This window comes from Streptomyces sp. NPDC107581 (genome assembly GCF_055657175.1).
Map to the genome: position 1 here is coordinate 1 of NZ_JBVKBH010000019.1, position 55434 is coordinate 55434.

The 55434-nt window shown below is 72.8% G+C and carries 55 protein-coding genes; 24 read left to right on the forward strand and 31 right to left on the reverse strand.

Features of this window, described 5'->3' with window-relative positions; genetic code table 11:
* A partial coding sequence (locus ACZ7P3_RS35880; protein ID WP_472088165.1) for a maltotransferase domain-containing protein occupies positions 1-596 on the reverse strand: 596 nt, incomplete at its 3' end.
* Positions 597-702: 106 nt separating this feature from the next.
* Positions 703-1002 (reverse strand): DUF5133 domain-containing protein, encoded by a 300-nt coding sequence (locus tag ACZ7P3_RS35885; RefSeq protein ID WP_472088468.1) that lies wholly within the window; start codon positions 1000-1002, stop codon positions 703-705.
* A 332-nt stretch (positions 1003-1334) separates the two neighbouring features.
* Between ACZ7P3_RS35885 and ACZ7P3_RS35890 the strand changes: the two genes are divergently transcribed.
* Both ACZ7P3_RS35890 and glgX read left to right on the forward strand, forming a co-directional pair.
* Positions 1335-1850: a pep a2 gene (locus tag ACZ7P3_RS35890; protein WP_472088166.1), complete on the forward strand. Its 516-nt coding sequence runs from the start codon at positions 1335-1337 to the stop codon at positions 1848-1850.
* Positions 1847-4054, forward strand: coding sequence for a glycogen debranching protein GlgX (gene glgX, locus ACZ7P3_RS35895; RefSeq protein ID WP_472088167.1), 2208 nt, complete (start codon positions 1847-1849; stop codon positions 4052-4054). Before ACZ7P3_RS35890 ends, glgX begins: the two co-directional genes overlap by 4 nt.
* 18 nt (positions 4055-4072) lie before the next feature.
* Here glgX and ACZ7P3_RS35900 read toward each other — a convergent pair whose 3' ends face one another.
* Entirely contained in the window at positions 4073-4882 is an 810-nt protein-coding gene (locus ACZ7P3_RS35900; protein WP_472088168.1) for a VOC family protein, read from the reverse strand.
* Between the two features lie 126 nt (positions 4883-5008).
* Here ACZ7P3_RS35900 and ACZ7P3_RS35905 point away from each other — a divergent pair, with 126 nt between their 5' ends.
* The gene (locus ACZ7P3_RS35905) at positions 5009-5365 is read left to right on the forward strand and encodes an ANTAR domain-containing protein (RefSeq protein WP_472088169.1); all 357 of its coding nucleotides are present in this window, start codon (positions 5009-5011) and stop codon (positions 5363-5365) included.
* Positions 5366-5368: 3 nt separating this feature from the next.
* On the opposite strand, the gene ACZ7P3_RS35910 is transcribed toward ACZ7P3_RS35905, so the two are convergent.
* A complete protein-coding gene (locus tag ACZ7P3_RS35910) occupies positions 5369-6160 on the reverse strand; it encodes an RNA polymerase sigma factor SigF (RefSeq protein ID WP_472088170.1) in 792 nt (263 codons plus the stop codon).
* Between the two features lie 324 nt (positions 6161-6484).
* On the opposite strand from ACZ7P3_RS35910, the gene ACZ7P3_RS35915 reads away from it, so the two are divergent.
* The 4 genes from ACZ7P3_RS35915 (at position 6485) to ACZ7P3_RS35930 (ending at position 9305) form a co-directional block, all read left to right on the forward strand.
* A complete protein-coding gene (locus tag ACZ7P3_RS35915; protein WP_472088171.1) occupies positions 6485-6937 on the forward strand; it encodes a MarR family winged helix-turn-helix transcriptional regulator in 453 nt (150 codons plus the stop codon).
* A complete protein-coding gene (locus ACZ7P3_RS35920; RefSeq protein WP_472088172.1) occupies positions 6934-7773 on the forward strand; it encodes an ABC transporter ATP-binding protein in 840 nt (279 codons plus the stop codon). The genes ACZ7P3_RS35915 and ACZ7P3_RS35920 overlap by 4 nt, the downstream gene beginning before the upstream one ends.
* Entirely contained in the window at positions 7733-8590 is an 858-nt protein-coding gene (locus tag ACZ7P3_RS35925) for an ABC transporter permease (protein ID WP_472088174.1), read from the forward strand. The genes ACZ7P3_RS35920 and ACZ7P3_RS35925 overlap by 41 nt, the downstream gene beginning before the upstream one ends.
* 190 nt (positions 8591-8780) lie before the next feature.
* Complete coding sequence (locus ACZ7P3_RS35930; RefSeq protein ID WP_472088470.1) at positions 8781-9305, forward strand: hypothetical protein; 525 nt, start codon at positions 8781-8783, stop codon at positions 9303-9305.
* Positions 9306-9311: 6 nt separating this feature from the next.
* Here ACZ7P3_RS35930 and hemC read toward each other — a convergent pair whose 3' ends face one another.
* The gene (gene hemC, locus ACZ7P3_RS35935) at positions 9312-10247 is read right to left on the reverse strand and encodes a hydroxymethylbilane synthase (RefSeq protein ID WP_472088176.1); all 936 of its coding nucleotides are present in this window, start codon (positions 10245-10247) and stop codon (positions 9312-9314) included.
* A gap of 287 nt (positions 10248-10534) precedes the next feature.
* A complete protein-coding gene (locus tag ACZ7P3_RS35940; protein WP_472088471.1) occupies positions 10535-11512 on the reverse strand; it encodes an ATP-dependent DNA ligase in 978 nt (325 codons plus the stop codon).
* 537 nt (positions 11513-12049) lie between these two features.
* Between ACZ7P3_RS35940 and ACZ7P3_RS35945 the strand changes: the two genes are divergently transcribed.
* Complete coding sequence (locus ACZ7P3_RS35945) at positions 12050-12700, forward strand: TetR/AcrR family transcriptional regulator (protein WP_472088178.1); 651 nt, start codon at positions 12050-12052, stop codon at positions 12698-12700.
* Positions 12701-12935: 235 nt separating this feature from the next.
* Here the strand turns inward: ACZ7P3_RS35945 and ACZ7P3_RS35950 are convergent, their stop codons facing one another.
* A complete protein-coding gene (locus ACZ7P3_RS35950) occupies positions 12936-13769 on the reverse strand; it encodes an EamA family transporter (RefSeq protein ID WP_472088472.1) in 834 nt (277 codons plus the stop codon).
* A gap of 155 nt (positions 13770-13924) precedes the next feature.
* On the opposite strand from ACZ7P3_RS35950, the gene ACZ7P3_RS35955 reads away from it, so the two are divergent.
* Positions 13925-14788: a LysR family transcriptional regulator gene (locus ACZ7P3_RS35955; protein ID WP_472088180.1), complete on the forward strand. Its 864-nt coding sequence runs from the start codon at positions 13925-13927 to the stop codon at positions 14786-14788.
* A 252-nt stretch (positions 14789-15040) separates the two neighbouring features.
* Here the strand turns inward: ACZ7P3_RS35955 and ACZ7P3_RS35960 are convergent, their stop codons facing one another.
* Entirely contained in the window at positions 15041-15802 is a 762-nt protein-coding gene (locus ACZ7P3_RS35960) for an XRE family transcriptional regulator (RefSeq protein WP_472088182.1), read from the reverse strand.
* A gap of 195 nt (positions 15803-15997) precedes the next feature.
* Positions 15998-16516 (reverse strand): SH3 domain-containing protein, encoded by a 519-nt coding sequence (locus ACZ7P3_RS35965; protein WP_472088184.1) that lies wholly within the window; start codon positions 16514-16516, stop codon positions 15998-16000.
* A 524-nt stretch (positions 16517-17040) separates the two neighbouring features.
* Between ACZ7P3_RS35965 and ACZ7P3_RS35970 the strand changes: the two genes are divergently transcribed.
* From ACZ7P3_RS35970 to ACZ7P3_RS35980, 3 genes are read left to right on the forward strand one after another with little or no spacing between them, the layout of a single operon-like run.
* Positions 17041-17421, forward strand: coding sequence for a DoxX family protein (locus ACZ7P3_RS35970; protein ID WP_472088186.1), 381 nt, complete (start codon positions 17041-17043; stop codon positions 17419-17421).
* The gene (locus ACZ7P3_RS35975; RefSeq protein ID WP_472088187.1) at positions 17418-17885 is read left to right on the forward strand and encodes a peroxiredoxin; all 468 of its coding nucleotides are present in this window, start codon (positions 17418-17420) and stop codon (positions 17883-17885) included. Before ACZ7P3_RS35970 ends, ACZ7P3_RS35975 begins: the two co-directional genes overlap by 4 nt.
* Before the next feature lie 54 nt (positions 17886-17939).
* Positions 17940-20279: a SpoIIE family protein phosphatase gene (locus tag ACZ7P3_RS35980; protein WP_472088189.1), complete on the forward strand. Its 2340-nt coding sequence runs from the start codon at positions 17940-17942 to the stop codon at positions 20277-20279.
* A 55-nt stretch (positions 20280-20334) separates the two neighbouring features.
* On the opposite strand, the gene ACZ7P3_RS35985 is transcribed toward ACZ7P3_RS35980, so the two are convergent.
* Together ACZ7P3_RS35985 and ACZ7P3_RS35990 are read right to left on the reverse strand one after the other, a co-directional pair.
* Entirely contained in the window at positions 20335-20946 is a 612-nt protein-coding gene (locus ACZ7P3_RS35985; RefSeq protein ID WP_472088190.1) for a DNA polymerase ligase N-terminal domain-containing protein, read from the reverse strand.
* Positions 20947-21144: 198 nt separating this feature from the next.
* Positions 21145-22008, reverse strand: a complete 864-nt coding sequence (locus ACZ7P3_RS35990) for an oxidoreductase (RefSeq protein ID WP_472088192.1) — start codon at positions 22006-22008, stop codon at positions 21145-21147.
* 149 nt (positions 22009-22157) lie between these two features.
* Between ACZ7P3_RS35990 and ACZ7P3_RS35995 the strand changes: the two genes are divergently transcribed.
* A complete protein-coding gene (locus tag ACZ7P3_RS35995; protein WP_472088194.1) occupies positions 22158-23033 on the forward strand; it encodes a helix-turn-helix domain-containing protein in 876 nt (291 codons plus the stop codon).
* Positions 23034-23219: 186 nt separating this feature from the next.
* Positions 23220-24203 (forward strand): TauD/TfdA dioxygenase family protein, encoded by a 984-nt coding sequence (locus ACZ7P3_RS36000; protein ID WP_472088196.1) that lies wholly within the window; start codon positions 23220-23222, stop codon positions 24201-24203.
* 1 nt (position 24204) lies between these two features.
* Here the strand turns inward: ACZ7P3_RS36000 and ACZ7P3_RS36005 are convergent, their stop codons facing one another.
* Positions 24205-25233, reverse strand: a complete 1029-nt coding sequence (locus tag ACZ7P3_RS36005; RefSeq protein WP_472088198.1) for an LLM class flavin-dependent oxidoreductase — start codon at positions 25231-25233, stop codon at positions 24205-24207.
* Positions 25234-25300: 67 nt separating this feature from the next.
* Complete coding sequence (locus ACZ7P3_RS36010) at positions 25301-26803, reverse strand: metallophosphoesterase family protein (RefSeq protein ID WP_472088200.1); 1503 nt, start codon at positions 26801-26803, stop codon at positions 25301-25303.
* Positions 26804-27350: 547 nt separating this feature from the next.
* On the opposite strand from ACZ7P3_RS36010, the gene ACZ7P3_RS36015 reads away from it, so the two are divergent.
* On the forward strand, positions 27351-29744 hold the full coding sequence (locus ACZ7P3_RS36015) for a M4 family metallopeptidase (protein WP_472088202.1): 2394 nt from the start codon (positions 27351-27353) through the stop codon (positions 29742-29744).
* Between the two features lie 47 nt (positions 29745-29791).
* Here ACZ7P3_RS36015 and ACZ7P3_RS36020 read toward each other — a convergent pair whose 3' ends face one another.
* From ACZ7P3_RS36020 to ACZ7P3_RS36030, 3 genes are all read right to left on the reverse strand, one after another.
* The gene (locus ACZ7P3_RS36020; protein ID WP_472088204.1) at positions 29792-30991 is read right to left on the reverse strand and encodes a glycoside hydrolase family 64 protein; all 1200 of its coding nucleotides are present in this window, start codon (positions 30989-30991) and stop codon (positions 29792-29794) included.
* Between the two features lie 149 nt (positions 30992-31140).
* The gene (locus ACZ7P3_RS36025) at positions 31141-31896 is read right to left on the reverse strand and encodes a dienelactone hydrolase family protein (protein WP_472088206.1); all 756 of its coding nucleotides are present in this window, start codon (positions 31894-31896) and stop codon (positions 31141-31143) included.
* Positions 31897-32061: 165 nt separating this feature from the next.
* Entirely contained in the window at positions 32062-32682 is a 621-nt protein-coding gene (locus tag ACZ7P3_RS36030; protein WP_472088208.1) for an L-threonylcarbamoyladenylate synthase, read from the reverse strand.
* A gap of 207 nt (positions 32683-32889) precedes the next feature.
* Between ACZ7P3_RS36030 and ACZ7P3_RS36035 the strand changes: the two genes are divergently transcribed.
* Positions 32890-34431: a helix-turn-helix domain-containing protein gene (locus ACZ7P3_RS36035; RefSeq protein ID WP_472088210.1), complete on the forward strand. Its 1542-nt coding sequence runs from the start codon at positions 32890-32892 to the stop codon at positions 34429-34431.
* A 117-nt stretch (positions 34432-34548) separates the two neighbouring features.
* Here the strand turns inward: ACZ7P3_RS36035 and ACZ7P3_RS36040 are convergent, their stop codons facing one another.
* Together ACZ7P3_RS36040 and ACZ7P3_RS36045 are read right to left on the reverse strand one after the other, a co-directional pair.
* Positions 34549-35781: a cytochrome P450 family protein gene (locus ACZ7P3_RS36040; RefSeq protein ID WP_472088212.1), complete on the reverse strand. Its 1233-nt coding sequence runs from the start codon at positions 35779-35781 to the stop codon at positions 34549-34551.
* A 114-nt stretch (positions 35782-35895) separates the two neighbouring features.
* Positions 35896-37146 carry a serine hydrolase domain-containing protein gene (locus tag ACZ7P3_RS36045; protein ID WP_472088214.1) on the reverse strand — a complete coding sequence of 417 codons (1251 nt, stop codon included), beginning with the start codon at positions 37144-37146 and terminating at the stop codon, positions 35896-35898.
* A 255-nt stretch (positions 37147-37401) separates the two neighbouring features.
* Between ACZ7P3_RS36045 and ACZ7P3_RS36050 the strand changes: the two genes are divergently transcribed.
* The gene (locus ACZ7P3_RS36050) at positions 37402-37656 is read left to right on the forward strand and encodes a hypothetical protein (RefSeq protein WP_472088216.1); all 255 of its coding nucleotides are present in this window, start codon (positions 37402-37404) and stop codon (positions 37654-37656) included.
* A gap of 151 nt (positions 37657-37807) precedes the next feature.
* Here the strand turns inward: ACZ7P3_RS36050 and ACZ7P3_RS36055 are convergent, their stop codons facing one another.
* Both ACZ7P3_RS36055 and ACZ7P3_RS36060 read right to left on the reverse strand, forming a co-directional pair.
* Positions 37808-38275: a hypothetical protein gene (locus tag ACZ7P3_RS36055; RefSeq protein ID WP_472088218.1), complete on the reverse strand. Its 468-nt coding sequence runs from the start codon at positions 38273-38275 to the stop codon at positions 37808-37810.
* A 324-nt stretch (positions 38276-38599) separates the two neighbouring features.
* A complete protein-coding gene (locus tag ACZ7P3_RS36060) occupies positions 38600-39706 on the reverse strand; it encodes a PP2C family protein-serine/threonine phosphatase (RefSeq protein ID WP_472088220.1) in 1107 nt (368 codons plus the stop codon).
* A 264-nt stretch (positions 39707-39970) separates the two neighbouring features.
* Here ACZ7P3_RS36060 and ACZ7P3_RS36065 point away from each other — a divergent pair, with 264 nt between their 5' ends.
* The 3 genes from ACZ7P3_RS36065 (at position 39971) to ACZ7P3_RS36075 (ending at position 41766) form a co-directional block, all read left to right on the forward strand.
* Complete coding sequence (locus ACZ7P3_RS36065) at positions 39971-40891, forward strand: GNAT family N-acetyltransferase (protein WP_472088222.1); 921 nt, start codon at positions 39971-39973, stop codon at positions 40889-40891.
* A gap of 44 nt (positions 40892-40935) precedes the next feature.
* Positions 40936-41262 carry a hypothetical protein gene (locus tag ACZ7P3_RS36070; protein ID WP_472088224.1) on the forward strand — a complete coding sequence of 109 codons (327 nt, stop codon included), beginning with the start codon at positions 40936-40938 and terminating at the stop codon, positions 41260-41262.
* 75 nt (positions 41263-41337) lie between these two features.
* Positions 41338-41766 (forward strand): hypothetical protein, encoded by a 429-nt coding sequence (locus ACZ7P3_RS36075; protein ID WP_472088226.1) that lies wholly within the window; start codon positions 41338-41340, stop codon positions 41764-41766.
* A 292-nt stretch (positions 41767-42058) separates the two neighbouring features.
* Here the strand turns inward: ACZ7P3_RS36075 and ACZ7P3_RS36080 are convergent, their stop codons facing one another.
* From ACZ7P3_RS36080 to ACZ7P3_RS36115, 8 genes are all read right to left on the reverse strand, one after another.
* Positions 42059-42307, reverse strand: coding sequence for a hypothetical protein (locus ACZ7P3_RS36080; protein WP_472088228.1), 249 nt, complete (start codon positions 42305-42307; stop codon positions 42059-42061).
* The gene (locus tag ACZ7P3_RS36085) at positions 42307-42705 is read right to left on the reverse strand and encodes a hypothetical protein (protein WP_472088230.1); all 399 of its coding nucleotides are present in this window, start codon (positions 42703-42705) and stop codon (positions 42307-42309) included. The genes ACZ7P3_RS36080 and ACZ7P3_RS36085 overlap by 1 nt, the downstream gene beginning before the upstream one ends.
* Before the next feature lie 55 nt (positions 42706-42760).
* Complete coding sequence (locus ACZ7P3_RS36090) at positions 42761-44224, reverse strand: sensor histidine kinase (protein WP_472088232.1); 1464 nt, start codon at positions 44222-44224, stop codon at positions 42761-42763.
* Complete coding sequence (locus ACZ7P3_RS36095; protein WP_472088234.1) at positions 44221-44925, reverse strand: response regulator transcription factor; 705 nt, start codon at positions 44923-44925, stop codon at positions 44221-44223. Before ACZ7P3_RS36095 ends, ACZ7P3_RS36090 begins: the two co-directional genes overlap by 4 nt.
* A 368-nt stretch (positions 44926-45293) precedes the next feature.
* Entirely contained in the window at positions 45294-46184 is an 891-nt protein-coding gene (locus ACZ7P3_RS36100; protein ID WP_472088236.1) for a Gfo/Idh/MocA family protein, read from the reverse strand.
* Positions 46185-46219: 35 nt separating this feature from the next.
* Positions 46220-47203, reverse strand: coding sequence for an ATP-grasp ribosomal peptide maturase (gene tgmB, locus ACZ7P3_RS36105; RefSeq protein WP_472088238.1), 984 nt, complete (start codon positions 47201-47203; stop codon positions 46220-46222).
* Positions 47204-47220: 17 nt separating this feature from the next.
* On the reverse strand, positions 47221-47412 hold the full coding sequence (gene tgmA / locus ACZ7P3_RS36110) for a putative ATP-grasp-modified RiPP (protein ID WP_020938095.1): 192 nt from the start codon (positions 47410-47412) through the stop codon (positions 47221-47223).
* Positions 47413-47562: 150 nt separating this feature from the next.
* Complete coding sequence (locus tag ACZ7P3_RS36115) at positions 47563-48429, reverse strand: fructosamine kinase family protein (RefSeq protein WP_472088241.1); 867 nt, start codon at positions 48427-48429, stop codon at positions 47563-47565.
* Between the two features lie 188 nt (positions 48430-48617).
* Between ACZ7P3_RS36115 and ACZ7P3_RS36120 the strand changes: the two genes are divergently transcribed.
* Both ACZ7P3_RS36120 and ACZ7P3_RS36125 read left to right on the forward strand, forming a co-directional pair.
* Positions 48618-49328, forward strand: coding sequence for a cyclodityrosine synthase (locus tag ACZ7P3_RS36120; protein ID WP_472088243.1), 711 nt, complete (start codon positions 48618-48620; stop codon positions 49326-49328).
* Entirely contained in the window at positions 49325-50533 is a 1209-nt protein-coding gene (locus ACZ7P3_RS36125; RefSeq protein ID WP_472088245.1) for a cytochrome P450, read from the forward strand. The genes ACZ7P3_RS36120 and ACZ7P3_RS36125 overlap by 4 nt, the downstream gene beginning before the upstream one ends.
* Before the next feature lie 75 nt (positions 50534-50608).
* Here ACZ7P3_RS36125 and ACZ7P3_RS36130 read toward each other — a convergent pair whose 3' ends face one another.
* The 3 genes from ACZ7P3_RS36130 to ACZ7P3_RS36140 all read right to left on the reverse strand — a co-directional run bounded on the left by ACZ7P3_RS36130 (position 50609) and on the right by ACZ7P3_RS36140 (position 53581).
* The gene (locus ACZ7P3_RS36130; RefSeq protein WP_472088247.1) at positions 50609-51484 is read right to left on the reverse strand and encodes an SCO6745 family protein; all 876 of its coding nucleotides are present in this window, start codon (positions 51482-51484) and stop codon (positions 50609-50611) included.
* A 165-nt stretch (positions 51485-51649) separates the two neighbouring features.
* Positions 51650-52648 (reverse strand): Vgb family protein, encoded by a 999-nt coding sequence (locus tag ACZ7P3_RS36135; protein ID WP_472088249.1) that lies wholly within the window; start codon positions 52646-52648, stop codon positions 51650-51652.
* Positions 52649-52885: 237 nt separating this feature from the next.
* The gene (locus ACZ7P3_RS36140; RefSeq protein ID WP_472088251.1) at positions 52886-53581 is read right to left on the reverse strand and encodes an SDR family NAD(P)-dependent oxidoreductase; all 696 of its coding nucleotides are present in this window, start codon (positions 53579-53581) and stop codon (positions 52886-52888) included.
* 93 nt (positions 53582-53674) lie between these two features.
* On the opposite strand from ACZ7P3_RS36140, the gene ACZ7P3_RS36145 reads away from it, so the two are divergent.
* Both ACZ7P3_RS36145 and ACZ7P3_RS36150 read left to right on the forward strand, forming a co-directional pair.
* The gene (locus ACZ7P3_RS36145; RefSeq protein ID WP_472088253.1) at positions 53675-54277 is read left to right on the forward strand and encodes a TetR/AcrR family transcriptional regulator; all 603 of its coding nucleotides are present in this window, start codon (positions 53675-53677) and stop codon (positions 54275-54277) included.
* A gap of 379 nt (positions 54278-54656) precedes the next feature.
* Positions 54657-55370, forward strand: a complete 714-nt coding sequence (locus ACZ7P3_RS36150) for a hypothetical protein (protein ID WP_472088255.1) — start codon at positions 54657-54659, stop codon at positions 55368-55370.
* The last annotated feature ends 64 nt before the right edge of the window (positions 55371-55434 follow it).

A 55434-nucleotide genomic window follows, 5' to 3' on the forward strand; every position in this document is an offset into this window, starting at 1 on the left:
AGGGCCCTGGCCCGCTCCACCAGCAGCGGCATCGGATCGCCGGCCGTGACCAACTCCCGCAGCGGGTACCGGGACAGCACCGCGTCCACCTCGGGAGACAACGCGTCCTTCAGACGGTCGTGCACCGAGAGCGTGTCGTCGCCCAGAGCCCGCGCGGCGGCCAGGACCAGGTCCCGCTGCGGCCCCTTGGGCACTCCGGCCGCCGCCCGCTCGTGGAGGCCGGCGCCCTCCTCCAGGACCAGACCGGTGTCGATGCCCGCCGGAACCTTTACGGCGGCGGTGCGCCGCCAGGTGGCCAGCGGATGGCTCCAGGCCTCCACGCGGAAGGTCCAGCGGCCGGTGACGTCCGGGGTGACGTCCGCACCCCAGAGGTCGCTGCCCGGGGACAGCTCCCGCATCGGCGTCCACGGGCCGCGGCGGCCGGCCGGATCCCGCAGGACGACATTGGCGCCGACGGCGTCATGGCCTTCCCGGAACACGGTGGCCGTGACCTGGAACGTCTCCCCGGCCACCGCCTTCGCCGGGCGCCTGCCGCAGTCCACGGCCGGCCGGACGTCACGTACCGGTACGCGGCCGATGGCCGGGGTCCTGCGCATCTCTCACCTCCGCCGTGCGCGAAGCCGGGCCCGGGGCCCGGCTTCGCGATCCGAGAAACGGTCCGGCTGCTGCCGTCCCGTGTGGAACGCCCTGTACGGTGCCAGGTCAGTGCCTCGGCGCCGTGGAACGCCGCTCCGGTGGCGGCGCGCGGCGGCCCGCCCGACGCGGCTGCGTCCGCCCGTCCTGCTCGCGCAGGTAGCCGGCCAGGGTGGAGCGCAGATAGCGCTCGGCCGCTTCCGCGGCCTCCCGGGCGCAGCGTTTTCCCATCAGCACGCACAAGGTGTAGCCCGAGTCCTCGAAAGTGGCCCGGACCGTGCGGTCGTGGGGCGAGGCGAGCATCATGCGCTCCCATGCCCGGTAACGCCGCAACTGCCTGGCCACTTCGGCCTTGGCGGGGAGCAGCATGACCCTCTTCACCTTCCACGCTCTCGACTGGGCGCGTTCCCGACGGTCGGGTGGCGTCCGCGCACAGGAGGGCACGGAACCGTTACGGCGATCGAGGCTTTCACTCATGGTGCACGTACGACGACACAACGTCCTGTTGGACGTTCAACCATCCGGCCGAACGTGAGCCTCGTGTTGCACGAATGGCGTAGCGCGCTCACTGTGGAGGTGACTCAGAAGCGATCAGCGCTCACGCTAGGTGTCCGGGACCTCTCCCGGGCGGGCAAGAGTCCGGGATCCCTCCCGGGCCGGGCAAGGGGAGCGGGAGCTTCGCGGGTGAGGAGCAAGCGACAATGAAGACCGCAGTGCCCTGCTACTACCACCTCGATGTGGAAGTCAGCCCGGAACGGGTCGGACAGGTCAGCCGGATCCTGGCCGCCCATCTCCGCCACTGGGACCTCGAAAACCTCGTGGACCCCGTCCGCCACGGCGCAGAACTGCTGCTGCGGGCGATCGACCAGCACGCCACCGACAAGCACGCGTCGATCGAGATGTGGTGGAACGGCCAGCACCTCATCACCGCCGTCGGGGGTGAAGACCGCGACCTGCGCCCCGACCAGGACCTCAGGGCGTGCCTCGCGGACATCGCCGCCATGAGCGACGGCTGGGGCTGCTGTGCCTCGGAGACCGGCTGCAAGATCATCTGGTTCTCGCAGCGCGCCCGTTCCGGCGAGCGCGTCCCGCTGGTCCCGAAGGCCCCCGCGCCCCACCTGCGACAGGGGCTCCAGGTGCCCCGATCGATTCCGGTGGCCGTCCTGGCCGCCCGGGCCGACGCGGCGGACGGCGCCCTGGAAGGCGCCGCCCGGTGACGGCCCGGAAGTCCCGCAAAGGGGTGCCCGTGTGGAGCGGGCACCCCTACCCATTGGGTGCCTCCTTCGACGGGCAGGGCACCAACTTCGCGCTGTTCAGCGAGGTCGCCGAGCACGTCGAGCTGATCCTGGTGGACGACGCCGGCACCGAGCGCCCCGTCCCGCTGTACGAGGTCGACGGGTTCGTGTGGCACGCCCATCTGCCCGGCGTCGGCCCCGGACAGCGCTACGGCTACCGCGTGCACGGTCCCTGGCAGCCGTCCTTCGGCCACCGGTGCAACCCGGCGAAGCTGCTGCTCGACCCGTACGCGCGCGCGGTGGACGGACGGACCGACAACCACGCCTCCCTCTACGAGCGTGCGCCGGACGGCCCCTCCGCGGCCGACAGCGCGGGCCACTCGATGCTGGGCGTGGTCACCGACCCGTACTTCGACTGGGGCGACGACCGTTCCCCGTGCCACTCCTACGCCGACTCCGTCATCTACGAGGCCCACGTCCGCGGCCTGACCCGCACCCATCCGGACGTCCCGGAGCGGCTGCGCGGCACCTACGCCGGGCTCGCCCACCCCGCGGTCATCGATCACCTGACCACGCTCGGCATCACCGCCGTGGAACTGATGCCGGTCCACCAGTTCGTCCAGGACGGCGTCCTGCAGGACCGGGGCCTGGCCAACTACTGGGGCTACAACACCATCGGCTTCTTCGCCCCGCACCACGCCTACGCGGCCCTCGGCAGCCGGGGCCGGCAGGTCGACGAGTTCAAGGCCATGGTGAAGGCGCTGCACGCCGCCGGCCTCGAAGTGATCCTCGACGTGGTCTACAACCACACCGCCGAGGGGAACGAGAGGGGTCCCACCCTGTCCTTCCGGGGCATCGACAACGCCTCGTACTACCGCCTGGTCGACGGCGACTGGGGGCACTACTACGACACCACGGGCACCGGCAACAGCCTGCTGATGCGGCACCCCTACGTACTGCAGCTGATCATGGACTCGCTGCGGTACTGGGTGACCGAGATGCACGTCGACGGGTTCCGCTTCGACCTCGCGGCCACGCTGGCCCGGCAGTTCCACGAGGTGGACCGGCTCTCCGCGTTCTTCGACCTGATCCAGCAGGACCCGGTGATCAGCCGCGTCAAGCTCATCGCCGAGCCCTGGGACGTGGGGGAGGGCGGCTACCAGGTGGGCAACTTCCCCCCGCTGTGGTCGGAGTGGAACGGCCGCTACCGGGACGCCGTGCGGGACTTCTGGCGGGCGGAACCCGGCTCGCTCGGCGAGTTCGCCTCGCGGCTGACCGGCTCCTCCGACCTGTACCAGCACAGCCGGCGCCGGCCGCGTGCCAGCGTCAACTTCGTGACCGCGCACGACGGATTCACCCTGCGCGACCTCGTGTCGTACAACGACAAGCACAACGAGGCCAACGGCGAGGACAACCGGGACGGCGAGAGCCACAACCGGTCCTGGAACTGCGGGGCGGAGGGCGCGACCGACGACCCGGCCGTCCTCGAACTGCGTGCTCGCCAGCAACGGAACCTGCTGGCCACGCTGTTGCTGTCCCAGGGCATCCCGATGCTCAGCCACGGCGACGAACTCGGCCGCACCCAGCGCGGCAACAACAACGCCTACTGCCAGGACAACGAGGTCTCCTGGGTGGACTGGGACCTGACCGACGAGCAGCGTGCCCTCGCCGAGTTCACCCGGCGCGTCATCGGCCTGCGCGCCGGGCACCCCGTGCTGCGCAGGCGCCGCTTCTTCCTCGGCGAGACCGCGACCAACGCCGAGCAGCCGCTGCCCGACCTGATGTGGCTGCGGCCCGACGCCCGCGAGATGACCGACCGGGACTGGCAGCGCGGCGACGCGCACTCGGTCGGCGTCTTCCTCAACGGCGACGCCATCGCCGAACGCGACTCCTACGGCGGCCGCGTGGTCGACGACTCCTTCCTGCTGCTGCTCAACGGCTACTGGGAACCCGTCGACTTCCGCCTCCCCGCCGACTCCTACGGCGAACGCTGGACGACCCTGATCGACACCGCCGATCCCGAGGGCGTCCCCGACGAACGCGAGCACAAGGCCGGCACCCGGCTCCGCGTGGAGTCCCGCGGCCTGATCCTGCTGTCCCGGCCGTCGCGGGCCGCCGGACCGCGCGGCGCGGGACGGGCACGGGACCGCTCGAAGCGCAGACGCCGGGATACGGCGACGGCGTGAGCGAAGTCCCCGGCCCGGTCAGCGCTCCAGGCGTGAGGTCACGGTGAACTGAGCCCCGTCCGGGTCGCGCAGCACCGCCTCCGTCTCCTCCTCGTGCAGGACGCTGCCGCCGTGCTTCTCCGCGGTGCGGGCACAGCCCACCACATCGGCCACCGCGAAATGGATCTGCCAGTGGGGCCGGACCGAGGGGTCCGGGGCCGCCTCCACCGCACCGGAGTCGATGCGCGCCACCACGTCGCCCCTGCTGCGCAGCACCACCTCGCCGCCCTCGTACTCCACCGAGCAGCAGCCCGCCGTCCCGGTGGCCCAGCCGAGCGTCTCGCCGTAGAAGATCGCGGAATCGAAGGCGTTGCGGGTGTGCAGCCGGATGAAGGTGGGGGCAGCCCGCCGCCATGTCTCCCAGTTGGAGACCAGTTCGCCCTGCCAGATGCCGAAGGTCGCCCCGTCGCGGTCGGCGAGGAGGGCGGCCCGTCCGGGAGGGAAGGACAGCGGCCCCACCGCCGCCGTGCCGCCGCGTTCCCGGGCCCGGGCCGCGGCCACATCGGCGTCCGGAACCGCGAAGTACGGCGTCCAGGCCACCGCCATCTGCCACATCGAGGCGACCGCGGCGATCCCGGCCACCGGCACCCCGTCCGCCAGCGCGATCCGGAAGTGCTCGCCGAGCTTGGCGCCGCGCCAGCGCCAGCCGAACAGGGCCGAGTAGAACTCCTGCGTCGCCCCCAGGTCGCGGCTGGTCAGGCTCACCCAGCACGGCGCGCCGAAGACGGAGTGCGTGGAGACGATGTCCCTCGTCCTCGGTCCACTGCTGGCAGGCGTGTCATCGTTCATGGCAGTCGCGTCCTGGTCTCGGGGTCCGGCGCCTGCCGGTCTGGCACCAGTGTCCGACCGCAGGGGGCGCGGTGCCTGTCGAGTACCCCGGTGGCGGGGGCCCAGGCGGGTGAGCACGATGGAGGCATGGGAGAGACGGAGGCCGACCGGATCGCCGAGCTGCAGGCCGAAGTGGACCAGCTGAAGGAGGCCGTGGCCTCCCACGCAGTCGTCGATCAGGCCATCGGCATGGTGGTGGCCCTCGGACGGGTGACCCCCGACGAGGGGTGGCAGGTGCTGAAGGAGGTCTCCCAGCACACCAACATCAAGCTGCGCACCATCGCGGACCTGATCCTCATCTGGGGGCGCCGCGGCGACATCCCCGCCGAGGTCCGTGCGGAGCTGGAGGACACCCTGGACCGGTACGGCCCCTGTCAGGTCCCCGGGGCGGCCGAGCCGCTGCCCGCCGTCGTGGAGGAGGTCCCCGACCGTTCACGGGAGTGAGGCTCAGCCGGTCTCGGCGAGCAGTTCCTCACGCAGCCGGTCGCAGCAGCCGCTGAGCAGCCGGGAGACGTGCATCTGGGAGATCCCCAGTTGCTCGGCGATCCGGCTCTGTGTCATCCCGCCGAAGAACCGCAGGTAGAGGATGGTGCGCTCGCGCTCGGGCAGCGCCTGCAGACACGGCTTGACCGCGGCGCGGTCGACCACGAGGTCGAAGCCGGGGTCGGCCTCGCCCAGACAGTCCCCGAGCGCATACCCGTCCGTGCCGGCCACCTCCGCGTCCAGGGACAGCGCGGAGAAGCACTCCAGGGCCTCCATGCCGGCCTGCACCTCGGCCTCGCTCAGCCGTGTGTGCGCGGCGATCTCCGCGACGGTGGGCGCCCGGCCGGGCGTGGTCTGGGCCAGCTCCTTGACCGCGCCGCGCACCCGGTTGCGCAGGTCCTGCACCCGGCGCGGCACGTGCAGGGTCCACATGTGGTCGCGGAAGTGGCGCTTGATCTCGCCGGTGATGGTGGGCACCGCGTACGCCTCGAAGGCGCGGCCCCGGCAGGGGTCGTAGTGGTCGACCGCCTTCACCAGGCCGAGTGCGGCCACCTGGTACAGGTCCTCCAGGGACTCCCCGCGGCCGCGGAACCGTACGGCGATCCGCTCGGCCATGGGAAGCCAGAGCCGGACCAGTTCGTCCCTCAGCGCCCGGCGCTCGGGACCGTCGGGCAGCTGCGCGAGCCGTTCGAAGGACTCGGCCGTGTCGGGGGCGTCGTCGTGGGGGTGGGACTTCGTGCTCGCAGTGACAGGCATCGCGCGCACCTCTCTCAACAGGTGCTGGATCGAACAGGCACTGTGGGAGGGGGCTCGGACCTGAGGGAGGCACCGGGGTGCCCGGCTGAGCCGGCTCCCACGGACGTGCCTCCGGTCCGAAGCACTCATGTTCGTATTCCCCTCGACGGATACGTCAAAACAATCTGGTCCATATCGGGATGTACCGGGCGTCGGGCGCCAGGCGCCGGGGCAGCGGAGCAGCGGGGCGGCGGGGCGGCGGGGCACCTGGGTACCCGGGTGCCGGGGTGCCCTTGACCTCTCCTTGGGAGGCATTACCTCTGTAACAGAGGTAATCTTCGGACCATGGAAGCGGACCTCTCCGAGGAGCTGGCCGACGCACTCATGCGGATCCAGCGACTGGTCCGGCGCCGGCTGCGCGGCGGGCTCGCCGGGCCGCCGCTGCGCGGGGCCGAGGTGGAGCTGCTGCGGCTGGTCGAGGCCCGGCCCGGCATCGGCATCTCGGACGCCGCCAGGGCCCTGCACCTGGCCGGCAACTCCGTGTCGACCCTGGTCAACCAGCTCGTCCGGGACGGCCATCTGACCCGGGAGACCGACCCGGACGACCGGCGGGCCGCCCGTCTGCTGCTGACCGGTGCCGCCGAGAAGCGGCTGGAGGACTGGCGTCGCCGCCGTACCGAACTGGTCGGCCGGCATCTGTCCCGACTCGACGAGGGCGACCGCGCGGCCCTGAGCGCGGCGCTGCCCGCACTGCGCAAGCTGGCCGTCACCCTGCACGAGGAGGCCGAGGAAGCATGACCAGCGACACGTCCGCCGAGACCGCCGAAGCCGTCGCCTGTACCCGCCTCGCCTACGCCTTCGGGGACACCAACGCCGTCGACGGACTCGACCTGGCCGTCCGCGAGGGCGAGGTGTTCGGGCTGCTCGGTCCCAACGGCGCCGGGAAAACCACCGCCATCCGCTGCATCACCACGCTTCTCCCGGTCCCGGCCGGCATGGTCCGGGTCTTCGGGCACGACACCGCCAAGGACCGCATGGCGGTGCGCCGCCTCCTCGGCTACGTCCCGCAGCAGCTGTCCGCCGACAGCGGGCTCACCGGCCGGGAGAACGTCGCCCTGTTCGCCCGCGTCTTCGACGTGCCGCGGCGCGAGCGCGCCGAGCGTGTCGCCCAGGCCCTGACCGCCGTCGGCCTCACCGACGCCGCCGACCGGCTTGCCGGCACCTACTCCGGCGGCATGATCCGCCGCCTCGAACTCGCCCAGGCCCTGGTCAGCGCGCCCCGGCTGCTGATCCTGGACGAACCCACCATCGGCCTGGACCCCATCGCCCGCACCGGCGTCTGGGACCACATCAACGCCGTCCGCGCCGCCACCGGCATGACCGTCCTCGTCACCACCCACTACATGGACGAGGCCGACCAGTACTGCGACCGGGTCGGCCTGATGCACCGGGGCCGCATCCGCGCCCTGGGCACCCCGGCCGAGCTGCGCCAGGGGCTCGCCGAACGCCGGGGCACGGACACCCTGCCCACGCTGGAGGACGTCTTCCGGGACGTCGCCGGCAGCGGCCTCGACTCCGGAGGAGGTTTCCGCGATGTCCGAAGCACCCGCCGCACCGCGAACCGCGTCGGCTGACGACACCGCCGCAGGCATCTCCCTGCTGCTCAGCCCGCCCCGCCCACGTGCGGGCTGGCGGCTGCTGCCCGCCCGGGTTGCCGCGATGTGCGCCGTCGAGCTGCAGAAGCTGCGCCACGACCGCACCGAGCTGTACACCCGCGCGGTCCAGCCGGCCCTGTGGCTGCTGATCTTCGGCCAGACCTTCACCCGGATCCGGGCGATACCCACCGGGGGCATCCCCTACATCGACTACCTGGCGCCCGGCATCATCGCCCAGTCCGCGATGTTCATCGCCATCTTCTACGGCATCCAGATCATCTGGGAGCGCGACGCGGGCATCCTGAACAAGCTCCTCGTCACCCCCACCCCGCGCTCGGCACTGATCACCGGCAAGGCGTTCGCGGCCGGAGTGAAGTCACTGATCCAGGCCGTCGTCGTCATCGTCATCGCCGCCCTGCTCGGCGTCGCCCTCACCTGGAACCCGCTGAAGCTGCTCGGCGTCGCCGGGGTCGTGGTCCTCGCCTCCGCGTTCTTCTCCTGCCTGTCGATGACCATCGCGGGCATCGTCCTCAGCCGGGACCGCCTGATGGGCTTCGGGCAGGCCATCACCATGCCGCTGTTCTTCGGCTCCAACGCCCTGTACCCCGTCTCGGTGATGCCGGGCTGGCTCCAGGCCGTCAGCAAGGTCAATCCGCTCAGCTACGAGGTCGACGCCCTGCGCGGCCTCCTGCTCGGCACGCCCGCCCACCTCGCCGCCGACTTCGGGGTCCTGGCGGTGGCCGCCGCCCTCGGCATCGCCGCGGCCTCCTCGCTGCTCGGCCGGCTGGCCCGGTGATCTTGCCGCGGCACGTGATGTGCGGCACGCGCCCGCGCCGCCTCGCGGCACCGTCGGCGGGATTGTTGCTGGGCAGCGCTTGATCACCGATCAAAGCGGGCGAACCCCCTGGCCACAGCGCATTCTGCTCATTTGACAGTGCACTGAGCGCCCAGATAGACAGCAGCTCTTGGAGGTCGAGAGGGGCGCTGTGTACGAGCCGAACGTGGTCGGGGACTGGCAGGAGTACGACGAGCATGCCGGTCTGCGGGTTCGCGTCCACCGCCTGGAGGCGGCCGAGCCGCCGCGCGGACGCGACGACGCCGCGGCCGGGCTGACGTACTTCACCGTCCGGGTGACCGTCGAGAACCGGGGTGCACGGCACTACGGCATCCACCTGGAGGACGGGCAGATCGACGTCCGGGTCGGCCAGGACGGGGAGAGCGCCTTCATCGACTGGCGGAACTCCCAGTTCATCGAGGGCTTCGACGTCTATCCGCTGCGCCGGGCCACCGCCGTGCTCTACGCGGCCGCCCCGGAGGCCGCCCTGACGCACGTGGACGTACAGGTCCAGCTGCGGGTCGAGGAGGAGTGGACCGACCGCCGGCTCTGGGCGGGCGGCATCGGTGTCCTGGAGGCGACCGCGGTGCCGGCGCCGGCCGGCACCGGACAGGGCAGCCTGGCCCACCAGGTCAGCGCCTTCCTGAAGGACCAGACGGAGCCGGGCACCGCCTGACGGGGGTCAGTGCGGGATGCCGTCGATGATCTCCCGTGCCCCCTGCCGCAGCAGCGCCACCGCCACCGACGTCCCGAGCGTGGCCGCATCGAGCCGGCCCGCCCATTCGTGGGCGTTCAGCCGGGTCTTGCCGTCCGGCGTGAACACACACGCCCGCAGGGACAGTTCACCGCTGCGGTCCACGCGCGCATAGCCGGCGATGGGGCTGTTGCAGTGCCCCTGGAGCACATGCAGGAACATCCGCTCGGCCGTGGCCTCCCGGTGCGTGGCCGGGTCACCGAGCCCGCTGACCGCGTCGATCAGATCGGTATCGCCCTCCCGGCACTGCAGGGCGAGGATGCCCGCGCCGATCGGCGGCATCATCGCCTCCGGGGACAGCACCTCGCTGATGACGTCGGGGCGGCCGATCCGCTCGAGACCGGACACCGCCAGCAGCAGCGCGTCCGCCTCCCCGGCGGCCAGCTTCTCCAGCCGGCGGTTGGCGTTGCCGCGGAAGGGCACGCACTCCAGGTGCGGGTGCGTGGCGGCCAGCTGGGCCACCCGGCGCACCGAGGAGGTGCCGATCCGGGTGCCGGCCGGCAGCTGGTCGAGGGTGAGCCCGCCCGGGTGCACCAGCGCGTCACGGATGTCGTCCCGCTGCAGGAACGCGGCGAACACCGTGCCGGCGGGCAGCGGCCGGTCCGCGGGCACGTCCTTGACGCAGTGCACCGCGAGGTCCGCCTCCCCGGCCAGCAGGGCCGCGTCCACCTCCTTGGTGAACGCCCCCTTGCCCTCGACCTTGGAGAGATCACCGAGCCACTTGTCACCCGTGGTCTTCACGGGCACGACCTCGGTGCGCACTCCCGGGTGCAGCACGCCCAACTCGGCGCGCACACGCTCGACTTGCGCGAGGGCCATCGGTGAGTCACGGGAGACGATACGGATGAGTTCCGGGACGGACATGGGGGACACGATAGACCCTCGGGTGCCGTGCCCCGTCCCCGGTCACCCGTGCAGCCGCCCGTCGAGGGGGAACAGGTCCGCCTCCAGCCGGGCTCGCGGCGCGCACCTGCCGCGGCGGGGTGGTGAGGACCGCTGGGGGACCGGTAGGCGGCTGGTGCGTACTCGGCCGGGGTTCGCCGACGGGTCTGCTGAGACCGCGTCGGGGTGGGGGACGGCAGTTGCCGTGGGATCCGGTAGTTGCCGTGGTCGCCGTGGTCGCCGTGCATGCCGTGGTTGCTGTCGCATGCTCAGTCGGGGTTCTGCGGCAGGTATGCCGAGGACTCCTCGGGGGTGAGGTCAGGTCGCAGTCGCAGCCAGGACGGCTGGCGGAGGAGCCCGGCCCGGGTCCGGGTGCTGTAGCCGACCTCGCCCACCAGCCGGGGCAGCACCCAGCGCGCGTGCGCGATCCGTGGCACCGGGTCGAAGGGGCACCGGCTGCTCGCGGCCGCCCGCAGCAGCGCCGCCAGTTCCGTCCGTTCCGTCTCGCTCCAGCCGGTGCCCACCCCGCCGACGTACCGCAGCCGGCCGCCGGCGCGCTGGCCGACCAGCACCGCGCCCGGCAGCCCGGTCAGCCGTCCCCTGCCGGGCAGCCAGCCCCCGACGATGACATCCTCGCTGCGCATGTTCCGGATCTTGATCCAGGCACGGGAGCGCACCCCGGGCTCGTACAGCGAGTCCAGACGCTTGCACACCAGGCCCTCCAGACCGTGTTCCCGGGTGGCCCGGAGCGCCTCGGCACCGTGCCCGGTCACGGCCCCCGGCGTCGACCAGTACGGCCCGGTGAGGCCCAGCTCCACCAGCCGCGCCCGCCGCTGGGCGTAGGGAAGGCGCAGCAGCGGGCGTTCCAGGTACGGAACGTCGAACAGCACCAGGTGCACCGGAACCTGCGCGGCCCTGCGCGCCGCCAGTGCGGGGGAGTGCGCAAGGCCCATCCGGCTCTGCAGCAACTGGAAGTCGGCGCGCCCCCGTTCGTCCAGGGCGAGCACCTCGCCGTCCAGGACGGCGGGTGTGGCGCCCAGAGCGGTGCCGAGCGGGCGCAGCTCGGGGTAGGCGGCGGTGATGTCCTCGCCGGAGCGGGCGCGCAGCAGCACGCCGCCGTCGCCGGACAGGTAGGCCATCACGCGCTGGCCGTCCTGCTTGGTCTCGTACGCCCACCGCTGGTCCTGGGCGGCGGACGGCAGCGCGCCGGGCGTGGCGAGCATCGGCGCGATGAGCGGCAGGTGCACGTCGGTCACGGCTGAAGGTGTCGACCGCTCCCGGCGCCCTCACGCGCCTTCGGGCACCGGTTCGCCTGATCGGGCCCGTCCGGGCGGCCGGCCGCCCGGGCCGCGCCTCCGCCCGTTTCGACTGACGGACCGGCGCACCGAGTTGGGCGCCGTCACGGGCGGGCCTGCTCCGTCACGGCCCGGTGTGGCCCGCCGGACGTGCGTGCGAGCGTGAGCGCGGACGCGAACGGTGGGCCCCGCGCTCCCCGGCCACGCGCTTTCCACGCTGCCCCCAGTCCCGGCCGGCCCGGCCGCCCCGCGCCCCGAGGGTCCGGGCGGATCGGCTTCTCCTGCGTCGAGTGCCCGACTCGCCCATGCCGAGTGCCCGACTCACCTTCAGCGGCATGGAAAGGCGGTCCCGACGGGGCCTGTCGGTCGGGGGCCGGGCGTGCCCCGTAGGCTCTTCTGGCTGGACCTCGCCGCCCCGGTCGAGGACCTGGAGCGGCGCGCGGGACTGGCCGCCCCAGGGCGGTGCGCAGTCCCGGAGCGGTGGTGAGCATGGCGCGCAGGACGGCCCGGGCGGAGCAGGTGAACGCGACGCGGGAGGCGATCCTGACCGCGGCGGAGCGGCTGTTCGCCGAGCACGGCGTGTACGCCGTCTCCAACCGTCAGGTCAGCGAGGCCGCAGGCCAGGGCAACAACGCCGCGGTCGGCTACCACTTCGGCACCAAGGCCGACCTCGTCCGTGCCGTCGCGCGCCGGCACGCCGGGCGGATCGAGGTGCTGCGGGAGCGGGCCCTGGCGGCGGCGGCCGGTTCCGCCGACGTGCGCGACTGGGTCGACTGCCTGGTGCGCCCGGTCACCGAGCACCTGGCCGGCCTGGGCAGTCCCACCTGGTACGCCCGGTTCTGCGCCCAGGTGATGAGCGACCCGGCGCTGCACGAGATCATGGTCGAGGAGTCCCTGGCCTCGCCGGCGCTGCGTGAGGCGATCGACGGCCTGAACCGCACCCTGCCCGCACTGCCCGCCGAAGTCCGCATGGAACGGGGCCAGATGGTCCGGACACTGATCCTGTACACCTGCGCCGAGCGGGAGCGTGCTCTCGCCGAGGACACCCCGACCCCGCGCACCGGCTGGAGCGAGGTCGCCACGGGGCTCGCCGACGCGATCGTGGGGCTGTGGCTGGCCCCGGTCACCCGCACCGGCTGACCCCGATGATCCGAGGCCGCCGTGGTCTTCCCGGCGAAGCCGCCCGCAGCATGAGCACGCGGGTGAACGACCGTCGGCCGTCCCCGGCCGTGCGCGGGTGAGCGGCTGTCAGTCGTCCCCGGCCGTGCGCGAGTGAGTGGCCGTCAGTCCCCGGTCGCGCGCGGGTGACCGGCTGTCAGCCGTCCCCGGTCGCGGACGGGTGAGGGGCCGGCAGCCGCGGCCGGTAGCGCGCGGGTCAGCGGTCGTCAGCCGCGGCCGCCCCGGCATGCGTCGCGATGCTGAGCGCGTTCGCGGCGACGACCGCCCCGATGCCCGCCCACTCCGGGCCGCCGAGACCCTGACCGAGGACGATCCACCCGACCACGGCCGCGAGCACCGGATTGACGCTCATGAACAGCCCGAACGTGTGCGCGGGCACGGTGCGCAGCGTGAGCAGATCGGCGAGGTACGGCACGGCCGAGGAGAGCACTCCCGCGGCGACGGCGCACAGCAGGGCGCCGGCCGTGGGCGGGTGCCGTACGGCGACGGCGATCCCGGCCGGCAGGAAGGCCAGCGCCGACACTCCCGCGGCGGCACCCGCTCCCTGGACCCCCGGTATGCGCCGGCCGACGATCCGGTTGAGCAGGATGTACGACGCCCAGCAGCAGGCGGCCACCAGGCCGAGGCCCATCCCCAGGTAGTCGGCCGACGGCTGCGGGCGCATCAGGACCACCACCCCGGCCGCCGCCAGCACCGCGCACCCCGCGTCCAGCCGGCGCCGGGACGCGGCCAGCGCGATGGCGAGCGGGCCCAGGAACTCCAGCGTCACCGCGAGGCCGAGCCCGATCCGGTCGACCGCGCTGTACAGGCTGAGGTTCATCGTGCCGAAGACCGCCGCCAGCAGCAGCACCGGCCACCACTGACGCCAGGTGAAGGCCCGCAGCCGCGGCCTGCCGACGGCCAGCAGCACCAGCGCGGCGACGTACTGACGCACCGCCACCACACCGAGCGGACCCAGCACGGGGAAGGCCAGCGCCCCGACGGCCGCGCCCGTCTGGTTGGACAGGCCGCTGCCGACCATGGTGGCCACTCCGGCCGACCGCCGGGCCTGGGGCGCGGGACCCGGCGCCGCCGACGGCACGGTGGCGGCGGCAGGGCGTTCGAAGACTCGAGGCATAGCGGGATGCTGCGCCACCAGGATGTTTGCGCATAATGCATGGCGGTGTCGATCTATACGCTGAGCGTATGCATGAACCCGACATCGACCTGCGCCGGCTCCGCTGTTTCGTGGCCATCGTGGACGAGGGCACCTTCACCGACGCGGCCATCGCCCTCGGTGTCTCCCAGGCCGCCGTCTCCCGCGCCCTCGCCTCCCTCGAACAGGCCCTGGGCGTACGGCTGCTCAGGCGCACCTCGCGTGCCGTGACCCCGACCGCGACCGGGCTGCGCGTGCTGGCGCAGGCCCGGCGGGTGCTCGCGGACGTGTCCGAGCTGGTCCGGGAGGCCACCTCGGGGCACGAGCGGGTGCGGATCGGGTACGCATGGTCGGCGCTCGGCCGCCACACGGTGGCCTTCCAGCGGCGCTGGAGCGCCGCGCATCCCGGCACCGACCTGCATCTGGTGCGGGTCAACTCGCTGTCCGCGGGCCTGGCCGAGGGTGCCTGTGACCTCTCGGTCGTCCGCAGGCCGCTGGACGACCGGCGCTTCGGCACCGCCATCGCCGGCCTGGAACGGCGTCTGTGCGCGCTCGCCGCCGACGACCCCCTCGCCAGGCGCCGCTCGGTCCGGCTCGCCGACCTCGCCGACCGCACCCTGCTCGTCGACCGGCGTACCGGCACGGCCAGCCCGGAGCTGTGGCCGCCCGGCGCCCGCCCGGCCGTCGAGGAGACGTACGACGTGGACGACTGGCTCACCGTCATCGCCGCCGGACGTGCCATCGGCGTGACCGCGGAGTCCACCGCGAACCAGTACCCGAGGCCCGGCATCGTCTACCGGCCGGTGCGCGACGCCGAACCCGTCGCCGTGCGCCTCGCCTGGTGGCGCGACGACCCGCACCCGGCTCACCAGGACGTGCTCGAACTCCTCACCGACCTGTACCGCAGCGGCTGAGCGACCCGGACCCGGACCGAAGGAACGCGAACCACATGGCTGACAGTCTTGGCTGGCTGGATTCACGCCTCCGGCCGTTTCGGCGCCCCCGCATCTCCGCGATCCGGTCCGCGCACACCGCGGCCGGCGTCCACCTGCTCGGCGTCCGCATGCCGTGTCGGGGTGCCGTGTCCGGATGCCGGCTCCCGGGTGCCGGGGGCCGGGACAGGGTGCCGCGTCCGCATGCCGTGTCCGGTGCGGCACGCGCCCGTGTCATCCCTGGCCCATCGGCTCCGCGTTCAGACCCGTGCACGCCAGCTGCCCGCCCACCTCGGCACACGCCTCCACGCCCCGAGGTGAACGGACGGCGATCATCGGGCTGGTGTGTCCGGTGGAGTCGTCCGCCGGATAGCTCGCGGAGAGCATGTCCTGACCCGCCCGTACCGACACCTCGCGTGCCTGCGGGGAGCGCACGCGCACCTCCGACCACGCGGTGCCGCAGGCGGGCGAGTAGCGAAGGCGGACGTCATAGCCGGAGTCGGTGACGGCGCTCTTGGTCTGCGCGTCCCTGGCGCACACCGAGGCTTCGGGCAACTCGCCCTGGCAGGAGCGTGCGTGGCAGCCGGGCCCGGTCAGCAGGGTCTGCGCGGCGGGAGAAGGAGAGCCGGGCCGTCCGGCCACGGTGACGGCGGCGGCCACCGCCGCGGCCGTACCGAGCAGGGCGAGCGCCGACAGCGGGAGCCACCGGGAGCGGGGCCGGACCTGCTCCTTGTACGGACTGGGCGCGGGCGGTTCCTCGGCCGCCTCCCACAGGGCCAGTACGGGGGCGGGATCGGCACCGGCCAGCCGGCTGAGCGCCTCCACGGCCGGTCGTGGAGGCCGCTGGGTCCCGGTCAGATAGCGGTGCCAGGCCGACTTGCTGTAGGGGGTGCGGGTGGCCAGCGCCGCCAGGCTCAGCCCCGTACGGTCTCTCAGTTCCCGCAGTTTCACCGCCAGCGATTCGTCCGGTGTGGCCGACTTTTGGGGATGCCGCATCGTGCGTCCCTCGACTCCCGTTCCGCTATGGGCGCTTTGGCCCCTGTTGTCGGAATGGTTTCCCTGCGGTGCGGCCTCTGCAACACACGATGGGGTATGAGGTCGGTGAGGCACATATGTGCCGAAGGCCTGTTCGGGGGAGGGGAGTTCCCGAACAGGCCTTCGACGGTCAGGTGGTGCGGTGGTCCGTGGCGGTCAGCACCACGGGACGGTGCGTCCGGTGCGGACGTAGTGCGCGGACACGTAGCCACGGTGGTGGCGGAGCCGGTACCAGGTGTGGTTGCCGAAGACCCCGGAGCCGTACGACTTGCAGGTGACCCTCAGCAGCCGACCGGTGTGCCGGTGGCCGATCACGCGGTAGTAGGTGCCCGGTCCCGAGCGGACGTTCAGCCGGGCGCGGTGCGTGGTGACCCGCCCGGCGACGGGCACCGTGCGGCGGTACGACATGCCCTGCACGACGGCCCGGGAGACGCCCGGCGCGACGAAGTGGCGGACGTGACGGTGGTGGACCCGGCGGTGGTGGGCGCGGTGCGTGTGCCGCCTGGCGTGGTGGTTGCGGTGCTTCGGGTGCTGCGCGGGGTGCTGGGCCGTCACGGCGGCCGCCGGGCGCGGGGCGGTCGCGGCGCTCGCCGGGGCGGCCCCGGCCGCCCCGGGCAGGAACGCGAGCACCGCGACCGTGGCCAGCAGACCGCTCTTGATGGTCTGTCGGATCATGGAAACCTCCGGCTGTCGTTCTCGTGACCACGAAGCGTGATCACGTCAGCAGCGTTGCCGTGACGGGTGGTCGCAATGCCGTCCCGGCATCCCGCGGGACGGCCGGGACGTGCCCCGGGACGGGTGGCGTGGTCACCCCCTGGCTCAGCTGCGGCTCGGCCGGGACGCGTTCCGCCGTCCTGTCCGTCCCCGTGGACGTGCCGTGCCGCCCTGCATGCCTCGGTTACTTACTTGCCTTATGCAACCATGTGGAGGGATTTCGGACATGCCCACGGAACCGCTGTCCGAGGTCCCCGCCGCTGCTGCGGAGGTCGTCGAGACCGAGCGTGCCCCGACGGGCGTGGCCTGTCTCGTGCCCCGCCGGGCGTGGCCTGTCTCGGCCCGTGCCCGTAGCGGGCGGGCTTCCTCGCCCGCGCGGTCGACGACGAGGGGGCCGGGAGGCGGACCCGGTCGATCGTTCCGAAGCGGTCACACGTCGCTCTACCGTCGAGTAATATCCGGCGGCAGATCAACGAGGAGGAACCGTGCCCCGGTCCGAACGTTCACCCCTGTTGCTGGCCGGCCTGCTGGCCGCCGCCGGGGTCGCCCACTTCGCCGCTCCGCGGCAGTTCGATGCCACGATTCCGAAGGCGCTGCCGGGCTCGCCCCGGGCGTGGACGTACGGCAGCGGGCTCGTGGAGCTGGCGCTGGCGGCCGGGGTGGCCTCGCCCCGCACCCGCGCGGTGGCCGGCAAGGCGGCGGCCGCCTTCTTCGTCGGGGTCTTCCCCGCCAACGTGAAGATGGCCGTGGACTGGCGAAACCGGCCTGCCCCGCAGCGGACCGCGGCCCTGGCCCGGCTGCCCCTTCAGGTACCCCTGGTGCTGTGGGCCCGCGGTGTCGCCCGCGGCGGGGAGGGCCGGTCATGACGGAGACCGTGGAGGTCGGGGACAAGGTCGAGGACTTTGCGCTGCCCGACGAGAGCGGCACCACCCGGCGGCTCACCGAGCTGCTGGCCGACGGGCCGGTCGTGCTGTTCTTCTACCCCGCCGCGCTGACGCGTGGCTGCACGGCAGAGGCCTGCCACTTCCGCGACCTCGCCGCGGAATTCGCGGCCGTCGGTGCCCGCCCCGTCGGGATCAGCGGCGACAGCGTCGAACGGCAGCAGGAGTTCGCAGGACGGCACACCCTCGGCATGCCCCTGCTCTCCGACGCCGACGGGGCGGTCCGCGAGCGCTTCGGCGTCAAGCGCGGCTTCAGCCTCGCGCCCACCAGACGGGTCACCTTCGTCATCGCGCAGGACCGCACGGTCCTGGAGGTCGTCCGCAGCGAACTGCGCATGAACACCCACGCCGATCGAGCGTTGTCCGTACTGCGCACGCATCGAGGCTGAGCCGGGTCGCCTCCGCGCTTGATGCGCCGGAACATTCGGATCATCCTTGGGCATATGGAGCGTGTCGCGGCCGCGGCGATCATTGATGCCCAGGGCAGGCTGACCGGGTGGAGCGAGGGCGCGCGGCTGCTCACGGGGCACACTGCGGACGAGGTCGTCGGCCGGCCCGCGGCCGACCTCCTCGCCGCCGAGGTGCCCCCCGGTGTCCTCACTGCGCGATCCGGCACCGTCGCACTGCGCCACCGCGACGGCCACCGGACCGAGCTGGCCCTCACCGCCTGCCCGGTCCTCGGCCAGGGCGGCGAGGCGACCGGATACGTGGTCACCGCCGACCAGGCCGGCCCGCCCGGCGCCGTGCTCGCGGCTCAGGCCTTCCAGACCGCCTCCATGTCCATGTCGGTCTTCGATCTCCAACAGCGCTATCTGCGGGTCAACGACGCCGCCCGCCAGATGGTCGGCGTGCCCGAGGAGGAACTGGTCGGCCGGTTCTACCAGGAGACCGTGGAGGACGCCGAGCACAGCCGGATCTTCCTGCGCCATCTGCGCCAGGTCGTCGAGACCGGCCGGCCCGTCCACTACGAGAGCTTCACCAACGCCCCCGCGCTCAACCGGGAGAACGCCTGGAGCGTGGAGATGTGGCCGCTGCGGGACGCGTCCGGTGAGCTGGCCGCGGTCGCCCTGGCCGCGTTCGACAGCAGCGAGCAGTACTGGGCCCGGCGCCGCCTCGCCCTGCTGAACGAGGCGGCCACCGGCATCGGCACCACCCTGGACGTGGTGCGCACCGCCGAGGAGATGATCGAACTCCTCGTCCCGCAGTACGCCGACTTCGCCAGCATCGACCTGCTGGACTGGGTCCTCGGGGCGGACGAGCTGCCGATGATCCCGGACGGCGGCATCACCCTGCGCCGTGTCGCGCACGGCTCCACCCGGGAGGGCAACCCGGGCGTGGCCGTGCACCTGGGCGAGACGCACGTCTACCGGCCCTCCTCACCGCCGGCCCGAGCCCTGCGCGAGGGCGGGGCCGTGCTCAGCCAGGCCAGCGAGCCCGAATTCGACCAGTGGCTCGCGGAGCGCAACGCGCGCTCGCCCGAGGGCCGCCAGTACCGCGAGGGCGTCCATTCCATGATCGCGGTCCCGCTGCTGGCCCGCGGCACCACGCTTGGCGTCGCGGTGTGCGTGCGCGCGGCCCATCCGGACGACTACGGCCCCGACGACGCCGTCCTCGCCGAGGAACTCGCCAGCCGCGCCGCCGTCTGCATCGACAACGCCCGCCGCTTCGCCCGCGAGCGCAGCACCGCCCACGTGCTCCAGCACAGCCTGCTGCCCCGCGGGCTGCCCGGACAGGCCGCGGTCGAGGTGGCCCACCGCTATCTGCCGTGCGGATCGCTGGCGGGCATCGGCGGCGACTGGTTCGACGTGATCCCGCTCTCCGGCAGCCGGGTCGGGCTGGTCGTCGGCGACGTGGTCGGCCACGGCATCCAGTCCTCGGCCACCATGGGCCGGCTGCGCACGGCCGTACGCACCCTCGCCGATGTCGACCTGCCCCCGGACGAACTCCTCACCCACCTGGACGACCTGGTCACCCACCTGGCCTACGAGGACAGCGGCGAAGAGGTCGCCGAGGTCGGCGCCACCTGCCTCTACGCCGTCTACGACCCCGTCTCCCGGCGCCTGTCCCTGGCTGCCGCCGGCCACCCGGCCCCGGCCCTCGTCCTGCCCGGCGGCCTCCCCGAGTTCATCCCCATGGCCGCCGGACCGCCCCTCGGGGTCGGCGGGCTGCCCTTCGAGGGGACGGAACTCGAACTGCCCGAGGGCTCGATCGTCGCCCTCTACACCGACGGACTGATCGACGACCGCGACCGGGACGTCGACCACGCCACGAACGAACTGCGCCGCGCCCTCGGCGCTCCGGCCGACTCCCTGGAGGCCCTCACCGACAACGTCCTCAAGGCCGTCATGCCCGAACAGCCCACCGACGACGTGGCCCTGCTCATGGTCCGCAGCCGCGCTCTCGGCACCGACCGCGTCGCGACCTGGGACGTACCGCCCGACCCGGCCGAAGTGGCCACCTACCGGCAGGCGGCCACCGAGCAACTGGCCGCCTGGGGTCTGGAGGAGGCCGCCTTCGTCACCGAACTCGTCGTCAGCGAACTCGTCACCAACGCCATCCGCTACGGCGTACCGCCCATCAAACTGCGTCTGATCCGCGACCGCGCGCTCATCTGCGAGGTCTCCGACGCCAGCTCCACCTCACCGCACCTGCGCCGGGCGCACGCCTACGACGAGGGCGGCCGAGGACTGCTGCTGGTCGCGCAGCTCACCCAGCGCTGGGGCAGCAGGCAGACGGGCAGCGGCAAGACGATCTGGGCGGAACAGCCGCTGCCCGACGCGTGATCACCGCCGCGGCCGCCATCACTCGGACGCGCAGCCCGGTCTCGGCGTGCGTACGTCACCCCTCGCCGTCGGCGGCGACCTGGGCGAGGGTGCGGCCGGTGCGGGCCGAGCGGGCGCGGCGGGGGTCCGGGGTGCCGTGGCCGGCTGCCCGGGCGGGGCCCTTGCGCACCAGCAGCCAGGCCTCCTCCTCGTCCTGGCCGCTGCGGAAACGCGTGAGGGCGTACTCGCCGTGCAGCTTGGTGCCGTGCAGCCGGAAGGTGGCGTGACCGCCCTCCAAGGACTCCGCGAAGTCCACCGGACGCCCGGCGCGGTCATGGCTGAGTGGCTCGTACGTGCCGTGGTCCCAGACGATCACGGTGCCGCCGCCGTACTCGCCCTTCGGGATCACGCCCTCGAAGTCCTCGTACTCCAGCGGATGGTCCTCGGTGGGCACGGCCAGCCGCTTGTCCCCGGGGTCCGTGGAGGGCCCCTTCGGGACGGACCAGGACTTCAGGACGTCCTCCACCTGGAGCCGGAAGTCGAAGTGCATCCGGCGCGCGTCGTGGATCTGCACCACGTACCGGGGCCGCTCCGCACCGGCGGAGGCCGCCGTTCTCCCCGAGGGCTCGTGGGTCCGTTCGAAGTCACGCTTGCCGCGATAGGTCCGCAGCCGGTCCTCCCTCGCCACGTACGGCTCCTTCCGTGCGTCCGCCTCGCGGGCCTCCGGAGCGCACCCGCGGCTCCTTCCGGACTTCCGCCGCACGGGCCCCCGAAGCGGCGCGTGCGGCTCCTCCCGTGCGCCCGACCCGCGGACCCCCGAGGCGCCACGTGCGGCTCCTCCCGTGCTTCGGTCTCACGGGCCCCCGAGTACCCCGGTACGGGCCCCTCAGCCGCCGATGCCGTCCAGATCGGCGACCGCGTCCTCGGGGAGGACCAGCGAGGCGGCGGCGATGTTCTCGCGCAGGTGCTCCGGGGACGAGGTGCCGGGGATGAGCGCGATGTTGGGCGAGCGGCGCAGCAGCCAGGCGAGGGCGACCTGCTGCGGCGAGGCGCCCAGCCGGGCGGCGGTCTTCGACAGCGTCTCCGACTGCAACGGGGTGAATCCGCCGAGCGGGAAGTACGGCACGAAGGCGATGTTCTCCGCCGCCGTCATCTCCACCAGGGCGTCGTCCTGCCGGTTGGCCAGGTTGTACAGGTTCTGCACGGTGACCACGGGTGCGATCGCCCGGGCCTCCTCCAGCTGCGGGAGGGACGCGGTACTGAGCCCGAGGTGCCGGACGAGCCCCTCCCGGCGCAGCTCCGCCAGCGCGCCGAACTGCTCGGCGACGGAGTCCTCGTTCGGGGTGTCCATGTCGCCCAGCCGGAGATTGACCACGTCCAGCGCGTCCACCCCGAGGCTGCGCAGGTTGTCGTGCACCTGCGCCTTCAGGTCCTCGGGATGCCGGGAGACGATCCAGCTGCCGTCGGCGCCGCGCCGGGCGCCGACCTTGGTGACGATGTGCAGGCCGTCCGGGTAGGGGTGCAGAGCCTCCCTGATGATCTCGTTGACGACCGCGGGGCCGTAGAAGTCGGCGGTGTCGATGTGGGTGATGCCCGCCTCCACCGCCGCGCGGAGCACCGCCACGGCCCGGGCCCGGTCCTTCGGCGGACCGAAGACGTGCGGGCCCGCCAGCTGCATGGCGCCGTAGCCGATGCGGGTCAGGGTCGGACCGTTCGCCAGGGTGACGGTGCCACCGAGCTGTGCAGTCATGTCGTGCCTCTCGTGTCGTGCCGGGCCACCAGTGCCTCCGGTGACCTCTTTCCACGGTGCGCCGGACATGCCCGAGGCGGCAGTGCCCCCGCGTTCCTGGGAGTGACAGGGACAGCCACGGTCACCGGTGCGGGCCGTACGGTGGTGTCATGGACGGTACGAACGCGCTCGGCGAGTTCCTGCGGGCCCGCCGGGCGCAGGTCGGGCCCGAGGACGTGGGGCTGCCCGGTTCGGGACTGCGCCGGGTGCCGGGGCTGCGGCGCGAGGAGGTCGCGATGCTCTCCGGCATCAGCTCCGACTACTACCTCCGCCTGGAGCAGGGCCGGGACCGCAACCCGTCCGCGCAGGTCCTCCGGGCCATCGCCCGCGTCCTGCGGCTGGACGCCGACGCCACCTCCTACCTCCTCGGCCTGGCCCAGGACCGGCCGGCCGGCACCCGCCGTCCGTCCCGCGCCGGGGCGCCGCGCCGCCGGGAACAGGTGCCCGCCGCCCTCCTCCAGCTCATCGACGGCTGGCCCCGCAACCCCGCCTACATCCAGAACCGGTACACCGACTGCCTCGCCGCCAACACCCTCGCCACGGCCCTCACACCGAACTACACGCTCGGCGTCAACCTGCTGACGGCCGTCCTGCTCGATCCCGCCGAGCGCGCACTGCGCCGCGACTGGGAGGACCTCACCGAGGAGGGTGTGGCCGCCCTGCGCGCGTACGCGGGGCCCGACAGCGACGACCCCCGGCTGCGCGACCTGGTCGGTGACCTGTCCGTGCGCAGCGAACGCTTCCGCACGCTCTGGTCCCGGCACGAGGTACGGCCCCGGCGCGGCCGGGTCAGCCGGCTGAGCCACCCACAGGTCGGCGACCTCGACCTGCACTCCAACAAGCTCTCCGTGGACGGCACCGACGGACTCACCCTGGTCGTCTTCCACGCCGAGCCCGGCAGCCGCAGCGCCGAACTCCTGCAGATTCTCGGCAGCCTCACCGCGCCCCGCCCCGGCGCCCGCCAGGAACGCGTCGAGGAGCCGTAGGGGATCGCGGCGGTTCGCTGCGGTGCACGGAGGTTCATGGCGGGGCACGGCGGGGCACGGCGTCTTACGGCGCAAGCCGGCCCGGGCCGGCCCCGGGGACGCCGGGGGTGCGAGGCCCTGTCGCGTCGGCGCGCCCTGACTGTCACGATCACCCCAGAGCCCGTACGGACGACCTTCGGAGCGCGCATGACGACGGACAGGGTCACAGCGGAGCAGGCCGGGAGCGCGGAGCCGGTCGAGGGCGTCGAAGTGCGGCCGGTGGCCGGGCACATCGGCGCCGAGATCACCGGCGTCGACCTGGCCGAGCCCCTCGACGACGCCGTGGTCGCCCTGATCCGGGAGGCGGTGCTGCACTGGAAGGTGGTCTTCTTCCGCGAGCAGCGCCTGGACCACGCCGGGCACGTCGCCTTCGCCCGGCGCTTCGGCGAGCCGGTCGTGCTCGGCAGGCGCGGCGGCGCCTCCCCGGCCGGCTTCCCCGAGGTGGAAACCACCGCGGACCGGCTGGAGCTGGGCGGGCGCTTCGGCATGGACCACGAGGAGTGGCTGCAGCGCCGTCGGCACACCCTGCTGCGCGGCTGGCACTGCGACCACGGCGCCCGCATCGACCCGCCCGCCGCGACCGTCCTGCGCGCCGAGACCGTGCCGGCGTACGGCGGGGACACCACCTGGGCCAACCTGGCCGCCGCCTACGCCGGGCTGTCGGCGCCGGTCCGCGCCTTCGTGGACGGGCTGCGCGCCGAACACCGGCTTGGCGTCGGCTACCAGCCGCGGCCCGGCGCCGACGCCTATGTCCGCCATCTCCTGGACCACCAGGTCGCCTCGGTGCACCCGCTGGTGCGCGTGCACCCGGAGACCGGGGAGCGGGTGCTGTTCGTCAACGGCTACTACCTGGAGCAGATCACCGAGGTCTCCCGTCCGGAGAGCGCGGCCCTCCTGGAGATGCTGCTCGAACAGGCGGTCCGCCCCGAGTACACGGTCCGTTTCCGCTGGGAGCCCGGCAGCGTCGCCTTCTGGGACAACCGGGCCACCATCCACCTGGCCCCCGGCGACAGCGCCCACCTCGGCTTTCCGCGGATCATGCACCGGGTGATGCTCGCGGGCGACGTACCGGTGGGAGTGGACGGCCGGCCGTCCGAGCCGGTCACCGGTACGCGGGCGGGCCGCTGGTGAGTCAGCCCGCCGGCCGCCACCCGAGTGCCGGGCCCAGCTTCGTCGCCAGGTCCGTGAGGATCTGGACGTAGTCCTCGTGCTCGAAGGTGAACGGCAGCGCGAACGCCACCTCGTCGATCTCCCGGAACGCGGCGTGCGCGTGCAGCCGCTCGGCCAGCTCGTCGGAGGTGCCGACGAGGTCGGGGGCGAAGAGCAGCCGGGCCGGGCCCTGCGGGACGGCCGTGCGCGGGAGCCGCTCCGCGGCGTACCGCGCGTACTTGGCCCGCTGCCCGGGGCTCGCCGAGTCGGTGGGGATCACCACCAGGCCCTGGGAGACACGGGCCGCCTCCCCGTCGGGGTGCCGGGCGCGGAACGCGCGGATGAGGGACCGCTGGATCTCCGCGAAGTCCTGCGCTCCTTCCGGGTCTTCGGCCTTGACGACGCTGCTGGTCAGGAAGTTCATGCCGTGCTCGCCCGCCCAGCGCGCCGAGCCGAGGCTGCCGCCGCCGTACCACAGCCGGCGCCCGAGCCCGGGGGAGTGCGGCTGGACGACGTCGGAGAACACCTCGAAGCCCTCCATACCGCTGAAGCCGGTGGCCGGCTCGCCGCGCACGAAGTCCAGCAGCCGCCGCACCCGCTCGTACCCGAAGTCCTCGGCGTCCGCGGTGTCCGGGTACAGGGCCCCTTTCACCTGCTCGAAGTGCATCGGCGGGCCCACGCTGACGCCGGGGTTCAGACGGCCGCCGGACAGGATGTCCACCGTCGCCAGGTCCTCGGCGAGGCGCAGCGGGTTCTCCCAGCCGAGCGGGATCACCGCGGTGCCCAGCTCGATGCGGCGGGTCCGCTGCGAGGCCGCCGCCAGCACCGCGACGGGGGACGAGATGCCGTACTGGAGATGGCGGTGGCGGACCCAGGCGCTGTCGAAGTCCAGCCGCTCGCCCAGCTCGATGATCTCCAGCGTGGACTCGTGCCCCCGGGCCGGGTCCGCCGCGTCGAACAGGCCGATCGTGAGGAAGCCCAGCTTGCGCAGCGGGCGGGGGGCGGACGGCACGGGCTCCTCCAGCGGTCGTACGTCTCTGTGACCTCGATTCTGGCAGGCGAGTGTGACAACCGTGTGATCACTTCAGCGGGATGGTGACCTCGTCCTCGACCGGCGGGTCGAGCTCCTGGGCGCGGTTGCCCGTCGCGGCGAAGCAGCGCAGCCGTACCGCCTCCGGGGTGACGTCCAGGCGCAGGAAGCACTTGAAGAACGGCGGGCTGTAGGTGGCGGAGCCGGGCGAGAACAGCTGGGTGTACAGCTTGCGCACGGGCAGCCGGAACCGGGAGGTGCGGTCCGGGCGGCCGCCGGAGCCCAGCAGGCTCGCGACCAGGCGGGTGCGCCGGGTGACCCGGGCGTCCGGGCCGGGCGTCCGGCCCGGCTCGATGCCGAGCCGTTCGGCGACGACGGCCGTCGCCTCGGACTCGGTGAGCGTGAAGAAGCGGCGCAGGCGCAGGCGGCGGCCGTACAGACGGCTGTAGAAGGCCAGCGAGTCGCCGCGCAGCGGATAGCAGCGGAAGTCCCGCTCGGTGACGTTCGCGACCGAGACCCGCGGGATGGTGTGCGTGGCGTGCATGAACGCCCCGCCGCCGCCCGCGACCACGTACTGCACGGTGCGGCCGTCCACGTCGACCGGGTAGCGCTGGTAGTTGTGGATGTCGCCGCCGATCGCGGCGACGTAGTGGTGCTCCGGGTCGCGGACGACGGCGTCGACGGTGCCGCCGCCCTCGATGGCGCACGGGTGGTGCTCGCCGTCCACGTACAACGGCGAGCCGGTGACCAGGATCTTCGGCTTCGGCCCGCGGGAGACCTCTCGCAGCCATGCGCCCTGTTCGGCGTCGATCGTGCCCAGCAGCCCGGTGTCGATGCCGACGATCCGCACCGGCCCGGCGTCGATCGCCCAGTACGGCCCCGGCTGCACGGCCTGTTGCTCCGGCGCCGACCGCATCTTCCGCGCGTCGGCCAGGTGTTGCCCGTCCGTCCGGCGCGGGCGGTGCCACAGCAGGGTGCGCCACCAGGCCCGGGTGAGCGGGCGGGGCGCGGGCTCGGGGGCGGGCGGCGGGGTGTCGGCGCAGAAGACACGCATGAACGCGCCCAGGCCCTCGTACCAGTCGTGGTTGCCCGGTATCGCGTAGATCGGGGCCGGGTAGTCCTGGTACGGCCGGAAGAACTTGGTGTCGTAGTCGTCCGCGCTGCCGACGGGATAGATGACGTCGCTCGCTATCACCGCGAACTCGGTGTCCTGACCGGCCTTCAGGAAGCCCGGCACCACGGCGTACTGGCAGTCGTCGCCCTCTCCGGTGTCGCCGATGACCATGAAGGAGAACCGGCCCGGTACGTCCCGGTGGATGACCTTGTCGGCGGGTGCCCCGGCCTCGGCCTGCCGGGCCGCCCAGCGGCTGCGGGTACGGCCCGTCGGATCGCCGAACCAGGACGCCAGCACCCCGTTGCGGGCGGCCCACAGGGTTCTCGGGTTCAGCCACGACAACTTCTCGACGTGGGCGGGCATCAGCTGCTGGTAGGCGCCGCGCTCGGCCGAGCCCCAGCCGGCGCCCTGCGCGGTATCGCGTGAGGAGTCAGACACGCCGTGCACGGTAACAACGAGCCGGCCCAGCCGGATTGGGCGGGGCCGGGCGCCGTGGCTCCGGCCCGCGTCGCACCGGCCGGGGCGGCCTTTTTGTCACTGGTGTTGCAGGGCGTGCCCATGCACTGCTCACAGACCTTCCAGCTCTTGCCCGCGGCCTCCAGGGTGTCGCCCGGGTTGCGCTGCAAGGAGTTGATTTCCGGCCAGTACGTGGCGCCCTTGGCGTAGGTGTCGTCGCCGGCGATGGCCAGTTCGGTTGGCGCGGAGTGGGTCAGGCGGATCCCGGCCTCACGGCATCCGCCGGCGCCCGGTGCGCCCGGCCTCCGATGCCGTTGTCCGGATCGCGCGACATAGGGAAAACCCTCGAATGCCCCCGATGTGGCTGACATGTGCGAGTCAAGACTGAAATCCTCCCCCAACACACAGATCCTCCACGGTGTGTTCACGGAGCACGGCCCCCGCACAGCTCAGCTCGTCCCGGACAGCACACCCGTCTGCCCGGACTGTCACCGGCCGCGACCCGGCGGCCGCAGCAGGAGGAGTACGAGTGAGACGTCATCCCCACAGACGGGCCACGGTCGGAGCCGCCCTGGTCTCCACCGCGGCCTTCCTCGCCGTCGGCATCCAGGCGTTCCCGGCGACCGCCAAGCCCGCGGGCCCCCACCCCAGCCCCCTCCACACCGGAGGCCTGGAGGCGAAACTCACCCCGGCCCAGCACTCCGCGCTCGTCGAGAACGCCAAGCAGCGGACCGCCGCGACCGCCCGCACCCTCGGCCTCGGCGCACAGGAGAAGCTGGTCGTCAAGGACGTCGTCAAGGACAACGACGGCACCCTGCACACCCGTTACGAGCGCACCTACGCCGGACTCCCGGTCCTCGGCGGCGACCTCGTGGTGCACACCCCGCCCGCCTCCCTGGCCGCGGGCACCGTGAGCACGACCTACAACAACAAGCACCGGATCCAGGTCGCCTCCACCAACGCGGCCTTCACCAAGTCCGCCGCCGAGACCAAGGCCCTCAGGGCCGCCAAGGCCCTCGACGCGAAGAAGGCCACCACCGACAGCGCCCGCAAGGTGATCTGGGCCGGCAGCGGCACCCCGAAGCTCGCCTGGGAGACCGTGATCGGCGGCTTCCAGGACGACGGCACGCCCAGCCAGCTGCACGTCATCACCGACGCCACCACCGGCAAGGAGCTGTACCGCTACCAGGCGGTCAAAATGGGCACCGGCAACACCCAGTACAGCGGCACCGTCAGCCTGGGCACCACGCAGTCCGGTTCGACGTACCAGCTGTACGACACCACGCGCGGCGGCCACAAGACCTACAGCCTCAACAAGGGCACCTCGGGCACCGGCACCCTGATGACCGACTCCGACGACGTCTGGGGCGACGGGACGGGCTCCAACACCCAGACCGCGGGTGCCGACGCCGCCTACGGCGCGCAGGAGACCTGGGACTTCTACAAGAACACCTTCGGCCGCAGCGGCATCAAGAACGACGGTGTCGCCGCCTACTCGCGCGTCCACTACAGCAGCGGGTACGTGAACGCCTTCTGGGACGACAGCTGCTTCTGCATGACGTACGGCGACGGTTCGGGCAACACCCACGCCCTGACCTCGCTGGACGTCGCCGGCCACGAGATGACCCACGGCGTCACCTCCAACACCGCCGGCCTGGAGTACAGCGACGAGTCCGGCGGCCTGAACGAGGCGACCTCCGACATCTTCGGCACCGCCGGCGTGGAGTTCTACGCCAACAACAGCTCGGACCCCGGTGACTACCTCATCGGCGAGAAGATCGACATCAACGGCGACGGCTCGCCGCTGCGCTACATGGACAAGCCGAGCAAGGACGGCGGATCCGCCGACAGCTGGTACAGCGGCGTCGGCGACCTCGACGTGCACTACTCCTCGGGCCCCGCGAACCACATGTTCTACCTGCTGGCCGAGGGCAGCGGCACCAAGGTCATCAACGGCGTCACCTACAACAGCCCGACCTCGGACGGGGTCGCGGTCACCGGCATAGGCCGGGCCGCCGCGCTGCAGATCTGGTACAAGGCGCTGACCACGTACATGACGTCCAGCACCGACTACGCCGCCGCCCGCACCGCCGCCCTCAACGCGGCCGCCGCGCTCTACGGCACCAACTCCACCCAGTACGCCGGAGTGGGCAACGCCTTCGCGGGCATCAACGTCGGCAGCCACATCACCCCGCCCAGCAGCGGAGTGACGGTCACCAGCCCGGGCAGCCAGACCGCCACCGTCGGCACGGCGGTCAGTCTCCAGATCCAGGCGAGCAGCACCAACAGCGGCGCGCTCAGCTACAGCGCCTCCGGTCTGCCGGCCGGCCTGTCGATCAACACCTCGACCGGCCTGATCTCCGGCACGCCCACCACCGCGGGCACCTCGAACACCACCGTCACGGTGACCGACTCCACCGGCGCCACCGGCACCGCGACCTTCGGCTGGACCGTCAACTCCACCGGAGGCTGCACCTCGACCCAGCTGCTGGCCAACCCCGGCTTCGAGTCGGGCGGCACGGGCTGGACGGCGACCAGCGGCGTCATCACCAACGACAGCGGTGAGGCGGCCCACGGCGGCTCCTACAAGGCCTGGCTCGACGGCTACGGCAGGACGCACACCGACACCCTGTCCCAGTCGGTGACGATCCCCGCGGCCTGCAAGGCGACCCTGACCTTCTACCTGCACATCGACACCGCGGAGACCACCACCGGCACTCAGTACGACAAGCTGACGGTGACCGCGGGTTCCAAGACCCTGGCGACGTACTCGAACCTCAACAAGGCCTCCGGCTACAGCCAGAAGTCCTTCGACCTGTCCTCGCTGGCGGGCTCGACGGTCACGCTGAAGTTCAACGGAGTCGAGGACTCCTCGCTCCAGACCAGCTTCGTCGTGGACGACACGGCCCTGACGACCGGCTGACGCACCCCCTGCGGTCCCGCACCCGAGGGGTGCGGGACCGTGGCATGTCAGCTCAGCGGATCCAGCGTGAGAGAGGCCTGCTGCGGATTGCCGTCCTGGACCAGCGACTCCTGGTTGCCGACGTCGTCGAAGGCGAACGCGTACGCCTTGCCGTCGGCCATCCGCGCATGGACGGCGCGCGCGTACTGGTTGGTGACCGGGTCCTGGTAGAAGTCCGCCGGCGAGGTGTCCGGCTGGTTCGCGTCGACCAGCAGCGTCGAGCGGTTGAAACCGGCGCACAGAGTGCGGGAGATCGGCCCGCGCACCTGGTCGTTCGGCGCGTCCAGCAGCTTGTGGCAGCCGAAGACGCTGTCCGCGTCCGGCTTCTGGAAGCTGGTGACGACCGCGCCCGAGGAGTCGGTGAAGTTCATGACGTTCCCCGAGACCCGGCCGAAGTACTTGGTGTCCGGGCGGTCCGCGAACGGCGTGACGGTCAGCGTCTTCGTCGCGTACTTCTGCCAGACCCGGTTGACGTAGTCGTCCAGCACGTTCGCCGCGAGCGCGCCGGTCTCCACGCCGTACAGCGGGGACAGGGCGCGCAGCACGGTGCCGTCGGAGCGGGCCTGGACCAGTCCGGCCCAGCCGCCCGGCTGTGCGCGCAGGGCGTCGAAGAAGCCGGTGTAGCCGCCCGGCCGCAGGTGCCCGGTGGTGCTCACGCTGCCGTCGGAGCGCTGCACACCGACCGCGTACGGCGCCGAGAACATGTCCACCTGGGTGCTGTTGAGCCACAGGCCGGAGTCGTTCAGCGTGTACTCCGACCAGTTGAACAGGATGTTCCGGTTGGGGTCGGACGGGTTCTGCACGGCCGGCTGCACCAGTCCGCCGGTGGTCAGCCGGAAGTCGAGCTTCTGGCCGTAGGAGAAGTAGATCCGGCCGGAGAACTTCGGGATCCGGATCGTCGTCGACCGACCGGCCGCCGGGCCGTCGATCGCCGCGTCCGGGGCGGGAGTGGGCGGGTTGCCGCCCGCCGGCCAGGCGTGGAAGACGCCGTTCGCATCGGCCCAGCCCTGCTGCCCCGTGGACAGCTGGGTGCCGAGGTCGTAGACGTACACGGGGTCGGCGCGGCCCGAGTTGTTGGTGATCTTCAGCGGGATGGTGTCCGGGACGGCGGCACCGGCGCGGTCCGGGGCGGCCAGTGTGAGGAGGCCGCCGACCAGGGCCGCCGCTGCCGCCAGGGGCAGCGCCGGGCGCGTGATGCTGGGGAGCACTCTCCACCTCCGTGTGGGGGTCGGGGTCGTACGAACCTTGGTCCGTACCTGGGTGAGAGCGCTCTCAGCGTTGCGGTCGGGCGCGGGCATGTCAATGAGTTGGACGGGATCCCGGCGGCGCCCGCCCGGCGGCGGGCGCCCGGCAGATCTCAGAAGGTGCGCTTGAGCAGGTCCAGCAGTGCGCTCCAGTGCCGCTCGTCCGCCTCGTGGCTGTACTCCGGGGTGTCCGCCTGGGTGTAGCCGTGGTGAGCACCCGGGTACACCTCGCCGGTGTGCCGTACGCCGGCGGCGGTGAGCGCGTCGTCCAGCCGCCGGATCTGCTCCTCGGGCATGGACCGGTCCTGGTCGGCGTGGCCGAAGTACAGTTCCGCGGTGATCTGCGGCGCGCCGAGATGCGGGCTGTCCGGGGCATCGGTGGCCAGCCGGCCGCCGTGGAAGCCGGCCGCGGCGGCCACCCGGTCGGGGTGGGTGGCCGCGGTGCGCAGCGCCAGGCGGGCGCCCATGCAGTAACCGGTCAGCGCGACCGGGCCGTCGGCGACCAGGGGACTGTCGGCGAGCCAGCCGAGATAGGCGTCCGCGTCCCGCTTCGTCCGGTCGGGGGTGAGCGAGGCCATGACCGGGCCGATCCGCTCCCAGAGGGTCGGGTCGGCCGAGGGGTCGATGAACTCCGGGATCTCCCCGATCGGGGTGCGGCCGTGCCGGTAGAAGACGTTCGGCACCAGGACCGTGTAACCGGCGCCCGCTAGCCGGTCGGCCATCGCCCTCAGCTGCGGGCGCAGGCCGTAGGCGTCCTGGTAGAGGAGGACACCCGGATGCGGGCTGCCGTCCGCGGGGTGGGTGAGGTAGGCGTCGGCGGTGCCGTCCGCGGTCGGGATCTCGACGGCTGTTCCCTGTACGGCGGTCATGGCGAGAAGCCTCCTGAGGAATCAGCGGCGGGAGGCGGTTACCCCTCGGTGCCGTGTGTACGTCTCATGCTGCCACGCAAGATCCACACTGGTGCCATCGGTGCCATCGGTGCCATCGGTGCCATCGGTGCCATCGGTGCCGTCGGCGCCACTGGTCTCCCGGCTTCACTCGAACCGAGTGGTGTCCCCGGCGCCGTACCGCACGATCTCCGCCTCGCCGCCCGAGAAGTCGACGACCGTGGTCGGTTCGGTGCCGCAGTCCCCGGAGTCGACCACCGCGTCCACCGCGAGGTCGAGCCGGTCCTTGATCTCCCAGCCCTGGGTCATCGGCTCCTCCTCGTCCGGCAGCAGCAGCGTGCTGGAGAGCAGCGGCTCGCCCAGCTCGGCCAGCAGCGCCTGGGTGACCACGTGGTCGGGGATGCGCACACCCACGGTCTTCTTCTTCGGGTGCTGCAGCACGCGCGGCACCTCGCGGGTGGCCGGGAGGATGAAGGTGTAGCTGCCGGGAGTCGACGCCTTGACAGCCCGGAACACGTCGTTGTCGACGCGGACGAACTGGCCGAGCTGCGCGAAGTCCCGGCACATCAGCGTGAAGTGGTGCCGGTCGTCCAGACGGCGGATGGAGCGGATCCGGTCCATGCCGTCCCGGCTGCCGATCTGGCAGCCCAGCGCGTAACAGGAGTCGGTCGGATATGCGATGAGTGCTCCGGAGCGCACGGCGTCGGCTACCTGGCCGATGCTGCGCGGCTGCGGGTTCTCGGGGTGCACGTCGAAGTACTTCGCCACCCGTCGAGCTTATGCCGTCCCCCGGGTAACGCACGCGCAGCCACGGCGCACGCGTCCGTGATGCCCGTGAGGTCATGCCACCGCCGGCCCGGCAGACCCCGGCCCGGCGCATCCAGGCGGGACAGCGCCATAGGTGAACAGGCTGCGCATCTGGGGTAACGTCCACTCGAAAGCCGAGGTCAGCACGGAGACTGGGAGAAGGGCGACGTGGCCGGCCGAGCAGAAGAGGGCCCCCACGCCCCGCAGCCGCACGACAACGACACCGCCTGGGCACAGCAATTGCTCGACCAGCTGCGCCCGGCAGGCCGCGACCCGCGCCGGGTCGCCGGCTGGCTCGGCAGGACCGTCGGGGCGGCGGTCTGCCTCCAGGACGCGGACGGCGCCCTCCTCGCCGGTGAGCGCGTGCAGCTCGACACCACCGTGCTGGCCGACCTGGTCACCGGCCGGATCTCCGCGGCCGCCCTGCAGGACGGCGAACGCCATCTCCGCATGGTCGCACTGCCGTACCCCGAACACGGCCAGGGGGCGGGCGCGGTGCTGGCCGTGGCCCGCCCGGAACCCTTCGACCGGCGCGCGGCCGAGATCGTGAACCGCACCGCGGGCGTTCTCGAACTGCTGCTGAGGGAACAGCGGCTGACGGCGTCCGGCCACCGGCTGCGGCGGGCCACCGCCGACCTGCGGCTGGCCATCCTGCAGCTGCTGATGGTGGAGGAGACCGTCTCCGCCCGCCGGGTGGCCGCGGGTCTGTGGCCGGGCCTGCTGGAGGAGGACACCGCCCGCGTGTACGTCGTCGAGGGATCCCCCGCGGAGCGGGACGCCCTCGCCGAGGCCTGCGCGGACGCCGTCGAAGGCCAGGCACTCGTCGTGCGCTGCCCCGCGATGGACGGGCACGTCATCGTCGTCAGTCCCGCACCGGTGGCACAGGAGCGGCTGCGCTCGCTGGTCGACGGCCGGCCGGGCATCTTCCTCGGCGGCAGCCTCCGCCAGCGCCTCGCCCGGACCGCCACCGCCTACGGGCAGGCCATCAGCGCCCTGGCCGTCGCCCGTTTCCGCCCGGACCAGACGGCCGTCTACGCCGAACGCACCCACCCCGAGCGGCTCATGGACCCGGACGCGCTGCGCGCCTGGTCCGCCGTCGTGCTGCGCCCCCTCGACACCCTGCCCCACCACATCCGCGCCGAACTGCTCGCCACCACCCGGCTGGGCCTGGACTTCACCGCCGTGAGCGCGGCCAAGGTGCTGGGCGTCAGCCGCAACACCGTCCGCGCCCGCATGGACCGCGTCGAGGCCCTGCTCGCCACCGACTTCTCCGGCCTCACCACCCGCGCCGCCGCCCGCCTCGCGCTCAACACCGAAGCGGTGGAAGGGCCGTACGACCCCGACGGCAGGGGCCCGCACCCGTCCGCCCGGGCCGGGCTCGGCGACCTGCTCGCCTCGACGGCACTGCGCGCCTGGGCCCACGACCTGCTCGGCCGCCTGGACGCGGACGGGCGCGACCTGCGCCGCACCCTGCGCGCCTGGATCGCGGCGGACGCGAACGCCGAACGCGCGGCCCGCGATCTCGGGGTCCACCCCCAGACCGTGCGCGACCACGTCCGGGCCGCCGAGCCGGTCCTGGAGCGCCAGCTGCTCGCCCTCGGCAGCGATCTGTACGAGGTCGTCCTCGCCCATCTGGTCACCGGTGCGCTCGCCGCACCCGCGCTCGGCGGGGCGAACCGGGGTCAACCGGACTCACCTGTGCACGGATGAGTCCTCGCCCGTACCGGAAGGGCACTGGCGCGGTACCCGTCGCCGTTCGACGCACGTAAGTTCGGCACTCCGCGGGGCGCGACCGGGACGGGGGTCCGGTCGAGCCCCGCATCCGTCTCAGGTGCCCAGCCGGACCGGCACCTCCTGCCAGCCGTGCGCGATGAACGACGGCACGTGCCGCAGCTCGTCGGCCGCCACGGCCAGGCTCAGCCGTGGGAAGCGGGCGAACAGCGCGGGCAGCGCCGTCAGCGCCTCCATACGGGCCAGCGGCGCGCCGACGCAGCGGTGCACGCCGACGCCGAACGCCAGATGCTCCTCGGCGCCGCGTGCCGCGTCGAAACCTCCCGCGTCCGGGCCGTACTGCGCCGGGTCCAGACCGGCGCACGCGTACGTCGTGATGATCGCGTCCCCGGCCGGGATCGTCACCTCCCCGGCCTTCAGGTCCGCCACCGCGAACCGGAGCGGCAGCGCGGCGATCGACGGGTGCACCCGCAGCGTCTCCTCGACCACCGCCTCCCAGCCGAGCCGCCCGCGGCGCACTGCGGCCAACTGCGCGGGGTGCGTCAGCAGCGCGACGACCGCGTTGCCGATGAGATTGACGGTCGTCTCGAACCCGGCGCCGACCACCAGCAGCAGGGTGTGCAGCAGCTCCTCGTCGGAGAGCCGGTCGCCGTCCGTGTCCCGGACCCGGATCAGCTCCGTGGTGAGATCGTCACCGGGATTCTTCCGCCGGTACGCGATCAGCGCGCCGAGGACCGTACCGATCCGCTCGTGCACGGACGCCGCGCGCTGCGGACTCGGGTCGGAGGTGTCCATGATGTCGGCGATCAGCCGCGCGGCGTCCGGGCGCAACTCGTCCGGCGCGCCGAGCAGTTCGCATATCACGCGCATCGGCAGCGGATGGGCGAGCCCGGCCCGCAGGTCGACCGTACGGCCGCCGGCCCCCTCGGTCTCCAGCGCGTCCAGCAGTTCGGCGGTGACGGCCGCCACCCGCGGGCGCAGCGCCTCGGTGCGCCGGTGCGTGAAGCCCGGCGCCACCAGCCTGCGCAGTCTGGTGTGGTCGGAGCCGTAGGTGGACAGCATGTTGACCACGCCCACCCAGGTGGCGATCCAGCTCCAGGTGGGCCGCTCGGCCAGCTGCGGCCAGAGCCGCCAGTGCCGGCGCGCGTCCTTGCTCACCAGCGGATCGAGGATCAGTTCCCTGAGGACGTCGTATCCGGTCGGCGCCCAGGCGGGGACGCCGCCGGGCAGCTCCACGGGGACGACCGGGCCGAGAGCGCGCAGCCGGGCGCTCTCCGCCACGATGTCGGCGCCGAACGGGTCGAGCGGGATGCGGTCGGTGTCGGACACGACGCTCTCCAGGCTGGTCGGCTCTCGCGTGCGGTCACCGTCCAGTACACACCGTCATCGGCCGTGAGCGAACAGTGCGTGCGTGTCCGGTGGGGATACGGCCGGATCGGGACCTCACCTGGCGGCGGGCTGGGCCGGCAGGTTGAAGACGTGACCGGGCGAGATGATCTTCGTGATCGCCTCGCCGAACAGGGTGCTCGGTTCCTGGCCGTTGTGGTCGATGTCGGTGTTCAGGAGCACCACGAGGGTCGCCTGCGCCTCCGGGAGGTAGACGGTCAGGGACTCGTAACCCGGCAGCGAGCCGTTGTGGCCGATCCAGCCCTGCACATTGAAGATGCCCAGCCCGTACCCCGCGCCCGGGATCGGTGTCGCCGGTGTGACGAGCCGCTGCTTCTGCAGGGCGGGGCTGATCATCCACCGGCCGTCCGGCAGCCGGCCGGTGGCCAGCGTGCGTGCCCACACCCGCAGGTCGTCCTGCTTCGAGATCATCGCTCCGGCCGCCCACCCCCAGGACGGGTTCCAGTCGGCCGTGTCCGCGATCCTGCCGTCGGCCGTCTGGTTGGTGTAGCCCTGCGCGTGCGGGGTGGGGAACTCCGCGCCCACCGGGAACAGCGTGTCCTTCATTCCGGCGGGGTCGAGGATGTTCTGGCGGATGTAGGAGCCGAGCGGCTGCCCGCTCTCCTTCTCGACCACCAGACCCAGCAGGATGAGATTGGTGTTGGAGTAGAAGAACTTCTGCCCCGGCGGGAACAGCACCGGATGCCGGAACGCGTAGTCGAGCAACTGCCTGGGTGTGAAGCTGCGCTGGGGGTCGGACGTGAGCGCCTTGAAGAAGTCGTCGTCCTCGGAGTAGTTGAACAGCCCGCTGCGCATCCCCGCCAGCTGCCGCAGCGTGATCGTGTCGCCGTTGGGCACACCGTCGACGTACTTGCCGATCGGATCGTCCAGACCGACCTTGCCCTGGTCCACCAGCTGCAGCAGCGCCGTCACGGTGAACGTCTTGGTCTCACTGCCGATCCGCATGTACAGGTTCGGCGTCATGGCCTGGCCGCTGTTCTTGTCGGCGACACCGAACGAGGCGACGTAACTGCCCTGGTGCGGTGTCCAGATGCCGAGCGTCACACCGGGCACCTTCGCCTCGTGCATCACCTTCTGCACCGCGGCGTCGAGTCGGCGGGCCACGTCGGGGGTGAGGGTACGGACGTCCGTTCCCGAGGGGGAGGGGCCGGGCGGGTCGGCGGCGAACGAGGCGGGCGCGGACGCCGGCGCCGCCCCTGCGGGAGCACCGGTGAGCGGCACGATCAGCGTGCCCGCCGCGACGGCGACCACGGCCACCCCGCGCAGGCGTGCGAACGTGTGCGACATGGGCTGACTCCAAGCACGTGAGAGCCGAACGTGCGGTGGGCGAGACGTCGGAGCCCTGTCTGTCCAGGATAGGAGCGCGCAGGGTACGGCGCCTGTCGGCCGGGGGTGCCCGGACGGCCGGGGGCGCCCGGCGCCGCCGTGCTACGGGATGCTTGTCCGACGGGCGGAAGGCCTCGTTCGAGGGGTGGGCTCACCCGACCCGGTGAGCGGGCGGGGAGGGGCGTACCACCGGAGCGTCCCGGACGTTGCCCCGGCATGAACCGTACGGACCGCAAGGCCCCGATGAACCAGACGGCATCGCTGCTCTTCAGGCGCCTGCCCCGCGTCGAGACCGCCCCGCGTGTCCACACCGAAGTGGCCGGTGCCCTCAGGACCCGTGAGCCGATCTACGCCCAGCTCGTCGAGGAGTGGCGGGCGCAGGGGCGGACGGTCCCCGCCGAACCGGACGGTCTGTGGGCCTCCTTGGCAGGACGCGCGCTGCGCGCCCGGCCCGAGCCCGAGCGCTCCTGATCCGGCCCGGCCGTTGCCGCCTCCGCCCCTCCGCGCTCCGGCCGCTTGCGCCCTCGATCCGGTCCGGCTGCTCTGCCGTCTCTGACCCGGTCCGGCTGCTCTGCCGTCTCTGACCCGGTCCGGCTGCTCTGCCGTCTCTGATCCGGCCCGGCTACTGCCCGCACAGAGGTGCGAGCACGGTCAGTGTGCCGTTGGCCTGCCGCAGCGCCGCCTCCAGGTCGCCGGGCGCGTGCAGTGTGCCGGTGCCGTCCGGCGGGACCAGCCACTCCAGGAAGCGGGCGGGCCGGTACGGCGGCGGCACGGCGACCCACGACCCCTTGGTCGCGTACCGCAGGCCGGCGCCGACCCAGCCCCCGGCCGGGTCCGGCGGCAGGAAGAACCCGACCCGCTGCGCGGCGGTGTCCACCAGCGTCGGCCCCGGCACGGGCCCCGACGGCCGCCACAGCAGGTCCAGGGTGAGCAGGCCGAGCCGGTCGGGAACGGTCAGGACGTCCCAGAAACGGCCCGCCTCCAGCAGTGCGATGCCCTCGCCGTGGTCCCAGTCCCACTTGCATGCGCGAGGATCGGCCGCCGCCGCGGCCAGCCACTCCACGCCCCGCATCCACATCGTGTTCGTCATGCACTGCTCCGGGTGATCCTCGCTCGCCTGGCACAAGGGCAGGGAACGGCCGTGACCGGGCACTCGGTGCGCGTGCACGCCAACCCGGCATATGCATGCTGGTAGATATTTCTACTTGGCGGAAGGGGTGGCGGACCCTGGCGTTTTGCACGCTGCGTCCGGGACACGGGCTGACCTGCGCACGTGCTGTGCGTTCGTGTCTCCGTGCGTCCGTGCGTCCGTGCGCCCGTGCGTCCGTGTCTCCGTGTGTCCGTGCGTGCCGGGCCGGGGCACGGTTCGAGGCCGGGCGGGAGCCTCGGGTATACGGCAGGGCCGGGTGGAGCGTCAGGTGCGTGCCGGGCCCGGTGTCAGGACGAGCATGGTGGCGTCGTCGCGGACCTCGTAGTGCAGTAGCCCGAGGTCCGCCCACACGGCTTCGGCCAGTTCGGCGGAGGCCGTGGCCGTGAAGGCGGCCAGCCGCTCGGGCAGCGGATAGAAGGCGCCGGAGGCGTCCCGGGCCTCCCAGACGCCGTCGGAGGCCAGCAGCAGACGGTCGCCCGGCCCCAGCGGCACGGTGACCTCCTTCGGCGGCTCTACGCCGACCAGGCCGAGGCCCAGCGGAGCGGCCCCCGCGAGGTTCAGTTCCTCGGCCCGCCCGTCGTGCAGCAGCACCGGCGCCGGATGCCCACAGGTGACCACCCGCACCACACCCGCGTCGGGCGCGAACTCCACCAGTACCGCCGTCGCGAACAGCTCCCCGTGCCGCACACCCGCCGAGTCCACCGCCACCCTGCGGTCCATCCGGGCCGCGACCGACTCCAGGTCCGGTTGGTCCAGCACCGCCTCCCGGAACGCGCCCAGCAGCGACACCACCGTCGCGACCGCCGCCAGCCCGTGTCCCCGCACGTCCCCCATCACCGCACGGACGCCGTACGGCCCGGCCCGCACGTCGAAGAAGTCCCCGCCGACCAGTGTCCCGTTCTCGGCGGCCCGGTAGAAGCCCGCGCACCCGACACGCCCCACGCGCTTGGGCAACGGCGGCATCACGGCCCGCTGCACCGCCTCCCCGATCGCGCGCTCCGTGTCCAGCTGGGCGTCCCGGCGGCTGCGCACGAAGGACACGAACACACTCAGCAGGGCGACGAACACGATGGTGAGCAGATCGGTGTTGCCCGGACGGTTCAGATGCGTGGCCGGCAGGTGCAGGACCCCGATGACCAGCGCACCCAGGAAGGCGGTGGCAAGCGGACCGTACGACAGGACGGCGAGCGGCGGGATCGCGCCCAGCAGGAACCCGAGATCGCGCGCGTGCGGGGTGACGAGCGTGGCCACGGTCACCGCCACCAGCAGCAGGATCGGGAGCACCCGCACCCACCGCGGCGGTGGTGCGCCCCGCAGCCAGCCGCGTTCCTCCCGGTTCCGACGCGACGACCAGCCGCGCACCCGTTCCACACCCCCACGCTACGCCGCCGTGGGCCGAGCCTCTCTTCGGCTCCCGCCCCGTCCGCCGTGTGCACACCGCGAAAACCGTTCGACGCCCCTCGGGTCGTCCCTCTGGCATCCGCACCACGCCACGCCCGAGACGGACGGAAGGAGGCGAGCGTCATGCGGTCCACAGTCATCCAGCGCTCCCCCCTCCCCGTTCCCCGGGCGTGCCACGTCTGACCCGACCGGGAGCGCTCCACGCCGTACGCGGCACGTATCCCGGAGGAATCCATGACCGCTCCGGTCATCCGCTCGCTCGACGAGAGCAGTGCTCACCTTTTCGACACCCTGCCCGACCCGCTCGGCCTGGCCGAGCGGCACCGGCAGACCCGGTACCGCCCCGCCTGGAAGCGGGTCGCCCTGCGCGACGGCCGGGTCGTGGCCCGCGCCGCCTGGTGGGGCCGGCCCGAGGACCCCGAGCCGCTCCTCATCAACTGGCTCGACCTGGCCGAGGGCGAGGAGGAGGCGGCGGCCGACCTGCTGCACACGGCGCCCTGGCGCACCGAGGAACTCGAACTCGACCTGCCCGTCGGCTGGCGTGACGTCCCCGCCCTGCGGGCCGCCGTCGCCACCCGCACCGCCGCCGGCCGCAAGGCCGGGTACGAACCGCTGGTGCAACGTTTCCTGTACCGCTGGACCCCGGACCACGGCCTGCCCGAACGCCCGGGGCGCCTCGCCTTCTCCGCCGAGCCGGACGACACCGTCTTCTACGACGCCCTGCGCCGCATCCACTCCGTCACCCTGGACGCCCACGCCCGCCGGGCCATCGAGCAGGGCGGAGTGGACCAGGCGGCCCAGGACGAGCTGGACGTCTTCCGCTGGTTCCCGTCGCCGCGGGAGTGGTGGCAGATCGCCCGCACACCCGGGGGCGAGACGGCCGGCATCCACATCCCCGCCCGCAATCCGTCCGGACCGTGCGTCGGTTTCATCGGCGTCCTGCCGGAACACCGCGGCCACGGCTATGCCTACGATCTCCTCGCCGAGTGCACCCACTTCCTCGCCGAGCGCGGCGCCGCGTTCATCGCCGGAGCGACCGACCAGGGCAACTTCCCGATGGCCGCGCACTTCACCAGGGCCCGGCACCCCGTCGTACGGGAGCGCATCAATTTCTGGGCCGAGTTCCGGGCCGACCGCGTTGTCAGTGCCGGGTGACATGCTGAAGGCCTGATCGACGGCGGCGGAGCGGGGGAGGGGCCATGGGGTCCGACGGCGAGGTGTGGCGGGTGAGCGCAGGGGAGGAGGCGGTCGGCGAGATCGTGATCGACGAGGCCGACTTCCCCTGGCTGTCGGGGAGGTTCGTCCCCGGCCCCGGCTTCGCCGCCGTACAGGACCTCTTCACCCGCGAAGCCGCCCTGATGGAGCGGGACGACGAGGCGAGCTGGGAGCAATGGGAGTCCGTGTACGACGAGATACGGCGCCGCGTCGCACTGTCCTCGCCCCATGGCCCCGTCCCCGAGTTCCTGCTGCACGTCGCGGGGGACCGGGCGTGGTTCCGGTGGAGCGACGAGCCGTTCGCCGCATGAGTTCCATGAGCGGCCGGCACTTGCGATCATGAGACTGCCGGACCCGGACGACACCCGAGAGGACCCCATCCGTACATGCAGCACACGCCCGAGAAGCCGGACCCGCAGGACCTGTCCGACCCGTCCCACCTGTCGGATCCGTCCCACCTGTCCGACCTGTTCGACCTGGACGAGGACCACGAGCGGGACGGCAGGGAGACCGTCGTCGCCTATCTCCGCGAGCTGGCGGACCGCGGGGTGCGCGTGGAGAGCGTGGAGCGGGAGATCGACGCGGAGAGCGGCCTGATGATCGCCACCGCACTGCGCCTCGGCGGCAACCGTGTTCTCCGCGCTCACTTCCCCGCGGTTCCCCCCGCCTGGCTGTGCGGGCGCGCCGACTTCGCCGAGGAGTGGCGCGTCTGGTGCCAGGACGAGATCGGCGAGATGTTCGTCCAGGGCGAGGGGTACCTGGACTGGACGCAGGCCGTGGAGGCCGGAGCCCGCGCGGCGCACGGCCGCGTCTGAACCGCCGACCCTTGGCCCCTGACACGGAGCACGCCGCTGCGGGCGGCGGAGCCACCCTTCCACCGCCCTCCGGCAGCGGCGGCGGCACGACCACTCCCGGACCGGGCCGGGACCGGCCTTGACCAGTCCCGGCCTTGACCGGGACCGGCCGTGACCAGCCCTGGCCTTGCCCGGTCCCGGCCGTGACCGGGACCGGACCTGACTGGGATCTGACCCGACCGGCCCTGCGCGCCGGAGCGGCCGGCCCCTCTGCCGACGGGGCGATCCCCCGCGCCGCACACCGGGGCGACGGTCAGCGGTCCGCGGTGTCCGTTGCGTTCTGGTCGGCCGCTGCCGCCGCCGACTCGGCTGCGTCCACCTTCTTCTCCATCTGTGCGTATCCCGAAGGAGCGCCCGCCGGAGCCGTGGACGAGGACGAGGACGTGCTGCCGGGCGAGGCCTTCGCGGAAGCGCCGTCGTGCCCGGCGCAGCCCGCGGTGAGGGCCACGACCAGTGCCACCGCAAGGCCCGCGAGGGCCGCCGGCCGCCTCCCGCCCCGCATCAGCCCGCCGCCTTCCCGGCGTTGTTGTCCTGGCACCACGTCTTGACCCCGGCCAGGTCCTTCTGCCGCTGCTGCAGGTTGGTGCGCAGCGACTTGCGGAAGTCCAGCCGATTCTGAAGGTAGGTGGCGATCTCGGTGTGCCCGGCCTTCTTCGCGTTGTCGACGCGCTTCTGCAGCCGGGCCACGGAGCCGCGCGTGCCGGTTCCGGCGTCGAGCCGTTTCAGGGCCCGCTCGATGCGCCGGTCGACCTTGGGCACCCGCTTGCACAGCGCACGGGCCCCGTCGCCGGCCGGCTTCGAGGGCGTGCTGTCGGCCGAGGCCGCCCCCGCCGTGCCGGCCAGCACGGCCGTCACGGCGACCCCCGTGAGCAGCACGCGTGTCCGTCGTCGTACGTCCATCTGCCTCTCCGTTCACGTACCGGACGGCCACGTCGTCCGTCCGTCGTGACGGAGGCTAGGGACCGTCTTTGGGGAAACTCTGTGACCGGTTTGCCCCGGCAGTGCCGATCAGCCAGTTCCGTCGGCCCGGCAGTCCGCCGCCGCCCGGGGGCAGCCGCACCTCGAAGCGCGCACCCTTGCCGCCCGGCGGGTCCGTCACCGTGACGCTTCCCCGGTGCAGTGCCGCCTGCTGGGCCACGAGCGTGAGACCGAGCCCGGAGCCCGCACTGTCCGGACCGCGCCGGAACCGCTCGAAGATCCGGCCCCGGGCATCGGGCGGCACGCCGGATCCGTGGTCGTCCACCGTGATCAGGACCTGGCCGGCGCTGCCCGCCACGCTCACCCGCACCCATGCCCGGCCCCGGGTGTCGCGGCCGTGGGCCAGGGCGTTGCCGAGCAGGTTGTCGAGCAGCAGTCTCAGGCCCGGCTCCCAGCCGTGCACGGTGAGACCGGGCACGGTGTCCAGAGCGATGTCGGCCTCCGGATCGCGGCGGCGGGCCTCGGCGACGGCCGCCTCGGCCACGTCGGACAGTTCGACGGCCCCGAATGCCTCCGCCTCCACCAGGTCCCCGCGACCCAGCTCACGCAACGTCACCAACAGGCCCAGCAGGCGGGCGTGTTCATGCTGCAGGTCGGCGACCACCTCGGCGTGCTCGGGTCCGGGCAGGTCGGGGTGTCCGGCGAGGATGTCCAGGTTCGTGCCCATGCTCATCAGCGGGGTGCGCAACTCGTGCGCGGCCGCGGAGGAGAAGGAGCGGGCGGTGTCCAGGGCCTCGGCGGTGCGCGCGGCCTGCTCGTCGTAGCGGGCGAGAACGGTGCGCACGGTGGCCGCCAGCTCGTCGACCTCCCGCACTCCCGTCCGCCGCAGGTCGATCCGGGCGCTGCTGGTACGCGGATCGAGGCCGGCGGTGCGCCGGGTGAGCCGGCGCAGCGGGGCGCTAGCGCCCGTGGCCAGGCCCCAGGCGAGCAGGCCGGACAGGGGCGCGGCGAGCAGCGCGGTGAGCAGCACCCGGCGCCGTACGACCCGGAGCTGGGTGCGGTCGGCGGTGTCGGGCGAGAAGACCCACAGCGTGCCCGATACGGCGGTGCCCCGGATCGGGCGGGTCAGAGCACGCCAGTTGCGGGTGCCGTCGCGGACGGTGACCGGTCCGGCGCCGCGGGCGGGCAGCTTCACCGAGGGGCCGGGCTGGGGTCCGCCGCTGAAGACCACATCCGCTCCGGCCACCCGTACGCCGACGTCGAGGGCGGCGCTGAACAGCTGCCGTTCCCTGGTGTCGGCGGCCTTGGGGCGGCTGTTCTGCGACGCTCGCAGCAGCGCTCGGGCGTCCGGGACGATGGCCGCCGCACGCTGCCGCAGGTGCTGGTCCTCGGCGCGGTGCAGATCGCGCGCGACCAGCTGCAGCAGCAGCCATCCGGACGCCAGGACCAGCAGCGGTACGGTGCAGCCTACGGCGAGGCCGATGCGGGTGGAGAGTCTCATCGCGTGCCCCGGTCGTCCCTCAGCACGAAGCCGACGCCGCGCACCGTGTGGATCAGCCGGCTGTGCCCCTGCGCCTCCAGCTTGCGCCGCAGATAGCTGACGAAGGTGTCGACGGCGTCGGTGCGTACGTCGAAGTCGTAGCCCCACACCCGTTCCAGCAGCTGATCGCGGGTGAGGACCAGGCCGGCGTTGCGGGCCAGCACCTCCAGCAGTTCGAACTCCCGGCGGGTCAGCTCCAGCGGACGGCCGTCGCGCTCGACGGTGCGGGCCGCCGGGTCGATCACCAGGCCGGCCACCCTCAGCACCTCCCGGCCGGCCGGCGGACGCCGGCGCAGCAGGGCGTGCAGTCGCAGCACCAGTTCCTGCAGGGCGAACGGTTTGACCAGGTAGTCGTCCCCGCCCGCCTGCAGTCCGGCTATCCGGTCGGCGGTCTCGTCGAGCGCGGACAGCATGAGCACGGGCAGGTCGAGACCCTCCGCCCGCAGCCGTGTGCACACCTCGATGCCGCTCATCGCGGGCATCGACACATCCAGCACCAGGACGTCCGGCGGCTCCCGGTCGATCGACGCGAGCGCCTGCGGCCCGTCGGCGGCGGTACGTACCGCGAAACCGTTCAGCCGCAGGCCGCGCTCCAGCGAACGGCGGATCGCCGCGTCGTCGTCGACGACCAGCACCGCGCCCGCGCACACCCTCTCACCCATGCACCCTCCTCACCGCCCCGTAGGGTATGGCCCTTGCCGATGTCCGAGGTCCTGCAGGGTATGGCCCTCGCGGATGTCCGAGGCAGCGGCATGGCGTTGCCTGCGCAGCAGGACGGCTCCCGCGGCGCACCGCACGCTCTGGAGCAGGAACTCGATCGGTACGGTGATCTGCTTCGCCGGTGCCGGCAGGGCATGGGACCGGTGGAGACCGAAGGCCGCACCGGTGATCCCGGGGTCGGTCGCCGAAGGCCGCACCGGCGACCCCGGGGTCGGTCGCCGCTGGCGGCACCCCGATCGCGGTGCCCACGGCCGGCCGCCGCCTTGCCCGGCCCTTCACCCCGCCATGCGACCAGAAGCGGGGACGGGTGCTAGTCCGCCGGGCTCCCGGTCAACCGTGCCTGGGCCGCCGCCAGGATCTCGGTGACCCGCACGCCGAACGCGGCGTCGCAGGCGTGCGGCCGGCCGGTGCGTGCCGCGGTCGCCAGGGCGTCCGCGGCACGGCCCAGAGCGGGGACCGCGCCCTCGGAGCTTCCCGGGAGCAGCGACACGCCGGCCTCGCCCCGCAGCTCGACATCGGCCCCGGCCGCCGACGGCGGCGCCGTCAGGCTCAGCGTGAGCGTGCTCGACGCCCCGGTGGCGTGGTCGAGGACCAGATGCACGGTGTCGGAGGGACCGTACGCAGCCGCCAGCACCTGCCGTACGTCACCGAGCACCGGCAGCAGGACGGACAGGGCGTGCGGCCCGACGTCCCACAGTGCGCCCTTCTCCCGCCGCCACGGCGAGGCCGCGAACGGACTGTCGCCCGTGAACACGGACCCGAGCCACTGCGCCCGCGCCGTGAACCAGCCCGCCACGGCGGCCTGTTCGTCGATCCAGGCCTCCGGCTCCTTCTGGAAGCGGGCGGTGAAGAACACCACCGAGGCCACCTGGGCCCGCTCGGCCGCCTCGGCGACGGCCCGCGCCTCGGCCACCCCCACCGCCAGGGGCTTGTCCAGCAGCAGATGCCGGCCGGCCCGTGCGGCCCGCACCGCCAACTCGGCCTGCACGGACGGCGGCAGCGCCACCGCCACCGCGTCCACGTCGGCCAGCAGCGCGTCCACGTCGTCGTACGCCCGGACGCCGTACCGCTCCGCCAGCGCGGCCGCCGCCTGCGGGCGGCGGCCCCACACCCCTGTGAAGTCGAGGCCGGTGTGCCCGGCGAGGGCGGGAGCGTAGGCCGCCTGGGCCCACGGGCCCGTTCCCAGCAGTCCGATGCGCATGTCGCGTTCCTTTCTCCGAACCGGTGGCCGCAGCCTCACGATGCCGTGCCCCGGTCGCCGTCGGCGTACCGCTGTGCCGTTGTCCCGTCCCCCGCCAGCCACCGGGCGATGGCCTCGGCGATCGGCTGTCCGGTGTCCATCTCGACGAAGCCGAACTGGCCCGACTGGTTGCACTCCAGGAACCACCAGATCCCGTCCGAGTCCTCCGCGAAGTCGAAGGCTCCGTAGGCCAGTTCGGCACCCTCCATATAGCGGCGGACGGCCTCGGCGACGCGCGGGGGCACCTCGGCCGGAAGCCAGGGGGAGACCGACGGGGCGAAGCGGACGTCCACGTCGTCGGGGTGGGCGTCCGGGTCGGCCGGCTTGCGCGCGCCCAGCATCCGGTCGCCGACGACCGTGAGCCTGATGTCGGCCCGTTTGGGGACCCGGCGCTGGAGCAGGGTCGGGCCGAAGGCGACGGCGGCGAAGTCGGTGTCCGGCGCGACCCGGCTGGTCGGTACCGCCCGCGGCGGTTCCTGCGGGTGCGCGCCGGAGACGGGCTTGACCACCAGGTCCGGGAACCGCTCCGCGAACTCCCGGGCCGCCTGCGGAAACGTCGTGATCAGTGTGGCCGGCACGGCGAGCCCGCTGAGCTGGGCGAGCCGCAGCTGCCAGGGCTTGTGGCGGGCACGGCGGGCCGCGTCCGGATGGTTCATCCAGCGTGCGTCGGTGCTCCGGAGCATGCCGTAGAGCGCCTGGGAGGACTCCTCCGTCAGCCAGGCGGAGGGCTGGGCGGCGCGTGCGGCCGTGTCCCCCGGCCTGCGCACCCAGATGGAGCGCAGGCCGTTCATGCTCACCAGGCGCCCGCCGACGGACAGGTGTCCGCGGCAGGCACCCTGCACGTACTCGCCCGACAGGGCCACCCCGTTGGTGAGGTCGGCGGGGTCGAGCCGGACCACGGGCACGCCCGCCTCGCCCAGCCGGAGGACCACCATGTCCGCCGTCACGTCCTCTTCACTGGTCAGGATGAGCACGGTCATCTTGCGCAGGCCCGCGTTCAGTCGTCGAAGTGCGTCTTGGACCCGGCCGTGGAGGTCGTTGTCCCCAGCGCTCTCAGGGTCGCGTGGTCAGTGGCGGCGATCCGACCGTCCGGGAGGACGTTCAACTGCAGTCCGGAGTCGTACGCGTACGGAGTGGTGACGTCCAACTGCACAGCGGGGCGTGCGTAGTTGAGCGTGAACGGTTGCATGGTCTCTCCCTGATTCGGCTTTCACGTCCTTATACGAATCGAACGGGTGATTGGTTTCCTTACGCTCCGTAACCGAGGTCCGGAGAGGGGTCGTTCGGGGCGTCAGGTAGGAGGACGTCGCCCCGGACGGGAGGAGTTGCGCGGTGCCGTTCATTCCATGAAAGCGCGGCGCGCCGCTTCGAGAGCCTGTTCGGCGTAGCCGCGGCCGAACAGCACCGCGTGCACCAGGAGCGGAAAGAGCTGGTGCAGGCAGACGCGCCGCCGCCACCCGTCGGCCAGCGGCGCCGCCTCCTGGTATCCGGCCAGCACCCGGTCCAGGTGGGGGCAGCCGAACAGCTGGAGCATCGCCAGGTCGGTCTCCCGGTGCCCGCCGTGCGCGGCCGGGTCGATGAGCCGGACCTCCCCGTCGGCGCCCCACAGCACGTTGCCGTTCCACAGGTCGCCGTGCAGCCGTGCGGGCGGTTCGGCCGGCCCCGCGAGATCCGGCAGCCGCTCGCAGGCCCGCACGATCACCACGGCCTCCTCGGGACGTACGGTTCCGGCGTCGACGGCGCCGCGCAGATACGGCAGTACGCGATGCTCCGCGTACCACGCCGGCCAGTCGGCCCCCGGCGCGTTGCGCATGGGTGCGAGCCCGATGTACGCCTCCTCGGGCCCGCCGGGCGGCGCCGCGCCGAAGCGGGGCGCTCCGGCGGCATGCAGGGCCGCCAGGGCGTGGCCGAAGCGCACGGCCGCGGCACCGTCGGGCTGCCCGGTCGGCACCCGCTCGGTCACCATCCACCCTTCGTCATGGCCGAGCACCGCCGGCACCCGGACCGTTCCCGTCGCGCCGAGCCAGCGCAGCCCGGCCACCTCCGCCCGTACGGCACCGGGGGCGTCGCCACGCTTGACCATCACCACCGTCCCGCCCTCGAACGTCACCTCCGCGGGCGAGTCCGACCCCGCCCCCACAGCCGTGACCCGGCGTCCGGTGAGCCGGGACGCCGCCTGCCCTGGATCTTCGCCTCGGTTGACCACGGCCTCAGCGTACGGCCCGTAAATGAGGCTCTCCTGAGGGCGCTTGGACCATTGCTACGACTGTTTTCGGCCAAACCCAGGCAGTTACTACCCGTGTTGGCCCGGTACGGCTAGCGTGAGGCCGCCGCGTCGCCACACCAGGGGCACCGGGCCCTGTCGGGACTAGCGCGCGGCGGAGGGTTTCCCCCGTGACCACAGCATCCGTGCTGATGGCCGACGTCTTCGAGGTTCAGCCCTACACCTCCCACTGCGAAGTCATCTTCGGCGAGGGCGCACACGCCGTCATAGGCGTGTCCCCGGGCAACAGCTACTTTTCCGCCCAACGCCTGCATGACCTCGCCCGCTGGGGGCTGCACCACTTCGACAGGGTCGATTTCGTCTATACCGACCTGTACGTGGCCGAGATGTACGAGGCGTCCGGCTATGCGCCGGACGAGGCCCGCCGCAAGGCGGTGAAGAATCTGCGGGGTGTGCGCGCGAAGGTCCGTGACGCCGTCTCCGGGGCCGACCCGGAGGGCGGGCGGCTCGACTGGCAGCCCATGTCGGCCTTCCGCACCAACCCCGCCTACCAGGAGATCCACCGGCAGCTGAAGAGCCGGCTGCAGGCGGACGCCGACTTCCGCGCCGTCTGCAACGCCCTGGTGAGCCGCTTCCTGTCATCTCGGGGCGAGGAGGCGAGCGAACGGCAGCGCGCCGTGTGCCTGGAGTACGTGTGCGCCGAGGCCCCGCTCTTCCTCGACACCCCCGCCATCCTCAAGGTCCCGTCCTCGCTCAACTGCTACCACCAACTGCTGCCGATGGCCGAGCTGTTGTACTCCCGCGGCGCCGGACTGCGCGCCTCCCGCAATCAGGGCCACGCCGTCGTGACGCCCGCCGCCCCGGAAGGAGCCGCGGCATGACCGCCGCCCCCGACATCCGCACGGCCCCGCCGGTGCTGGACTTCCCGTTCTCCTGGGACGGCACCCGCGTGCCCGCCGAGGTGGAGGACCTGCGCGCCGCCACCCCCGTGCGGCGCGTGCGGACCATCGCCGGCGACGAGGCCTGGCTGGTGTCCTCGTACGAGCTGTGCCAGCAGGTCCTGAAGGACGACCGCTTCTCCCTCAAGGACACCTCCGCGCCCGGCGTGCCCCGTCAGTACGCACTCACGATCCCGCCCGAGGTCGTGAACAACATGGGCAACATCACCGGGGCCGGGCTGCGCCGGGCGGTCATGAAGGCGCTCAACCCGAAGGCGCCCGGTCTGACCGACTGGCTGCGGGGCGAGGCCCACCGCCTGGTGGACCTGATGGAGTCCGACGGCCCGACGGCGGATCTGCGCGGGGCGTTCTGTGAGCCGTACTCGGCGGGCATGCACTGCCGCATCCTCGGCATCCCGCAGACCGAGTCCCCGGCCTTCCTGCGCAGCCTCGACATCGCCTTCATGAACGCGCCGTGCCCGGTCACCGGTGCGAGGATCAACTGGGACCGGGACATCGCCCGGATGTCCGCCCTGCTCGACGACCCGGCCACCCATGGCCTGATGGGCGAACTCGCCACCCTGCGCGACGACCCCGACTACGCCCACCTGAGCGACGAGATGCTGGCCACCGTCGGCGTCACCATGTTCGGCGCCGGGGTCATCTCCACCTCGGGCTTCCTCGCCATGGCCCTGGTCTACCTGCTCACCCACCCCATCGCCCGGGACCTGCTGCGGGACCGCCGCGACCTGATCGACCGGGGCGTGGAGGAGCTGCTGCGGGTGAACCTCTCCATCGGCGACGCCCTGCCGCGCCTCGCCCTGGAGGACGTCCTTCTCGGCGACGTGCGGATACGCGAGGGCGAACTGGTCCTCGTCCTGGTGGAGGGCGCGAACCTCGACCCGGAGAAGTTCCCCGACCCGCACCGTTTCGACGTCCACCGTGACAACACCGCCGATCACCTCTCCTTCGGCGGCGGCGCGCACTACTGCCCCGCTACCGCCCTCGGCCGCGCGCACGCCCGGATCGCCCTGGAGGTCCTGCTCGATCGCCTGCCGGAGCTGGCGCTGGCCGTGCCGCCCGGACAACTCGTGTGGCGGACCGGATTCATGAAGCGGATCCCCGAACGGCTGCCGGTGACCTGGTAGCCCGAGGGTTCTTCGTACGTCGGTACGGCGTCCCCGGCCCGGTACCCCGGGCGGGGACGCCGACGTGCACAGGCCTCAACGGCCGGTGAGCCGCTCTCCGGGCAGTCCCACCGGATTGCCCGGCGGCAGCAGCCCCGTGTCCTTCATCGTGCGGGCCAGCGGCTCCAGCAGCTCGGCGAGGCGTGCGGTGCGCCGCGCGCCGAGCGCGGTCCACGGGCGCTCGGCCGCCTCGTCCGTCCGAGTCTCGACGAGCGCACGCCGGGACACGCCCGCACGGGTCAGCGATCCGTCCGCGGCGAGGAAGCCGCGCTCGTGCAGATCGGCCTCGGCGGCCGCCCAGTCCTCCGGCTCCCACTGGCGCGTCTCCCGCAGGAACCGCCCGTCCGACTCCCCGGCGGCCGCCTTGAGCACCATGGCCTCGACGGGCCCGATGCCCAGGCCCACCAGGACGGCGACATGCCCGTCGCCCCGGTGCTCGCGCAGGGTCGTCAGGGCCTGCCACAGCCGCACCGCCGGCCGCCCCGGGCGCTCCAGCGACTGGTTCGCGGCGGCCAGGACCCGCCCCGGCGTGTCCGCGGCGGCGGCCGCCTCCCATGCGAGATCGGCCGCCTCCGCAAGCTCCGCCGACCCCATCGCCTCAGACCCGAACACGCGGTTCATCGCCGCATCCATGGCCTCGGCCCGGGCCGCCAGCACCTCCGCGGGCGTCGCGTGCCCCCAGGCGTCGGGCAGTGCCCGAGCCACCCGGGCGGGGTGGAAGACATAGAAGCAACTGGTCACCGTGGCCGGGGACACGGCCCCCAGCGGCGCCGCCCGCAGGGCGAAGTACCCCATCCAGAACCCGCGCATCCCCAGCCGGTCCGCCGCCTGCCGCGCCTCCGGCGTGAAGTACACAAGATCGTGCACCGGCTCGTACAGCTCCCACATCTCCCGCGCCGTCCCGCCCGCCACTGGTTCCTCCCACCACGCCGGCCTGTCCCGCTGTCGGCACCAGCCTGCGCTATGACGGCTGTCATAACAAGCGATTACGGATGCATCGCTCCCCGTTGTCGATCTGTCGCTTTCTCTTTGTCGCCTTCCGCTTTCCTTTGTCGCCTTCCGCCGCCGCTGCGGCGATCACCGGGGCAGGGCCCGAACGTGCCCGACGGCATTGCCGGACAGCTCGGTGAACCACAGCCCGCTATCGGGCCCTGCGGCGATGCGGAACGGCACCGTGTCCGCACCGTTCTTCACCGTGAAGGTGCTGATCCTCCCGGTCGCCCCGACCCGTCCGATCCGGCCGGCCTGGTCGGCGTACCACACCTGGCCGTCCGGCCCGAGGGCGATGCCGCTCGGAGCACTGTCCGGGTCGGGCACCGGGAACCGGGTGACGCGTCCGCCGGGGTCGATCCGGGCGACCGCGTCCGAGTCGGACGCGGTGAACCACATCCCGCCCGGGCCGGCGACGATGTCCTCGGGGAAGCCCGAGCCGTCGGGCAGCGGGAACTCGGTGATCCGGCCGGTGCGGTCGATCCGCCCGATCCTCCGGCCGGTCAGCTCGGTGAACCACAGGGCGCCGTCCGCTCCCGCCGCCAGGGAGCAGGGGGAGGCGCTCGGGGCGGGGACCGGGTACTCGGTGATCCGGCCGGCCGTGGTGATCCGGCCGATCCTGTTGCCGCTCTGCTCGGTGAACCACAGGGCGCCGTCCGGCCCGGCCGCGATCCCGGCCGGGAAGCCGTCCGCGGTCGGCACCGGGAACTCCGTGAGGTGTCCCGCGGTGGTGATCCGGCCGATCCTGTTCGCGTGCCCCTCGGTGAACCACAGCGCGCGGTCGGGGCCCGCCGTGATGGCGAGCGGCAGACTGTCCGGGTCCGAGGTCGGGAAGTCGGTCAGCTTGCCCTCGACGGTGATCCGCCCGATCCGGCCGACGCCGGACGCCGCGAGCCAGAGCGCCCCGTCCGGTCCGGCGGTGATGCCGGCGGGAAGGGCGCCGGCCGCGGTGGTGACCGGATACTCCGTCATGTCGCCGACGTCGGCCCGGGCCTGGACGGAGACGGCGGTGACCCCGATCAGGGCACCGAGAAGGGCCGCGAGGACCCGACGGGATGCGCGCCCGAGCTTGGCTGCGCCGGACATGGGGCGGCCCCTTCCCCGCGGGGCGGGCCCGCGGGCACCGCCGTTCTGTGACGGATCGTCGGATTCAGGCTAGGGGCGCCCTTACCGTCGTACGACCGGACCGGTCCGGAAGGGGGACGGGGGCAGGGCGGGGGCCGCACCTGCCGCGAGAGCGTGGCGCCCGTGCCCACCTGGATCGTGGCCCCCGACGCGGGCTCGAGTGGCCCTGACCCTGGCGCGGTGCTCCGGGCCGGCGGCCTACCACGGGACGATCTCGCCGTGGCGATCCAGGAATTGCAGGCCGGGGGCGCCGGTCTGCGCTTCCAGGACGTCGACGACGGCCGGGATGCTCTCCCGGGGGGTGAGGGGCGCGTCGGGTCCGCCGAGCCGAGTCCGGTTGTGGCCGGGGTCGATGAGCAGCTTGGTGTGTCCGTCGCCGGCGTGGCGGGTGGCGTAACTGCGCATCAGCTGGTTGAGCGCGGCCTTGCTGGCCTTGTAGAGCTCATACCCGTCCTCGGTGTTGAGCGAGATGCTGCCCTGCTCGGAGGACATGACCGCGACGGTTCCGCCGGGCGCGACGAGTCCGCGGAGGGCCTCGAGGGCGCGCAGCGGGCTCAACGCGTTGGTGATCATCACGTCGGTGAACATGTCGGTCGGGACCTCGTCGATCGGCAGATTGCCCCGATCGATCGCAGCGTTGACGAAGAGCAGGTCGAGTCGACGGCCTTCCAGGCGCCCGCGCAGCGCGGCCAGCTGTTCCGAGCTGGTCATCTCCAGCGAATCGACCTTCAGCCGCCCGTTCGAGGCATCGGCTTTCACCTGCAGCTCGCCGCCGTCCCGGCGCGTCGTGGCCGTGACTCGCCAGCCGCGCCGGGCCAGTTCGTCGGCGAGGACGAGCCCCAACCCTCGAGAGGCACCGAGGACAAGAGCGTGGCGGTCGTACGTGGCAGACACATGCACTCCTTCGTGGTGGGGAAATTAGACTAGACGCGGCGTTGTGTCTAGGCAATCTCCATCACTGGACAGCGGCCGGGTAGGGTGTCCCACATGCCCGCCGCCAGTACTCAGTCCCGCAGGCCGCGCTCCGGCAGCCGGCGCGACGAGGCGGCACGTCTGGCCGTGCTCCATGCCGCGGACGACCTGCTCGTCGAGCACGGCTTCGGCGCTCTGACCGTCGAGGCGATCGCCCGTCGTGCCGGTGTCGCCAAGCAGACGATCTACCGCTGGTGGCCCTCGAAGGTCGAGATCCTCCTCGACACACTCATCGAGGACAGCGACAAACGCCTCCCCGTCCCGGACGAGAAGCCCACGGCCGAGAGCATCCGCGGCTACCTGCGTGACTTCGCGCGATTCCTCACCGCCGACACCGCAGGCAAGGTCCTCCTCGCGCTCATCGCCGAGGCGCAGCACGATCCCGACACGGCGAAGCGCTTCCACGAGCGCTATCTCGGCCCCCGTCGCCGGCAGGAACGCGAAATGCTCGCGCGCGCCATCGACGCCGGCGAGGTCTCGCCCCGACTCGGCCCCGACGCCGCGATGGACGCTCTGGTCGGCCCGATCGTCTACTGCGTCCTGACGGGATCGAGCACCGTCCCCCGCGATCTGGTGGACACCCTCGCTGAGGATGTGCTCAGGCCCCGCTCGACTTGAGTGTCCGAGCAGCTCTTCGCCGGCGGATCAGGCGGACACCGGGTCCCCGGTCCGAAGGGCAGCGGGCCCCGGCTCTCCCTGCTATGCCCCGGCCGGGCGGGGCAGCGGGGCCTGCCCGGCGGAAAGCGGACCCGGGGACCCGTCGGACGCGCGGCGCTCGGCCGGGTTCTCGCCGCACGGCGCGCATCCGGGTGACAACGCACTGGTCCGGACGGGGGGTGCCTCGGCGTGTCGCTGGGACAGACGGGTGGCGCGATGACACGGCTGGGCGGCCCGGATGGTGCGGCACAAGGGCCTGACTGACGGTGGTTCATGTCGGGGCCGGGTCCATTCAGCTGATGACGTATCCGCTGCCCGGCCACGGCGGAAGGACATCGACATGCGCTCTGCCCGCCTTCTTCTCGCCACGGCGGCCGCCTCCGCCGCCCTGGCCTTCGCTGCGCCCGGCGTCGCGTCGTCCGCCCTAGCTGCCGGGAACGACGGAGGCCGGGACGACTCCTCGTACAACAGCGACGGCGGTTCCGGCCAGGACCGCGACAAGGGTTCCGACAGTGGCCGCGACAAGGGTTCCGACAGCGGCCGCGACAAAGGCTCGGACAGCAACCGTGACAAGGGCTCCGGGAGGGACCACGACAACGACTACAGCACCGAGCGCGACGACGACGGCAGCCGCGACGGACCGCGCGGCGGAATGCACACGGGCGGCGGTGCGCTCGCCGCGGTGCGCAGTGACGACTGGGACTCGGAGGGCGACGACAGCAAGTTCGACCCCGAGACCTACCGGGACGACGACCAGGGCCAGGGGAAGAGCGGCGACCGGGACGGCGGTGGAGAGGAGAGCGGCCGGGACGGCGGCGGTGAGAAGGGTGGCCGGGACGGCGGGGGAGAGGAGAGCGGCCGGGACGGCGGCGGTGAGAAAGGTGGCCGGGACGGCGGCGGTGACGAGCACGAGAAGCCGCGCGGCGGCATGCACACCGGAGGCGGCGCCCTCGCCACGCCCGGTGTCACGGCGGGCGGCCTGGCCGTGCTCGCCGTAGGCGCCACCGGCATGTACACGCTGCGCCGCAGGAAGGGTGCCGAGTCGGTGTCCTGACCGGACTCCACAGTCCAGGGGATGCGGCCGCCGCCGGTGCGCCCGGTGCCGGCGGCCCGCACCC

Coding starts and splice junctions, on each gene's coding strand:
- ACZ7P3_RS35885 (WP_472088468.1), bottom strand. CDS start 1,002: ATGCTGCTCCCCGCCAAGGCCGAAGTGGCCAGGCAGTTGCGGCGTTAC.
- ACZ7P3_RS35890 (WP_472088166.1), top strand. CDS start 1,335: ATGAAGACCGCAGTGCCCTGCTACTACCACCTCGATGTGGAAGTCAGC.
- ACZ7P3_RS35900 (WP_472088168.1), bottom strand. CDS start 4,882: ATGAACGATGACACGCCTGCCAGCAGTGGACCGAGGACGAGGGACATC.
- ACZ7P3_RS35905 (WP_472088169.1), top strand. CDS start 5,009: ATGGGAGAGACGGAGGCCGACCGGATCGCCGAGCTGCAGGCCGAAGTG.
- ACZ7P3_RS35910 (WP_472088170.1), bottom strand. CDS start 6,160: ATGCCTGTCACTGCGAGCACGAAGTCCCACCCCCACGACGACGCCCCC.
- ACZ7P3_RS35915 (WP_472088171.1), top strand. CDS start 6,485: ATGGAAGCGGACCTCTCCGAGGAGCTGGCCGACGCACTCATGCGGATC.
- ACZ7P3_RS35920 (WP_472088172.1), top strand. CDS start 6,934: ATGACCAGCGACACGTCCGCCGAGACCGCCGAAGCCGTCGCCTGTACC.
- ACZ7P3_RS35925 (WP_472088174.1), top strand. CDS start 7,733: ATGTCCGAAGCACCCGCCGCACCGCGAACCGCGTCGGCTGACGACACC.
- hemC (WP_472088176.1), bottom strand. CDS start 10,247: ATGTCCGTCCCGGAACTCATCCGTATCGTCTCCCGTGACTCACCGATG.
- ACZ7P3_RS35945 (WP_472088178.1), top strand. CDS start 12,050: ATGGCGCGCAGGACGGCCCGGGCGGAGCAGGTGAACGCGACGCGGGAG.
- ACZ7P3_RS35955 (WP_472088180.1), top strand. CDS start 13,925: ATGCATGAACCCGACATCGACCTGCGCCGGCTCCGCTGTTTCGTGGCC.
- ACZ7P3_RS35960 (WP_472088182.1), bottom strand. CDS start 15,802: ATGCGGCATCCCCAAAAGTCGGCCACACCGGACGAATCGCTGGCGGTG.
- ACZ7P3_RS35965 (WP_472088184.1), bottom strand. CDS start 16,516: ATGATCCGACAGACCATCAAGAGCGGTCTGCTGGCCACGGTCGCGGTG.
- ACZ7P3_RS35975 (WP_472088187.1), top strand. CDS start 17,418: ATGACGGAGACCGTGGAGGTCGGGGACAAGGTCGAGGACTTTGCGCTG.
- ACZ7P3_RS35980 (WP_472088189.1), top strand. CDS start 17,940: ATGGAGCGTGTCGCGGCCGCGGCGATCATTGATGCCCAGGGCAGGCTG.
- ACZ7P3_RS35990 (WP_472088192.1), bottom strand. CDS start 22,008: ATGACTGCACAGCTCGGTGGCACCGTCACCCTGGCGAACGGTCCGACC.
- ACZ7P3_RS35995 (WP_472088194.1), top strand. CDS start 22,158: ATGGACGGTACGAACGCGCTCGGCGAGTTCCTGCGGGCCCGCCGGGCG.
- ACZ7P3_RS36000 (WP_472088196.1), top strand. CDS start 23,220: ATGACGACGGACAGGGTCACAGCGGAGCAGGCCGGGAGCGCGGAGCCG.
- ACZ7P3_RS36025 (WP_472088206.1), bottom strand. CDS start 31,896: ATGACCGCCGTACAGGGAACAGCCGTCGAGATCCCGACCGCGGACGGC.
- ACZ7P3_RS36045 (WP_472088214.1), bottom strand. CDS start 37,146: ATGTCGCACACGTTCGCACGCCTGCGCGGGGTGGCCGTGGTCGCCGTC.
- ACZ7P3_RS36050 (WP_472088216.1), top strand. CDS start 37,402: ATGAACCGTACGGACCGCAAGGCCCCGATGAACCAGACGGCATCGCTG.
- ACZ7P3_RS36055 (WP_472088218.1), bottom strand. CDS start 38,275: ATGACGAACACGATGTGGATGCGGGGCGTGGAGTGGCTGGCCGCGGCG.
- ACZ7P3_RS36065 (WP_472088222.1), top strand. CDS start 39,971: ATGACCGCTCCGGTCATCCGCTCGCTCGACGAGAGCAGTGCTCACCTT.
- ACZ7P3_RS36070 (WP_472088224.1), top strand. CDS start 40,936: ATGGGGTCCGACGGCGAGGTGTGGCGGGTGAGCGCAGGGGAGGAGGCG.
- ACZ7P3_RS36075 (WP_472088226.1), top strand. CDS start 41,338: ATGCAGCACACGCCCGAGAAGCCGGACCCGCAGGACCTGTCCGACCCG.
- ACZ7P3_RS36080 (WP_472088228.1), bottom strand. CDS start 42,307: ATGCGGGGCGGGAGGCGGCCGGCGGCCCTCGCGGGCCTTGCGGTGGCA.
- ACZ7P3_RS36085 (WP_472088230.1), bottom strand. CDS start 42,705: ATGGACGTACGACGACGGACACGCGTGCTGCTCACGGGGGTCGCCGTG.
- ACZ7P3_RS36090 (WP_472088232.1), bottom strand. CDS start 44,224: ATGAGACTCTCCACCCGCATCGGCCTCGCCGTAGGCTGCACCGTACCG.
- ACZ7P3_RS36095 (WP_472088234.1), bottom strand. CDS start 44,925: ATGGGTGAGAGGGTGTGCGCGGGCGCGGTGCTGGTCGTCGACGACGAC.
- ACZ7P3_RS36100 (WP_472088236.1), bottom strand. CDS start 46,184: ATGCGCATCGGACTGCTGGGAACGGGCCCGTGGGCCCAGGCGGCCTAC.
- tgmB (WP_472088238.1), bottom strand. CDS start 47,203: ATGACCGTGCTCATCCTGACCAGTGAAGAGGACGTGACGGCGGACATG.
- tgmA (WP_020938095.1), bottom strand. CDS start 47,412: ATGCAACCGTTCACGCTCAACTACGCACGCCCCGCTGTGCAGTTGGAC.
- ACZ7P3_RS36125 (WP_472088245.1), top strand. CDS start 49,325: ATGACCGCCGCCCCCGACATCCGCACGGCCCCGCCGGTGCTGGACTTC.
- ACZ7P3_RS36135 (WP_472088249.1), bottom strand. CDS start 52,648: ATGTCCGGCGCAGCCAAGCTCGGGCGCGCATCCCGTCGGGTCCTCGCG.
- ACZ7P3_RS36145 (WP_472088253.1), top strand. CDS start 53,675: ATGCCCGCCGCCAGTACTCAGTCCCGCAGGCCGCGCTCCGGCAGCCGG.
- ACZ7P3_RS36150 (WP_472088255.1), top strand. CDS start 54,657: ATGCGCTCTGCCCGCCTTCTTCTCGCCACGGCGGCCGCCTCCGCCGCC.